The sequence below is a fragment of the Enterobacter sp. RHBSTW-00994 genome (assembly GCF_013782625.1).
GTDB lineage: Bacteria > Pseudomonadota > Gammaproteobacteria > Enterobacterales > Enterobacteriaceae > Enterobacter.
Map to the genome: position 1 here is coordinate 1,555,539 of NZ_CP056199.1, position 57,671 is coordinate 1,613,209.

Below are 57,671 nucleotides of genomic sequence, written 5' to 3' on the forward strand. Positions count from 1 at the left end.
ATGCCAGGCTCGTAAAGAGCTGCCAGCCAGATTTAGGTTGTGGCTGTTGTGAATAAGGTGTATCGACGATAGAAGACATGATAGATCCCGACTGCTTTTAGGAAGATCTCTATTTCAGCAGGCGAATTATCAACATCTCGTAAACAATTTATGACCATTATAAGAAACAGGGGTTTCGTTGAAGGGCTGTTTAGATAGAATCAACGGTTATGATTGCCAGGACACTTATTTGGAATATTTATGAACCTCAAGGGAAAACGCAGGAAGCTGCTTCTGCTGCTGGCCGTGGTTGTGTTGGCGGGTGGATTTTGGTTATGGCAGGTGTTAAATGCGCCTGTTCCACAATATCAAACACTGATTGTTCGCCCAGGTGAGCTGCAACAAAGTGTACTGGCGACGGGGAAACTGGATGCGTTGCGTAAAGTTGACGTAGGGGCACAGGTGAGCGGCCAGTTAAAAACGCTGTCGGTTGAGATTGGCGATAAGGTAAAAAAAGGCCAGTTACTGGGGGTGATTGATCCTGAACAGGCTGAAAACCAGATCCGTGAAGTGGAAGCAACACTAATGGAGCTGCGTGCCCAGCGCAGCCAGGCGGAAGCAGAGCGTAACCTCGCGAAGGTAACGCTGGCACGTCAGCAGGCGCTTGCCAAAACCCAGGCGATATCGAAGCAGGATCTGGATACCTCCGCGACGCAACTGGCGGTAAAACAGGCGCAGATGGGCACAATTGACGCCCAGATTAAGCGCAATCAGGCCACGCTCGATACGGCAAAAACGAACCTCGACTACACGCGCATCGTGGCGCCAATGGCCGGTGAAGTTACGCAAATCACCACGCTTCAGGGGCAAACGGTGATTGCGGCTCAACAAGCGCCAAATATCCTCACGCTGGCCGATATGGGAACGATGCTGGTAAAAGCGCAGGTGTCGGAAGCCGATGTTATCCATCTTAAACCGGGGCAAAATGCCTGGTTTACAGTGCTTGGCGACCCGCAAACCCGTTACGAAGGTGTGCTCAAAGATATCCTGCCGACACCGGAAAAAGTAAACGACGCTATCTTCTACTATGCCCGTTTCGAGGTTCCTAACCCGCAGGGCGTGTTGCGTCTGGACATGACGGCACAGGTTCATATCCAACTGACGGGAGTAAAAAATGTCCTGACCGTTCCGCTTTCCGCTTTGGGCGAAACGGCGGGAGAGAATCGCTACAAGGTGAAAGTGTTGCGCACTGGCGAAACGCGTGAGCGTGAGGTGACGATAGGGGCACGAAATGACACCGATGTCGTCATTGTCAAAGGGCTGGAAGAGGGCGACGAGGTGGTGATCAGCGAAAGTCTGCCTGGAGCTGCGAAATGACGGCATTGCTTGAGCTGAATGCGATTCGCCGCAGTTACCCGTCGGGAGATGGGCCGGTGGACGTACTTAAGGGCATTTCGCTGCAGGTGGAAGCCGGAGAAATGGTGGCGATCGTGGGCGCCTCGGGTTCCGGTAAATCCACGCTGATGAACATTCTTGGCTGCCTGGACAAACCCACCAGCGGGACGTATCGCGTTGCGGGAACGGATGTATCCACCCTCGATGGCGATGCGCTGGCAAAACTGCGCCGGGAACATTTCGGCTTTATCTTCCAGCGTTATCATCTGCTTTCCCACCTGAGCGCGGCGCAAAACGTTGAGGTTCCGGCGGTGTATGCCGGTATAGAGCGTAAAAAGCGGCTTGAGCGCGCGCAGGCGCTGTTAACGCGCCTTGGGCTGGCGGAGCGTGTGGATTATCAGCCGTCGCAGTTATCGGGGGGGCAGCAGCAGCGTGTCAGCATTGCCCGCGCACTGATGAACGGTGGACAGGTGATCCTGGCTGATGAGCCCACCGGGGCGCTTGATAGCCATTCGGGGGAAGAGGTTATGGCTATCCTTCATCAGTTACGCGATCAGGGGCACACGGTGATTATTGTTACACACGATCCGCTGGTGGCGGCGCAAGCCGAGCGGATCATCGAGATCCGTGATGGCGAACTGGTCAGCAATCCTCCACCCGGACGTGTGCAGACTGGGGTACACAAAGAGGCGTTGCCCGCCACATCGGGCTGGGGGCAGTTCGTCAGCGGTTTCCGGGAGGCGCTGACAATGGCCTGGCTGGCGATGGCAGCCAATAAAATGCGGACGTTGCTCACCATGCTCGGCATCATTATCGGCATTGCTTCTGTGGTGTCGATTGTGGTGGTGGGCGATGCAGCCAAGCAACTTGTGCTGGCAGACATTCGCGCGATTGGGACGAATACCATTGATGTCTATCCCGGTAAAGATTTTGGTGATGATGAGCCTCAGTATCAGCAGGCGCTGAAATACGATGACCTGACCGCGATACAGCGACAACCCTGGGTCAATTCGGCCACGCCGGCGGTGTCGCAAAACCTGCGCCTGCGCTACGGCAATATTGATGTGGCGGCAAGTGCGAACGGCGTAAGCGGTGATTACTTCAACGTCTACGGGATGACCTTCAGCGAGGGGACCACCTTCAATGCTGAACAACTCGCGGGCAGGGCACAGGTGGTAGTTCTTGATATCAACTCGCGCCGACAGCTGTTCCCCAATAAGGCCAGTGTGGTGGGGGAGGTCATTCTGGTGGGCAATATGCCCGCGACGGTGATTGGCGTCGCGGAAGAGAAGCAGTCGATGTTTGGCAGCAGTAAAATCCTGCGCGTATGGCTGCCATATAGCACTATTTCCGGGCGGATTATGGGCCAGTCGTGGCTCAACTCCATCACCGTGCGTGTAAAAGAAGGCTACGACAGTTCGCAGGCTGAACAACAGCTTGAACGGCTGTTAACGTTACGCCACGGGAAGAAAGATTTCTTCACCTGGAATATGGACGGCCTCTTGAAAACGGCCGAAAAGACCACACGTACTCTTCAGATGTTCCTGACGCTGGTTGCCGTGATTTCACTGGTTGTCGGTGGGATTGGCGTGATGAATATCATGCTGGTATCGGTGACAGAGCGTACGCGGGAGATTGGCATTCGTATGGCAGTCGGGGCCAGAGCAAGCGATGTACTGCAGCAGTTTTTGATTGAAGCGGTGCTGGTGTGTCTGGTTGGCGGGGCGATGGGGATTGCTCTCTCGATGATGATTGCGTTCGCCTTACAACTGTTTTTGCCCGGCTGGGAAATCGGTTTCTCTCCTGTGGCGATCCTGACGGCTTTTTTATGCTCAACCTTTACCGGCGTGTTATTTGGCTGGTTGCCTGCACGAAACGCAGCCCGTCTTGATCCGGTCGATGCGCTGGCGCGTGAATAAGCCATAAATAAAAATGCCAGCCGATCGGGCTGGCATTTTGAGTGCGGGATGTACACAATGAATCAGAGAGCTATGCAACAACTTCTGCTTCAATGGGCACGATAACACTGGCATGATTGCCTTTCGGTCCCTCGTGAACATCGAACCGGACTGTTTGCCCGGCTTTGAGCGTTCTGTAACCATCCATCTGAATGGTGGAATAGTGAGCGAAGATATCCTCGCCGCCGCCTTCAGGGCAGATGAAACCAAACCCTTTGGCGTTGTTGAACCACTTAACAGTACCCATTTCCATGCTTCGACATCCTTCGTAAATCTTATTAATTAAGATGGAATGAACCGGTGGTGGAGTGGGGGCTGTTCAAAACCTCGCCAACTCACGCTTGTACAATTTAGATAAACGAAACAAGCCGTCAAGCGTTTGGCGCTGGAGTTGGGACCATAATCAACCAAAAATTTGAAGCAGTTAACGCTATTGGCAGGGTTTGTGACAGACATCGCGGATGACAGTAATAGATGATTGTTATCTAACATCTGAGGTAGATTCATAGTGATTATGAAAAATGAGTAAGACGAACGACTGGCTGGATTTTGATCAACTGGCGGAAGACAAAGTGCGTGACGCGCTAAAACCGCCATCTATGTATAAAGTTATGTTAATGAACGATGATTACACGCCGATGGAATTTGTTATTGACGTGCTACAAAAGTTCTTTTCTTATGATGTAGAACGTGCAACGCAACTGATGCTTACCGTTCACTACCGTGGTAAAGCCATTTGCGGGATTTTTACCGCAGAAGTCGCGGAGACGAAAGTGGCGATGGTGAACGACTATGCAAGGGAGAACGAGCATCCGTTGCTGTGTACGCTGGAAAAGGCCTGATAAGGCATAAAATTGGGGGAGGTGCCTATGCTCAATCAAGAACTGGAACTCAGTTTAAACATGGCTTTCGCCAGAGCGCGTGAGCACCGACATGAGTTTATGACCGTCGAGCATTTACTGCTCGCACTGCTTAGCAACCCATCTGCCCGCGAAGCGCTGGAAGCCTGCTCCGTGGATCTGGTGGCGCTACGTCAGGAACTCGAAGCCTTCATCGAACAAACCACACCGGTGCTGCCTGCCAGTGAAGAAGAGCGCGACACTCAGCCGACGCTCAGCTTCCAGCGTGTTTTGCAGCGCGCGGTGTTCCATGTCCAGTCCTCTGGCCGCAGTGAAGTGACTGGCGCAAATGTGCTGGTGGCTATCTTCAGCGAACAGGAATCACAGGCAGCGTATCTGCTGCGCAAACATGAAGTCAGTCGCCTTGATGTGGTGAACTTCATTTCTCACGGAACGCGGAAAGACGAGCCTAACCAGGCATCGGATTCCAGCAACCAGGTTAACAATACCGAAGAGCAAGCAGGCGGGGAGGATCGTATGGAAAACTTCACCACCAACCTTAACCAGCTTGCTCGCGTTGGCGGTATCGACCCGCTGATTGGCCGCGACAAAGAGCTGGAGCGTGCCATCCAGGTGCTGTGCCGTCGCCGTAAAAACAACCCGCTGCTGGTAGGGGAATCTGGCGTGGGTAAAACCGCGATTGCGGAAGGCCTTGCCTGGCGTATTGTGCAGGGTGGCGTACCGGAAGTGATTGCCGATTGCACCATCTATTCTCTGGATATTGGTTCTCTGCTGGCAGGAACCAAATACCGTGGTGATTTTGAAAAACGCTTCAAGGCGCTGTTAAAGCAACTGGAGCAGGACACCAACAGCATTCTGTTTATCGATGAAATTCATACCATCATCGGTGCGGGTGCTGCCTCTGGTGGGCAGGTGGATGCTGCTAACCTGATCAAACCGCTGCTTTCCAGTGGCAAGATCCGCGTGATGGGTTCCACGACCTACCAGGAGTTCAGCAACATTTTCGAAAAAGACCGTGCTCTGGCGCGTCGCTTCCAGAAAATCGATGTCACTGAGCCGTCTGTTGAGGAAACAGTGCAGATCATCAACGGCCTGAAACCGAAGTACGAAGCGCACCACGATGTCCGCTACACGGCGAAAGCGGTGCGAGCGGCGGTGGAACTGGCGGTGAAATACATTAACGACCGTCATCTGCCGGATAAAGCAATTGACGTCATTGACGAAGCGGGTGCGCGTGCGCGCCTGATGCCTGCCAGTAAGCGTAAGAAAACGGTTAACGTGGCGGACATTGAATCCGTGGTAGCACGCATTGCACGTATCCCTGAGAAAAGTGTCTCTCAGAGTGACCGTGACACGCTGCGTACCCTCGGCAATCGTCTGAAAATGCTGGTCTTTGGTCAGGATAAAGCCATCGAGGCTTTAACCGAAGCGATCAAAATGGCCCGTGCCGGGCTGGGACATGACCACAAACCTGTCGGTTCCTTCCTGTTTGCCGGTCCTACTGGCGTCGGGAAAACCGAGGTGACGGTTCAGCTGTCCAAAGCGCTGGGTATTGAACTGCTACGCTTTGATATGTCCGAATATATGGAGCGCCACACCGTCAGCCGTTTGATTGGTGCGCCTCCGGGATATGTAGGGTTCGACCAGGGCGGCCTGCTCACCGACGCGGTAATCAAGCATCCGCACGCGGTTCTGCTGCTTGATGAAATCGAGAAGGCACACCCGGACGTATTCAACATTCTCTTGCAGGTGATGGATAACGGGACGCTGACCGATAACAACGGGCGCAAAGCGGACTTCCGCAACGTGGTGCTGGTTATGACCACCAACGCCGGTGTACGTGAAACCGAACGTAAATCCATCGGGCTTATCCACCAGGATAACAGCACTGATGCGATGGAAGAGATCAAGAAGATCTTTACGCCGGAGTTCCGTAACCGTCTCGACAACATTATCTGGTTCGATCACCTGTCTACCGACGTGATCCATCAGGTGGTGGATAAATTCATCGTCGAGTTGCAGGTTCAACTGGATCAGAAAGGCGTGTCGCTGGAAGTAAGCCAGGAGGCCCGCAACTGGCTGGCTGAGAAAGGCTATGACCGTGCGATGGGGGCGCGTCCGATGGCGCGTGTGATCCAGGATAACCTGAAGAAACCACTGGCAAACGAGTTGTTGTTTGGCTCGCTGGTGGATGGCGGACAGGTGACGGTTGCACTGGATCAGGCGAAGAATGAGCTGACGTATGATTTCCAGAGTGCACAGAAGCATAAGCCGGAAGCGGCGCACTGATTTCGAATATTAGTCTTAAAAAACCGGGCAATTGCCCGGTTTTTTTATGCCTGCTTTTCTCCCTCTCCCCATGGGAGAGGGCATCAGGCCGCACTGAAATTTTGCGAGGCGCTTTCCAGTTTATTGCGGTAATGATTGCTGGATAAATTTACAGTAATAAAATGGCGGCGCACCTGCAAAATCAGGTGTCAGGATTGGCGTCCTGATTACACGAGAGAAATGATGTTGATTCGTCGACTATCATAAGGTTCGTTCACACTTTTGAAAGCTAGCGATATAATCCGCAGACTCAATTATGGTGGGCTGAGCCGGGGCTTCTTTGAAGCGCCGATTTTCTCGTGTGAGTCGGTACGCCAAACCGGTTCAGTCTGCCGCCTGAGTTGGCGTTCGGGTGGAGATCTTACAATTCACACGGAGTCATAATTAAATGGAACATACGAGTATTCCTCAGATCTACAGCGAACTCTCGCTTACCCCCGACCTCCCAACGCTCGCCGAGCGCTGTAAACTGCTTACCGAAATCCTGCTTGATTGTCATTCACTCCCGCAAACTCAACCTGTTTGCCGCTGTCTTGGTGCGTACCTTGAAGAAGTCAAAACAGGGCTTGCGGAGTCGATGAGTGATTTTCAGGTCGTGGAGTTTGAAGAAGCCGAGGAAGCACCACGGAGAAAAGAGTGGCTGCTGGAAGATACTGAAACCAAATGCGATTACTGCCGGGCATTAAACCATGTGCTACTTATCTCGCATTTTGACCGCGATATGCTGCCGCATTTGACCGGGTTGCTTCATGATTTAACGCATTCAATGGCCGCGGATCTTATTGCTTCTCGCTGTGGAAATATGTCGATTCACCTCAATTGTTAACGTGCCACCCAGTACGCCGGGGGAATATTCTAGGCGTATCTCGTCGAACCCTTTTTTCGGCCCTTTATGTAACTTATTGATTTATTAAAAGGCGAAGGGACGTCCGGAAAAAAGGGTTTATTGGATATAAAGGAATTTTATCTTTATCAGACAACAGGATAGGTGTAGATTGCTCCAGTTCACTGCCGTACAGGCAGCTTAGAAAGTCATCATCACAGCATGAAACCCGTGATTTTTGTTCACTGCCGTACAGGCAGCTTAGAAAGCAAGCAACGCAACGCGCGTTGCGATAACCGGGTTCACTGCCGTACAGGCAGCTTAGAAATCTATCTCGTCTGTCGGCAATCCCTGCACCTCGTTCACTGCCGTACAGGCAGCTTAGAAAACCTGCAGGCATACCAGCAATCGGCTCCAGTCGTTCACTGCCGTACAGGCAGCTTAGAAAAACACAGGGAAGTTGGTAGTTCCTCTTGTGACGTTCACTGCCGTACAGGCAGCTTAGAAAATCGAGCGCAAAGAAGGTCGTGAAGTCCTTACGTTCACTGCCGTACAGGCAGCTTAGAAATGAGTCAGATGAAATGTTGGCTGCAACCTGTGGTTCACTGCCGTACAGGCAGCTTAGAAACGCAACAAGATCGGTGCTGAATGCGGTTCCTGGTTCACTGCCGTACAGGCAGCTTAGAAAGGTAATCTGAAAGGTGTCACTCTGGCGACACTGTTCACTGCCGTACAGGCAGCTTAGAAATCAACTATCGGCATAAACGAAAGGTCAGCGAAGTTCACTGCCGTACAGGCAGCTTAGAAACACCACCTGAAATGATGTGCATCTGCGCAAAAGTTCACTGCCGTACAGGCAGACTATATTTAGGTGAGCTAAAGCGAATCTGGAATTTTAAAATATACATATCAGATTAAATATAAGTTCGATGAATTAAATCTGTTTTTGAGTTGTCTAAAAGATTTATATTCAATTTTATTTATATCTATTTGATATTGGTCACATTTAATTTTTATCTCTATTCGTTAGCATAGCAAGCCCTATATGCTTACCACCGGAAGGCGTTACGATGTCCACGAATAGCATCATGCCATCAGACCTGAAGACGATTCTTCACTCCAAACGAGCCAATATTTATTACCTGGAAAAGTGCAGAGTTCAGGTCAATGGGGGGCGAGTAGAGTACATCACCCAGGAAGGTAAAGAATCGTTTTACTGGAATATCCCTATCGCGAATACCACCGCAGTCATGCTGGGAATGGGAACATCCGTCACGCAAATGGCCATGCGCGAGTTTGCGCGTGCCGGGGTAATGGTCGGATTCTGTGGTACGGACGGCACGCCTCTTTATTCTGCTAACGAAGTGGATATCGATGTTTCCTGGCTTTGCCCACAAAGCGAATATCGTCCGACAGAGTATCTGCAAAACTGGGTTTCATTCTGGTTTAACGAGGAAAAACGCCTGCAGGCGGCAAAACAGTTTCAGCTTGTTCGTTTGCAGCAGATTGAAAAACACTGGTCCGGATTGCGAATGCAACGTGAAACCGCATTCCAGCCTGATAACGACGCATTGCAAACGATCCTTGAGCGTGCAAGGAACGGCATGGAGCATGCCAGTGACCATACTTCCTTGATGCTCCAGGAAGCGCAACTGACTAAATCACTCTACAGGCTGGCAAGCCAGACGGTTGGTTATGGTGATTTTACCCGCGCTAAACGGGGTGGCGGCTCGGATATGGCAAACCGGTTTCTCGATCAGGGCAACTATCTGGCCTATGGGCTGGCCGCAGTTGCTGCGTGGGTGACTGGCATACCTCATGGTCTTGCCGTGATGCATGGCAAAACCCGGCGGGGAGGGCTGGTTTTTGATATTGCCGATCTGATGAAAGATGCTCTGGTTATGCCGCAGGCCTTCATCGCCGCAATGGAAGGCGAAGATCATCAGATGTTTCGTCAGCGCTGTATCAACGTCTTCCAGCAGGCAAATGCGCTGGATGTCATGATCACGACCTTGCAGGAAACATCGCAGGCGCTGGCTGGAGGCGCGCAGTGAATATCCTGATCATCTCCCGTTGCACTAAACATGCACGTAATGAAAGTTGCAGGATCATCGATCAGTTTGCTGAGCGTACCGGAGATGCCGCCTGGCAAACGGTCATCACCCTGGAAGGTGTCAACACTCTACGGAAATTGCTGCGCAAAACAGCACGACGTAACACTGCTGTGGCTTGTCACTGGCTCAAAAAAAATGGGCAAACTGAACTGCTGTGGGTGGTGGGTAATCTTCGTCGTTTTAATGCTCAGGGACGTGTTCCGACCCATCGTACGACACAACGTGTCGTGAAAAATGATGCTGAACATCGCTGGCACAATGCGGAAAGTATGGCTTTACTGGCCGCTATTGCCGGGTTATTTCATGATTTTGGCAAAGCCGGGATGTGCTTTCAGCAAACGCTGCGCGGGGAGAGCCAGTATGCCTGCCAGCCTTACCGGCATGAATGGATTTCCGTTCGCCTGTTTCAGGCATTTGTCGGGGAACAGACAGATGAACAGTGGCTGGCAAAGCTGGAGCATTTAAAAGCAACTGATGAAAAAGCCATGCTGAAGGCTCTGGATATAGACACACCGACCCGAAGTGGCAGCCCGTTCCGCACATTGCCCCCGCTGGCTAAGGTGGTGGCGTGGTTAATGCTGTCACACCATCGTTTACCGCAATCACACGCTACTGCACCTCAGCTTATTTACTGCGATGGGTGGATTGAGAGGCAACTGAATGCAGACTGGAATTCACTGAATCACACGTCGACTGATAGGCGTCAGTGGAAAGAGCGTGATTTTAAAAATGTCTGGAAATTTCCGGATGGCACGCCGCTGAAAAGTCAGATGTGGCGTGAGAAAGCCAGACAAATTGGCAAACGTATCAGGAATATGCCAGCACTGCTGCGTGATGGCGTTCTGGATAATCTGTTCACCCTCCACCTGGCCCGTCTGTCACTCATGCTGGCTGACCACTTTTACTCTTCCCAACCCCCACGTACGGAATGGCAGGATGACGCTATGCCTGTCTGGGCAAATAGCGACCGTCAGACAAAACAACGTAAACAAAAGCTCGATGAGCACAATATTGGTGTGGCACATCATGCGTTGCTGCTCGGACGTTCATTGCCTTTATTACGGCGATCATTGCCAGCGATTGCCCGTCATAAAACGTTTCGGGAGCGGGCGAAAGACACTCGCTTTCACTGGCAAAATAAGGCCTGGGATGTCGCGCTGGCATTGCGGGAAAAAAGTGTTGAGCAGGGTTTTTTCGGCATAAACATGGCGTCTACCGGGTGTGGTAAAACCTTTGCCAATGCACGCATCATGTATGCCCTGTCTGATGAGCAGGAAGGGTGTCGCTTTAGTGTTGCTCTGGGATTACGCACGTTGACGCTGCAAACCGGGCAGGCATTACAGTCTCGTCTTGGGCTTGATGATGACACGCTGGCTGTGGTCACAGGGTCCGCTGCCGTGAGGGAACTCTACAACGGGAACAATGACGTAGATAACAACAGCGCCAGCGATGAGGCGTTTTTTGCCAGCCACCATTATGTCCATTATGAAGGCGCTACGGGGAGCGGTATCGCGCAACAATGGTTGGCAACTGAGCCTGCGCTTAATCGCCTGGTCAGCGCTCCGGTACTGGTCACCACGGTCGATCATTTGATGCCAGCAACGGAAGGAGTCCGGGGCGGCAGACAGATCCCTGCCATGCTGCGTTTGTTGACCAGCGATCTGGTTCTGGATGAACCGGATGATTTTGATATTGACGATTTGCACGCGTTGTGTCGGCTGGTGAACTGGGCTGGCATGCTTGGCTCTCGCGTGCTTCTCTCGTCGGCGACGTTACCCCCGGCATTAACTGAAGCGTTATTTGAGGCATACCGGAAAGGACGTGAGGCCTGGCAAATGGCCTGCGGTGTATCCGGCAGGCCGGTTAAAATTTGTTGTGCCTGGTTTGATGAATACGGCTCACAGTCGGAAGAGGTTCTGGACGAAACCAGGTTTCAGCTTGCGCACCGGGATTTTGTGAATAAGCGAGCGAAGCGTTTGCCGGACCAGCCATGTCTTCGTCCCGGTAAACTGGTCGTGGTGGAGCCGGAGTCGACCAGCCGTGCTGATGTGATACCGGCGGTGGCGAAAACCCTTCAGGAGCAGATATTCGGGCTGCATCAGCAACACCACAATAGACATAAAACGGGCAAGACGGTTTCTTTTGGTCTTGTTAGGTTGGCCAATATTAATCCTTTGGTGGCAGTGGCACAGGCGTTGATGGCATCGCCTGCACCCGAAAATTATTGCATTCATTATTGCGTTTACCACAGTCAGCACCCTCTGGCGGTACGCGCGGCGATAGAAAAACGGCTGGACAGTGCTTTTACCCGGCACGATCCGGCGCAAATCTGGCAGCTTCCGGAGGTCAAACAGGCACTGATCTCATCGCATCAGCACCATATTTTCGTTGTTCTGGGAACCTCCGTTCTGGAAGTCGGCAGGGATTTTGATGCCGACTGGGGGATCATCGAACCCAGTTCAATGCGCTCACTCATCCAGTTTGCAGGACGCATTCAGCGTCATCGCCAGCAAGTTCCTGCTGAAGAAAATCTGGTGATTCTGAACCGGAATATCCGCGCCCTTCAGGGCGAGAAAGTGGCCTATACACAGCCGGGTTTTGAGACGGAGCAGCATTCACTTCATCACCACGATCTGCGTGAACTGTTTACCGAAGCGGCTTACCGCACGCTGAATGCTATTCCACGTATTGTTGAGAATGCCCCTGGTAATGCGCTTGCATCGCTGGAACATACTCGCCTGCGTGCGGCGTTGCTGGAGGGCGGCGACAAGTCAGATGCCATTGCAGCACAGTGGTGGCGGTTGCCACTGACGTGGAACGGAGAGTTACAACGACGCACGCCATTTCGTCAGTCCTCACCGCAGGCCTCTTTTTTCCTGAGTATGACGGAAGACGACGATAAGCCTGATTTCTGTCTTTTGCAGGATGACGGTGGTCTGAAACCTGCTGGCCAGTTCTGTCTTCAGACTCTGCACATGGCCGACGGCGTACAGTCGTGGCTGGATATCGATTACAGCGAGGTATTAGTGACGCTGGCAGAAGCAAAGCAAATGGAACTTGCCGCTGTGTCGAAGCGTTATGGCGAAATGACGCTGAGGGTCAACAAAAAGGAGGTAACCGAGCAATGGCTATATCACCCGGTTTTGGGTGTGTTCAGGGAATACTGATCAATAGACAGGAGCAAGTATGTCAGTTGAAGCACTAACCGCTTTTATTGCTGAGTATATCGCCGGGCGACGGCAAACAAAGCTGGAGGCATTTGATAAAGATGCGGCAAAACGTCGTGACGAAGATAGCGTCGTTCTTGCGGCAGAACGCCGTGAACTTGAGCTGCGATATGAACCAAAGGCCTGGCTGACGGATGCGGCAAAACGAGCGGGGCAAATTAGCCTTGTGACTCATGCAGCAAAATTCACACATGGAGACTCAAAAAGCAGCAGTATTTTTTGTCAGGCAGTCGCCAGGGAAGGGTATCTCAGTAGTGCAGTATTACCTTATCTGGAGCCAGATGCAGTGGGTAATGCCGCCGTACTTGATGTGGCAAAGCTACTACAGGCGCGTGCTGAAAATGGTGATTCCCTGCTGGCTTGTCTGAAACGGGGGGATCACCGTCCTCTGGCTGCTTTTACCGACGACATCGAGCAACTGAAGGCGTGGGTTTCCGGTTTTTCCCGGGCATTAACGCCAGGAGAACCAACGTCACACACGCTGGCAAAGCAGGGGTATTTCCCCGTCAAGGGAGAGTACCATTTGTTAAGCCCTCTATTTGCGACTTCCCTTGCCCATGCTTTGCACCAGAAGATGGTTGCGTTGCGCTTTGGCGATGACGTAAAAGCCATCTGGAAAGCGCGCCGCGAGAAGACCTGGCATCCCCGGCCATTGGTGTTATTTCCTGATGCTGCTGAAATGCATTTTGGTGGCACAAAGCCGCAGAATATCTCCTATCTCAACAGTGTTCGTGGCGGACGCGTCTGGTTGCTTTCCTGCCAGCCACCACAATGGAAAAGGTCTGATAAACCCCCGACGAATCTGCGCACCCTGTTTACCTTTGGCGGTCAGTTTGACCGTCGGGTCAGTGGCACAATCCAGTCGCTTGTGTCATTGCTGACAAGAACCGGTGATTACACCAACTTTCGTATTCGGGCGGCACGTGATGCATGCATTGATGCACTAATCGACCAGTTATTTACCATTGCTTCAGCATATCAAAGTGAAGCATGGCAATGCTGGACCCTCAAATGTGCAGATCTAAAACCCCATCAGAAGCTCTGGCTGGATCCGTGGCGAACGAAAACCGATGAGGCCTTCCGTCTGGAGCGAGAGAAAGATGACTGGCAGGCCGATGTGGCTGAGGATTTTGCCCTGTGGCTGAACGCGCGTCTGCGTAAGGCTTTGCCTGACGTGGGCGCCGTTGAAAAACATGAATGGGAAACCCGTGAGCGCTTGAGTACGAATCTGCGCGAGATGGAGAAAATTATCAGGGAGGGGCTGAAATGAGTTCGCTTATCCTTCTTCGTCGCCTGAAAGTGGAAAACGCGAATGCGATTGCAGGCATGACCTATGGTTTTCCTGCCATCACCCACTTTTTGGGGTTTGCACACGCACTCTCACGTCACTTAACGAAAAGCCAGGGACTACGGATTGATGGCTGTGCTGTTGTCAGCCATGAGCAGCAGGTTCATGCACATACGTCTGGTCGTGATTATCAGTTTTCCCTTACCCGAAATCCTCTGACGCGAGAGGCAAAAACGGCCTCTTTTAATGAAGAGGGGCGCATGCATATGACGGTTTCACTATTACTGGAATGCCACGGTGAAATTCCGAATGGTGAGTACGGGCTGCGGGATCTTGCGGATTATCTGGCCCAGATTTGCCCGACGCTCCGGCTGGCGGGTGGGATTATCGTCTCTGTTCCCGATATTTCAGTGATGGCAATGCCCACGACAGATCGTGATATGTCCCGCCTGAAGTGGCAACTCATGCCCGGTTTTGCTTTGCGCGACCGCAGTCGCTGGTTGACAGAGCATCATCAGAGACTGCTTGAGAGTAATCCTGACGCCACACTGCTTGATGCATGGCTTGATTTTGCTGCACTGAAAATCCAGGCCGAGATACCTGAGCAGGGCGATATTCAGGAAGGCGATCCTGCGACATGGCGACACGTTCCCAAACCTCAGCCGGGGTATCTGGTTCCGCTGATGACAGGTTATCAACGAATATCGGAATGCTATGCGCCGGGTGTTGTGGCCAACGCGCGTGATGCGTGTACGCCGTTTGCTTTTACCGAGGCGGTATATGGTGTGGGTGAATGGTGCGGACTGCATCGAATTGCCTCGCTGAACGATATTTTCTGGCGCTATCACACCACTGAAAGCGGCTATTACTGCCAGGGGGCGGACGCACCTCTGGTATCAGAACATCAAAATCAAAAGGACTGACACATGGCAAAGGCTCCAACGGCCGTTAAAACGGCTTCTGTACTGGCATTTGAACGTAAACTGGCCACTTCCGACGCGGTGATGTACTCAGGAAACTGGGAGGGAAAAGTGTGGCAGCCGGTTCGTCTTCAGGAAAAAGCCGTACGGGGAACAATCTCCAACCGACTGAAAAATGCGCTGGTTAACGATCCCGCAAAACTGGATGCGGAAATCCAGAAAGCAAACCTGCAGCGTGTGGATGTCGCCGCATTACCCGCAGATGCTGATACGTTGCAGGTGAAATTTACCCTGCGCGTGTTGGGCAACCTTTCCACACCGTCTGTGTGCAATGACCGGGCTTATCAGGATGAACTGCAGCAGGTTATTGAGGGTTATATCAGTGAACACGGTTTTTCAGAACTGGCACGTCGCTATGCAACCAATCTGGCAAACGGGCGTTTTTTATGGCGTAACCGTGTCGGCGCAGAATGCATCACTGTCAGGGTTGCGGGAAGCAAGACGTGGGTGTTTGATGCGCACAGTTACGGATTACGTGATTTTGCCAGCAGCGATACGGATCTCAATGAACTGGCTAGGGAAATTGAAAAAGGGCTCAGTGGGGACGGGTTTGTTCTGTTGAGTGTGGAGGCTCAGGTGCTTTTAGGGGCAGGGCAGGAGATTTTCCCTTCTCAGGAGCTGGTGCTGGACAGCAACAGTAGTAAGAGTCGTCTGCTGTACCAGGTGGATAATGTTGCAGGAATGCACTCTCAGAAAATAGGTAATGCACTCCGTACCATTGATACCTGGCATCCCAAGGTTGATGAACTGGGCGCAATAGCCGTTGAGCCATATGGATCTGTTACCAGCCGCGGTGTGGCTTGTCGTCAGCCGAAAGAGAAAATGGATTTTTATACCCTCCTTGATAACTGGGTTACAAAAGGGCAGAAACCGGACGCTGAGCAACAACATTACGTTATGGCAGTTCTGATTCGCGGTGGTGTGTTTGGTGAGAAAGGTGACTAAGGAGCGGTAATGGATCACTATCTGGAGATTCGTCTGCTCCCCGATCCGGAGTTCAGTGAAGAGGTGCTGATGGCGGCGTTGTTTGCCAAACTGCACCGCGCACTGGTTCAGAGAGGAAAGGGCGATATAGGCGTGAGTTTCCCCTTACATGACTTAAAACCTGGCGCGATCTTGCGTTTACATGGTTATCTGCACGCATTACATGAGCTTGAGTCAATGGTGTGGCGAAAAGGGCTAAGCGATTACTGCCAGTGTACTGAGATTTTGTCAGTGCCATCCATGACGGTCTGGCGTTGTGTCAGCCGTGTGCAGGTAAAAAGTAGCCCGCAGCGGCTACTGCGTCGCTCGGTGAGGAAAGGGTGGTTAACTGAAGAAGAGGCGAAAGAACGCGCGTTGACAACGGAAGCCGGGTATACCGATTTGCCCTGGATTAATATGCGAAGCCTTTCTACAGGACAATCATTCAGGTTATTTATTCGCCATGGTGATTGCCTGGCTGAACCTGTTTCAGGTGTGTTTTCGTCTTATGGGTTAAGTGCAGGCGCGACTATTCCGTGGTTTTGAGAAACAACAACTTCACATGTTTTCAGGGAAAAGAGCGTGTGAAGAACTTATAAGTAAAAGACCACCTTCTTAGAAGGTGGCTTTTGAGAATGCCCCCTGTAAGGGGGGCTATTGTCACTTTCCGTTTACTACTCTAGCAATTCCATCTGCTGTTCATGCGTTTGTTCCGTTTTCTCCTGATGCCTCACGTATCGTCTGATAATTTCTTCATTCACTCCTACCGTATCCACAAAATAGCCACGGGACCAAAAATGGTTTCCCCATAGCTTTTTTCTGATATGTGGAAAACGGTTGTACAGCCTGATCGCGCTACGGCCTTTGAGATGACCCATCAGGGTTGATATTGAGAGCTTCGGCGGAACGATTACTACAAGATGTACATGATCTGGCTGAACATTTAGCTCCAGAACCTCACAATCTTTGATTCCACAGAGAATATAGATTGTTCTGTAAAGTTCCTTGCCCAACTTATCTTTGAGGATCCTGAAGCGGTACTTAGGCGTCCAGACTATGTGGTATTTACAACGCCAATATACATGTGATGAACTCCTGTAAAGCCCCATGTCGGTTTGTCTCCTTTTACTTGTGGTGAGTAAGCAGAGATATTCCGGCATGGGCATTCTTCAGGCTATAGCCTTACAGGAGCAATCACCACCTCCCCAGGAGGTGGTTTAAGGGTGACAATAAAAAAGGCCGGGAATTATCCCGGCCTTTTATTATTCATCAGCCATTACAGGCGAAAAAATTAGCGACTACGGAAGACAATGCGGCCTTTGCTCAGGTCGTACGGGGTCAGCTCAACAGTCACTTTGTCGCCCGTTAAAATGCGGATGTAGTTTTTGCGCATTTTGCCGGAGATGTGCGCAGTTACCACGTGACCGTTTTCCAGTTCTACGCGAAACATGGTATTAGGCAACGTATCAAGTACGGTACCCTGCATTTCAATATTGTCTTCTTTGGCCATCTAATCCTCTGGGGTATCACTACCAAGTTTTGAACCGGCAAGATAATGCCGAAATTCATCAATTAAGTAAAGAATTGCGCGTTTAAAACGCAGCAAAACAGTTTCGGCGCATTGCCCAGTCGTCACGGTATAACCGCACGAGAAGCGCATTCGTAAAGGGGAGACGACAGGATAAACGTCAGAACGTTATCTAATGCGAAGAATTCCCAAACGGCGGCGGGGCAACAGGCAGAAGCTACTCTGCGGCGTAATTATAACACCCTCATAAAAAATATGCGGAAAACATTTATGCATTGGGCAGAAAGAGTGTTCGGGGTATCCAGAAGTTGCGTGGCAATGTTTCCAGGCGGTAGACATCAAGGTGTTCAATATACTGACGTCGGGCAATCTCGACAGCACCCAGCGAAGCGGTATGCTCATTCAGGACCTGACAATCAAGCAACTGGCCCCCGTGATGGGCAAATTCGCGGCAAAAGACCAGCAACGCGGTTTTGGAGGCGTTAATGGCGCGGGAGAACATCGATTCGCCACAGAAGAGCGTCCCTTGTGCTACACCATACATCCCGCCAACTAACTCACCCTCCTTCCACACTTCGATTGAGTGGGCATGGCCCAGTTCATGCAAGCGATGATAGGCGTCGATAATGTCGTGGGTGATCCAGGTTCCCTCATGACGATCGCTGGCGCAACCTTCAATCACTTGGCCGAAAGCGTGATTAAGAGTCACACGATAAGGGGATTTTGCGTGAAAACGCGTCATGCTCCGGCTGAGATGAAACTGGGCGGGCCACAATACGGCCCGGGGATCGGGAGACCACCACAAGATAGGGTCTCCAGGAGAAAACCAGGGGAAAATCCCGCGCTGGTAGGCCATTAATAGCCGCGCGGGACTGAGATCGCCGCCAAGCGCCAGCAGTCCGTTGGGTTCACGTAGCGCCCCTTCGGGGGAAGGGAACGCAATATTATGACGAGAAAGCTGGACCAGGCGCATGACAGCAGAACTCCAATACGCGAGTTAGGATCGGTTCAAATATAGTCTACAGACGCTGTTTAAACTGGTAGTAGCGACCCTGTTTCGCTAACAGTTCTGCGTGACTACCTTGCTCAATAATGTGTCCGTTGTCCATCACAATTATTTGATCGAAACTTGCCAGCCCGCGCAGGCGATGTGTCACCATGATCACCGTTTTTCCTTTCATGGCATTAGCCAGTAAATCAAGGATTTGGCTTTCGGTTGTCGCATCCAGACCTTCAGTTGGCTCATCCAGCAACATCAGTGGTGCGTCATGCAACAGTGCACGGGCAACCGCCAGGCGACGCAGCTCTCCACCGGAGAGCTGGCGTCCCCCTTCACCCAGCCAGCTATTCAGCCCGTCGTCTTCGAGCAGTTTATGCAGACCCACACGCTCCAGCATCGTGCGCAACTCCTCGTCAGAAGCCTGAGGGGCTGCCAGCAGCAGGTTGTCACGCAGGGTTGCGCTGAACAGATGTACACGTTGAGGAACGACACTGACTGTTTTTCGTAATGCCTGTTCGCTGAATTCAGTCAGTGGAACGTCATTAAACAGAATTTGCCCGTTCCGGGGATCCCAGGCACGCGTTAATAACTGCAGAAGTGTCGATTTACCACAACCTGTACGCCCCAGAAGCGCAATACGTTTTCCTGCCTGAACGGATAAGGTAATCCCCTCCAGCGCGTTTTGGGCTTGCCCGGCATAATTGAAGGTGACGTCGTTGAGGTGCAGAGTGACTCGTTCAGGTACGCAGGCATGTTGTGCATCAAAACGCACCTCCGGCTCTTGTTCTGCAATTTGCGTTACGCGCAGAGCTGAGGCAATAACCTGGCCGAGATGCTGGAATGCTCCGGTTACGGGTGCGAGTGCTTCGAATGCTGCGAGGGCGCAGAAAACAAAGAGCGCAATTAGCGCACCAGGCTGAGTATTGCCACCCACGCCACCAGATGCCATCCATAGCATGACAATGACAGCGAAACCGCCAATTAACATCATCAGTGCCTGTGAAAACGCCGAGAGTTCGGACTGTTTACGCTGTGCCTCGTGCCAGTTAAGTTCCGTACTCTCCATCCGCGCGCGGTAGCGCTGGCTTGCACCAAAAATGGTTAGCTCCGCCTGCCCCTGTAGCCATGATGTCAATTGCTGACGGTATTCACCGCGCAGGCGAGTCAGATTTTCCCCGGTAGGTTTACCGGCGCGATAAAACAGCGGGGGCAGAAGGAGCAGTGTCAGTAACATGATGCCACCCAACGCCAGAGCGATAGGGACATCCAGTACGCAAAGACCAAGCGTCACGACGACGATCACCACAAATGCGCCCACCAGTGGTGAGATTACCCGCAAATAAAGATGATCAAGCGTATCGACATCTGCGACAACGCGGTTAAGTAATTCTCCCTGACGAAAACGTGCCAGCCCAGCAGGGGAGAGTGGCAGCAGTTTGCTGAAGGTATAGATGCGTAGATGTTGCAGTACACGGAAGGTCGCATCATGGCTCACCAGACGTTCAAAATAACGTCCGGCAGTACGGGTGATCGCTGCACCACGGACACCCGCAGCTGGAAGCATATAGTTAAAGCTGTACAACCCGGCGACGCCAACAACGGCAGATGCTGACAGAAACCAACCGGAAAGTGTCAGTAAACCGATGCTGGCAAGCAGGGTTACAATTGCCAGAATAATACCAAGTGTCAGCATCCATTTGTGGCGCTTATACAGTGCAAGATATGGGAGTAAGGCGCGCATCAGATATCCTCCTGACGGTTAGCCAGCAGGGTGGCAAAGGGTCCCTGTGCGGCAGAGAGTGTGGCGTAATCGCCTTGCTCTACAATATGGCCATTCTCCATCACCCAAATCTGATCCCAGTCGGTAATGCCTTCCAGTTGATGGGTAACCATTAGCGTGGTTTGCTGAAGAGAAGCGGCATTGAGGGCCTGCATGACGCGCTGTTCGCTGTGCGCATCAAGGCTTGCTGCGGGTTCATCCAGAAGCAGCAACTGGCAAGGGTTAAGCAGAGCACGCGCAACGGCAATACGCTGAGCCTGGCCGACGGATAAACCGGCCGCCTGATCGCCAACGACGGTATCAACACCTTGCGGGAGTAACGGTAGAAACTCGCTGACCCAGGCGCGGTCGAGAACCGATTGCAGTTCATCTTCGCGTGCATCCGGACGGGCAAGCAGCACGTTTTCACGCAATGTCGGGGCAGGCAACTGCGGGTTTTGCCCCACCCAGCTTAGCTGCTTATGCCAGGCTTCCGGGTCAAGATCGCGCAACTCTGTCTTATTGATACGAAGGGATCCTGTGTAGGCCATAAAGCCAGATAACGCGTTCAGAAGCGAGCTTTTACCCGAACCACTGATACCTACCAATACCACGCGCTGACCTGCAGAGAGAGTAAAATTCAGCGGACCCGCCAGCACGTTGCCTTCAGGCGACAGAATAGAGAAATCGGTCGCTTCAACGCTCACGGGCTCTTTGGCGTTTAGCGTTACTTCACCGCGTTCAGGATGAGCCAATGGTGTCTCAAGGAAGATTTTCAGACTATCTGCCGCGCCCACAGCCTGCGCTTTGGCATGATAGAACGTCCCGAGATCGCGAAGTGGCTGGAAAAACTCTGGAGCCAGAATCAGTGCCAGGAAACCGGCTGAAAGGGTAACGGCCGTACCGTAGTGCCCGAAATCCAGTGCGCCGAGATAGGAGAAACCAAAGTAAACAGCGACGAGTGCAATGGACAACGAGGTGAAGAACTCGAGGACACCAGAGGAGAGGAAGGCCAGACGCAAGACTTCCATGGTGCGCTGGCGAAAATCCTGCGATGCGAGGCGAATGTTTTCTGTCTCGGCTTCACCGCGACCAAAAATACGCAATGTTTCCATGCCGCGCAGTCGATCCAGAAAATGACCGCTTAATCGTCCCAGGGCCAGGAAATTACGACGGTTGGCATCCGCCGCTCCCATCCCTACCATCGCCATGAACAGTGGGATCAGTGGGGCGGTGCACAGTAAAATAAGTGCGGCCACCCAGTTAGACGGGAAAATAATGGCAACAATCAGAAGCGGGACGCAGACGGCCAGCGCCATCTGCGGGAGATAGCGTGCATAGTAATCATGCATATCGTCGATCTGTTCGAGGATCAACGTAGCCCAGCTTCCGGCGGGTTTTCCCTGAATCCAGGCAGGCCCGGCGTCATGAAGCCTGTCCAGCACCTGACGGCGTATCTCATAGCGAATATGTTGTCCGGCGTGAAAACCGACACGTTCGCGTAGCCAGACGACCCAGGCGCGCAGGACAAAAATCAGCACCAGCACGATAAAGGGAAGCAGGAGCGCTTCGCGCGGGATGTTCTCCATGATCATATGATTGAGAATGCGGGCCAGCAGCCATGCCTGGGCAACAATCAACAGACCGCTGATAAGTCCCAAAAGACGGGAAATATTCAGCCAGCGGCGGGAAAGAACGCTTTGCTGTTTCAGCCAGCGAGTTAACTCTTGTTGACGGGTTTTTTCCATTGCGTGCTTTGCAGGTGAGTTATAAGAAATTGGGCATCGCAATGTTACACGTCAGAAAAAATAAAGGCGACCTGTGGCCGCCTTTATTTACGTTTGTTACTGACTTGTAAAGATTATTTACCTTGCTCAGCCAGCCCATCAAGATAACGCTCGGCATCTAATGCTGCCATGCAGCCAGTGCCCGCAGAGGTGATTGCCTGACGGTAAATGTGGTCCATAACATCACCCGCAGCAAAGACACCTGGGATGCTGGTCTGCGTGGCATTGCCATGAATACCTGACTGCACTTTGATGTAGCCGTTTTCCAGCGCCAGTTGACCTTCAAAGATGGCGGTGTTCGGACTGTGTCCGATTGCAACGAAGAGGCCTGCAACATCCAGTGAGTCCACGTTATCGGTATTCTGGGTATCACGAAGACGCAGCCCGGAAACGCCCATCTGATCGCCTGTTACTTCTTCCAGCGTGCGGTTTGTGTGCAGAACGATATTGCCACTCGCCACTTTGTCCATCAGACGTTTGATCAGAATTTTTTCCGCGCGGAACGTCTCACGGCGGTGGATCAGGTGTACTTCGGAGGCAATATTTGCCAGATACAGCGCTTCTTCAACGGCCGTGTTGCCACCGCCGATGACGGCAACTTTCTGGTTGCGATAGAAGAATCCGTCACAGGTTGCGCAGGCGGAGACGCCACGGCCTTTGAACGCCTCTTCTGACGGCAGGCCCAGGTAGCGCGCAGATGCGCCCGTCGCGATGATCAGTGCATCGCAGGTGTACTCACCGCTGTCGCCTGTCAAACGGAATGGACGGTTTTGCAGATCGACCTTATTGATATGGTCGAACAGAATTTCAGTATCGAATTTGGTCGCGTGTTCGTGCATACGCTCCATCAGCAGCGGCCCGGTCAGGTCATTCGGATCGCCTGGCCAGTTTTCTACTTCGGTGGTGGTGGTCAACTGACCGCCTTTTTCCATGCCGGTAATTAACACCGGTTGCAGGTTAGCGCGTGCAGCATAGACCGCTGCGGTGTATCCCGCAGGTCCAGAACCAAGGATTAGCAGCTTACTGTGTTTAGCCGTGCCCATGAGATCCCCATTGTTGTTGGCAGACATTTGGCTGGATTGTAGGGAATTTGTTGCCGTAAAAAAAGAGCACAGCGATTTTGATATCGATATGTGCAATAGACATTGACGATGGATCGAGCGCTATAACATAACGCTTTCTACTGAAAACCGGTTGTTTATAAGGCAATAAAATGAGGTTTATTCCCCGGCGGTAATGAATATCCGGCATGTTGTACTAAAAATCGATGTTTTGCTTTGACAATCCCCTGCGCTTTTGCGAAAACATTGAAGGAAGAAAAAAAGCCGCGTTAACAGTGTGCCGCATAGGCATGCACGTAAATGCCATTTTTACCGGGTCAACGAAATCTACGCATGGTGTGGACAGATGCCATACGTGATGTTGGTGGCTGCCTTTTCGGCAACGGTCTTCTTACCGTAGAACCCGCACTCGCATCGCGTATATTACATAACCAGGCGATGTGATGAGCAACGGGTACAGGCTCTGAACAGTGATGTGCACAGGGTCCAGGCAGGAGTAGGGAAGGAATACAGAGAGACAATAATAATGGTAGATAGCAAGAAGCGCCCTGGCAAAGATCTCGACCGTATCGATCGTAACATTCTTAATGAATTGCAAAAGGATGGGCGTATTTCCAACGTCGAGCTTTCAAAACGTGTGGGACTTTCCCCGACGCCGTGCCTTGAGCGTGTGCGCCGACTGGAAAGACAGGGTTTTATTCAGGGCTATACGGCTCTGTTAAACCCGCATTATCTGGATGCCTCACTTCTGGTATTTGTTGAGATTACTCTGAATCGTGGTGCACCGGATGTGTTTGAGCAATTTAACACCGCCGTGCAAAAACTTGAAGAAATTCAAGAGTGTCATCTGGTTTCAGGCGATTTCGACTATCTGTTGAAAACCCGTGTGCCGGATATGTCCGCCTATCGTAAGCTGCTGGGTGAAACCCTGCTGCGTCTGCCTGGCGTGAATGACACCCGCACCTATGTGGTGATGGAAGAAGTAAAACAGAGCAATCGTCTGGTAATTAAGACGCGCTAACACGGAACAGGTGCAAAATCAGCATAGTTTGATTACACTCCTGTTAATCCATACAGCAACAGTGCCGGGGTTACCCGGCGCTGTTGTCCGTTTTAGCAAACAGGCAGGACATGCCTGATACCTGGAGAGCCTTTCTTGAGCCAGGAATATACTGAAGACAAAGAAGTCACATTATCGAAGCTAAGCAGTGGACGCCGCCTTCTTGAGGCGTTGCTGATAGTTATTGCCCTTTTTGCCGTCTGGCTGATGGCAGCCTTACTCAGTTTCAATCCTTCGGATCCCAGTTGGTCACAAACTGCCTGGCATGAGCCTATCCATAATTTAGGTGGCATTCCAGGTGCGTGGCTTGCCGACACTCTGTTTTTCATCTTCGGTGTCATGGCCTATACCATTCCCGTCATTATCATTGGCGGATGTTGGTTTGCCTGGCGTCACCGTCAAAACGATGAATACATCGATTACTTTGCTGTTTCGCTACGCCTGATTGGCGCATTGGCAATCATTCTGACCTCTTGCGGGTTGGCGGCAATCAATGCGGATGACATCTGGTATTTCGCTTCGGGCGGGGTTATCGGCAGTTTGCTGAGTACCGCGCTTCAACCGATGCTGCACAGCAGTGGCGGAACAATAACGCTGTTGTGTATTTGGGCTGCGGGACTGACGTTGTTTACAGGCTGGTCATGGGTCAGTATCGCCGAGAAACTCGGCAGCCTCATCCTTAATATTCTGACTTTTGCCAGCAACCGTACGCGTCGTGATGATACGTGGGTCGATGAAGACGAGTATGAAGATGATGAGGACGATTCACCTGTAACACCTCGTGGTGAGTCCCGTCGGGCCCGGATTCTGCGCGGTGCGCTGGCACGGCGTAAGCGCGTTGCTGAAAAATTTGCCAATCCGCTTGGTCGCAAAACCGATGCGGCGCTCTTCTCTGGCAAGCGTATGGATGATGACGAGCAGATTGCGTATAGCACTGGGGGCGTGGCTGTCGATCCCGATGATGTGCTCTTCTCAGGTAATCGCGCCACACCGGACGACTATGACGAGTATGATCCGCTGCTAAATGGCCATTCGGTTACGGAACCGGTTGCTGTTGCGGCTGCCGCGATGACAGCAACACAAGCCTATGCAGCGCCTGTTGATGCCGTTATGCCTTCTGCGCCTGCCCCTACACCTACACCTGTGCCGGCCATGGAGCAGCCTGTGGTTGAGTGGCACTCTGCGCCAGCCGTTCACTCACCTGAACCTGTCATTGCCTCTGAACCGCATAGCTACGCGCCTGCTCAGCAGCAAGAACACTGGCAGCAACCTTATCAACCTGAACCGGTCTATGAATCCCAGCCTTTTGCGGAATACGAACCTCCGGTTTCTCCTGCTTACCAGGAATACACACCAGAGCCAGTTGAGCCTGAACAACCTGTTGTGGAACCTCTTGCTGATGCTGAAGAGGTGAAGCCCGCGCGTCCACCGATGTACTATTTTGAAGAAGTGGAAGAGAAGCGAGCCCGGGAGCGCGAACAGCTTGCTGCCTGGTATCAGCCTGTGCCGGAACCGGTTCAGGAACCGACTATTCGTCATTCTGCGCCGCCTTCTGTTTCAGCGCCGGTTGTAGATCCAACGGCATTCGTCTCCCCTGTAGCGGAGAGTGTCAAACATTCAGTTGCGCCCGCAGTTTCCGCCGCCGCTGTAGCTGCACCTGTCTTTAGCCTTGCAACAGGCGGCGCGCCACGTCCACAGGTGAAGGAAGGAATTGGCCCACAATTGCCGCGACCCAATCGGGTTCGCGTGCCAACACGCCGAGAGCTCGCTTCATTTGGTATCAAACTGCCTTCTCAGCGTATGGCGGAGGAAAAAGCGCGCGAATCTGAGTACGACGACGCGGATGAAGTGCAGCAGGATGAGCTCGCTCGCCAGTTTGCCGCCACACAGCAGCATCGTTATGGTGAAGACTATCAACACGATACGCAGATTGGCCATGCGCATGACGACGAAGATGATGCGGCGGAAGCTGAGCTGGCACGACAGTTCGCTGCCACTCAGCAGCAACGTTACTCTGGTGAACAGCCAACGGGGGCGAATCCGTTCTCGCTATCGGATTTTGAATTCTCTCCGATGAAAGATTTGGTGGATGATGGCCCGAGTGAACCGTTATTCACGCCGGGCGTGATGCCAGAAGCTGAACCGGTTCGTCAGCCTCCAGCTCCAGCACCGCAGGCACAGCTGCAACAGAGGGCTCCGCAGGCTTATGTGCAACCGCAGCAACCGCAATTCCAGCAACCTACGGCGCAGCCGCAGGAGAGCCTGATCCATCCGTTGTTGATGCGTAACGGCGATAGCCGTCCAATGCAAAAACCGAGCACGCCGTTGCCGTCACTGGATCTGTTAACGCCACCGCCGTCTGAAGTCGAGCCGGTCGACACCTTTGCTCTTGAGCAGATGGCCCGCCTGGTGGAAGCTCGTCTGGCTGATTTCCGTATCAAAGCGGATGTGGTGAATTACTCTCCTGGCCCGGTGATCACCCGCTTCGAGTTGAACCTGGCGCCTGGCGTAAAAGCGGCGCGTATTTCTAACCTGTCCCGTGACCTGGCGCGTTCACTCTCGACCGTTGCCGTACGTGTAGTGGAAGTCATTCCAGGTAAGCCGTATGTCGGACTTGAGTTGCCGAACAAGAAGCGTCAAACCGTCTATCTGCGTGAAGTGCTGGATAACGCGAAGTTCCGCGAAAATCCGTCGCCGCTGACGGTTGTATTAGGGAAAGACATTGCGGGTGACCCGGTCGTGGCCGATTTGGCTAAGATGCCGCACCTGCTGGTGGCTGGTACTACCGGTTCGGGTAAATCGGTTGGTGTGAACGCCATGATCCTCAGCATGCTCTATAAAGCACAACCGGAAGATGTACGCTTCATCATGATCGACCCGAAAATGCTGGAGCTGTCGGTTTATGAGGGCATTCCGCATCTGCTGACTGAAGTTGTGACTGACATGAAGGACGCTGCCAATGCTCTGCGCTGGAGCGTTAATGAGATGGAGCGTCGCTACAAACTGATGTCGGCGCTGGGGGTGCGTAACCTTGCCGGTTATAACGAGAAAATTGCAGAGGCGGCGCGTATGGGCCGTCCAATTCCGGACCCATACTGGAAGCCCGGAGACAGCATGGATGCGCAGCATCCTGTGCTGGAAAAACTGCCGTATATCGTTGTGCTGGTAGATGAATTTGCCGACCTGATGATGACTGTTGGCAAGAAAGTGGAAGAGTTGATTGCGCGCCTTGCGCAGAAAGCGCGTGCGGCCGGTATTCACCTTGTTCTGGCAACACAGCGTCCTTCTGTAGATGTCATTACCGGTCTTATCAAGGCGAACATTCCCACGCGTATTGCGTTTACCGTGTCGAGCAAGATCGACTCACGCACTATCCTCGACCAGGGCGGCGCAGAGTCGTTGCTGGGGATGGGGGATATGCTTTATTCCGGGCCGAACTCGACGTCTCCTGTCCGTGTTCACGGTGCATTTGTACGCGATCAGGAAGTACATGCGGTTGTTCAGGACTGGAAAGCACGTGGTCGCCCACAGTACGTGGATGGTATTACCTCCGAGAGTGAAAACGAAGGTGGTGGCGGTGGTTTTGACGGTGCAGAAGAGCTGGATCCGTTATTCGACCAGGCTGTTAACTTTGTTACTGAGAAACGTAAAGCCTCCATCTCCGGTGTACAGCGTCAGTTCCGTATCGGTTATAACCGCGCGGCGCGTATCATCGAACAGATGGAAGCCCAGGGTATCGTGAGTGAGCAGGGGCATAACGGTAACCGTGAGGTGTTGGCTCCGCCGCCGTTTGATTGACCTTTCAGCGAATGCAAAGATGGGTAAATCAGCAAAAATTAAGCATTTTCTTCTGTCGCCTGCCTGCTGGCAGGTTCAGAATAGATGACAGAAACCCCATACCGGGATGATGTTTTTAAGGAATAACAATGAAAAAATTCGCCATCACCTGTGCATTATTGACCAGTTTTGTTGCCAGTAGCGTTTGGGCTGATGCCGCCAGCGACCTTAAAAGCCGACTGGATAAAGTGAGCAGCTTCCATGCCAGCTTTACGCAGAAGGTCACTGACGGCAGCGGTAATGCAGTGCAGGAAGGTCAGGGTGATTTATGGGTTAAGCGCCCGAATCTTTTCAACTGGCATATGACACAACCGGATGAAAGTATTTTGGTTTCTGATGGTAAAACGTTGTGGTTCTTTAACCCGTTTGTCGAACAGGCGACGGCCACATGGCTGAAAGATGCCACCAGTAACACTCCGTTTATGCTGATTGCCCGTAACCAGTCCAGTGACTGGCAGCAGTACAACATCAAACAAAATGGTGACGATTTTGTGCTGACGCCGAAAGGCAACAACGGCAACCTCAAACAGTTCACTATTAATGTGAGCAGCAGCGGGACTATCAATCAGTTCAGTGCAGTGGAGCAGGACGATCAGCGCAGTAGCTATCAACTGAAGTCCCAGCAAAACGGCGCAATCGACGCATCGAAATTCACGTTTACCCCGCCGCAGGGCGTAACGGTGGATGATCAACGTAAGTAAGAGGCGTGAGTGAGCAATCTGTCGCTCGATTTTTCGGATAATGCGTTTCAACCTCTGGCCGCGCGTATGCGGCCAGAAAATTTAGCGCAGTATATCGGCCAGCAACATTTGCTGGCTGCAGGTAAACCGTTGCCGCGTGCAATAGAAGCAGGTCATCTGCATTCGATGATCTTGTGGGGACCGCCGGGTACAGGCAAGACCACGCTGGCAGAAGTTATTGCCCGCTACGCTGATGCTGACGTAGAACGCCTCTCTGCAGTCACTTCCGGAGTGAAAGAGATCCGAGAAGCTATTGAACGTGCACGTCAAAATCGTCATGCCGGGCGTCGTACTATCCTCTTCGTCGATGAAGTCCACCGTTTCAATAAAAGCCAGCAGGATGCTTTCCTGCCTCATATAGAAGACGGTACGATTTTTTTTATTGGCGCGACGACTGAAAATCCCTCTTTTGAGCTCAATTCTGCACTCCTTTCCCGTGCTCGCGTTTACTTGCTGAAGTCACTTACGACAGACGATATTGAACAGGTTCTGACGCAGGCTATGGATGATAAAGCGCGCGGCTATGGCGGTCAGGATATCCTTCTGCCTGATGAAACGCGGCGGGCAATTGCGGAACTGGTGAACGGTGATGCTCGTCGTGCGTTGAATACGCTGGAAATGATGGCTGATATGGCCGAACTGGATGGTTCCGGTAAACGTATTCTGAAACCCGAGTTACTTACCGAAATTGCCGGAGAACGTAGCGCGCGTTTCGACAATAAAGGCGACAGGTTTTACGATCTCATCTCGGCTTTGCATAAATCCGTTCGTGGTAGCGCGCCGGATGCTGCGCTTTACTGGTATGCGCGAATTATCAGCGCAGGCGGCGATCCTCTTTATGTCGCGCGTCGTTGTCTGGCTATTGCGTCTGAAGATGTCGGTAATGCCGATCCGCGCGCGATGCAGGTGGCGATTTCCGCCTGGGATTGTTTTACCCGCGTAGGGCCTGCCGAAGGTGAGCGAGCTATTGCGCAGGCGATTGTTTATCTGGCGTGTGCGCCAAAAAGTAATGCTGTGTACACCGCATTTAAGGCTGCGATGGCGGATGCCCGTGAGCGTCCTGACTACGATGTTCCGGTGCATTTGCGTAATGCGCCGACGAAGCTGATGAAAGAGATGGGATACGGACAAGAATATCGTTATGCCCACGATGAGCCTAATGCTTATGCTGCCGGAGAGGAGTACTTTCCGCAGGAGATGGCACAAACGCGCTATTATCACCCCACAAACAGAGGTCTTGAAGGCAAGATTGGCGAAAAGCTCGCCTGGCTGGCCGGACAGGATCAAAATAGCCCTATAAAACGCTACCGTTAGTGCGATCGTTGCGGTAATGTTGGCAATGTATCCCTGTGACCGCAGGCTGTGGTCACTTTTTCCTATTTTAATTCGATAAGCACAGGATAAGCATGCTCGATCCCAATCTGCTGCGTAACGAGCCAGACGCAGTCGCTGAAAAACTGGCACGCCGGGGCTTTAAGCTGGATGTAGATAAGCTGCGCGCTCTTGAAGAGCGTCGTAAAGTTCTGCAGGTACAAACCGAAAATCTGCAGGCAGAGCGTAACTCTCGATCGAAATCCATCGGCCAGGCAAAAGCGCGCGGGGAAGACATTGAGCCATTGCGTCTGGAAGTGAATAAACTGGGTGAAGAACTGGATCAGGCAAAAGCTGAACTGGATCTTCTTCAGACTGAAATTCGTGATATCGCGCTGGCGATCCCGAATATTCCTGATGACAGCGTTCCTGTCGGTAAAGACGAAAATGACAACGTCGAAGTCAAACGCTGGGGCACGCCTCGCGAGTTCGACTTTGAAGTTCGTGACCACGTTACATTAGGCGAAATGCACGCGGGCCTTGATTTTGCAGCGGCTGTGAAGCTGACTGGTTCTCGTTTTGTCGTGATGAAAGGCCAGATTGCACATCTGCACCGTGCGCTGGCACAGTTCATGCTGGATCTGCACACCGAACAGCACGGCTATAGTGAAACCTACGTACCGTATCTGGTGAACCACGACACGCTGTACGGTACAGGGCAGTTGCCGAAATTTGCAGGCGATCTGTTCCATACTCGTCCTCTCGATGAAGAAGCCGACAGCAGTAACTACGCGCTGATCCCAACGGCGGAAGTTCCGCTGACAAACCTTGTTCGTGATGAGATCATTGACGAAGACGATCTGCCAATTAAACTGACAGCACACTCGCCATGCTTCCGTTCTGAGGCCGGTTCCTATGGTCGCGATACTCGTGGCCTGATCCGTATGCACCAGTTTGATAAAGTAGAGATGGTGCAGATTGTGCGTCCAGAAGAGTCTATGGATGCGCTGGAAGCGATGACAGGCCATGCTGAGAAAGTTCTGGAGCTACTGGGTCTGCCATACCGTCGCGTAGCGCTGTGTACCGGTGACATGGGCTTCGGCGCGTGCAAAACCTTCGATCTTGAAGTATGGGTCCCGGCGCAGAATACCTACCGTGAAATCTCTTCTTGCTCGAACGTGGGTGATTTCCAGGCGCGCCGTATGCAGGCTCGTTGCCGGACTAAATCAGACAAGAAAACCCGTCTGGTTCATACCCTGAATGGTTCGGGTCTGGCTGTAGGTCGTACACTGGTTGCGGTGCTGGAAAACTATCAGCAGGCAGACGGTCGTATTGAGATCCCCGAAGTACTGCGTCCGTACATGAAAGGCCAACAGTACATTGGTTAATTTGCCTTAAAACAAAAAAGCGCCTTAAGGCGCTTTTTTTATGCCCCCGCTTTGACCCGAAGCAATAACGCCTCCCTCTAAAGTAGTAATACTCCTCCGAATGAAAGTCAGAATAAAAAACTGATAACGAAGAAATTCGTTATATATAAAACTATATAGCGGTTTGCGCCGCATCTTTTATTTGTGAGCAACCAAAGTGAGTATCTATGAAAATACAAGCGCCAGATGCTTTGCTGACTGCCGAAGTAAGTCGCCGTGGGTTGATGAAAACCACGGCCATTGGCGGTCTGGCTGTTGCCAGCAGTGCGTTCACGCTACCTTTCTCTCGCCTGGCATCGGCGGCAGATGCATTGTCCCCAGCCAGTGCTCCTGAGAAAGTTGTGTGGAGTGCCTGCACAGTAAACTGTGGGAGCCGTTGCCCGCTGCGTATGCACATCGTGGACGGCGAAATCCAATATGTCGAAACCGACAATACAGGTGACGACGACTATGAAGGGTTACATCAGGTTCGTGCCTGCTTGCGTGGTCGCTCTATGCGTCGCCGAGTCTATAACCCCGATCGCCTGAAGTATCCAATGAAACGTGTGGGTAAGCGCGGTGAAGGCAAATTCGAGCAAATTAGCTGGGATGAAGCTTATGACACCATCGCGACTAATATACAGCGTTTGATTAAAGAGTACGGCAATGAATCCATCTATCTGAACTATGGCACAGGCACACTGGGCGGTACGATGACCCGTTCGTGGCCGCCAGGAAACACACTGGTCGCTCGCCTGATGAACTGCTGTGGTGGCTATCTCAACCATTATGGCGATTACTCCTCAGCACAGATCGCTGCTGGTTTGAACTATACCTATGGTGGCTGGGCCGATGGCAACAGTCCGTCAGATATTGAAAATAGCAAGCTGGTGGTGCTGTTCGGTAACAACCCTGGTGAAACCCGCATGAGCGGTGGCGGGGTAACCTACTATGTTGAACAGGCTCGTGCGAAATCTAACGCGCGGATGATCATCATTGACCCACGATATACCGATACTGGTGCGGGCCGTGAAGATGAATGGATCCCTATCCGACCGGGTACAGATGCTGCGCTCGTCAGTGCTCTGGCATGGGTAATGATCACTGAAAACCTCGTGGATCAGCCATTCCTTGATAAATATTGTGTCGGTTACGATGAGAAAACATTGCCTGCCAGTGCCCCCGCGAATGGTCACTACAAGGCGTACATTCTCGGCCAGGGCAGTGATGGTATTGCGAAGACCCCACAATGGGCGTCTACCATCACCGGTATTCCGGTAGCGCGCATTGTGCAACTGGCTCGTGAGATCGGTTCGGCTAAACCCGCGTTTATTAGTCAGGGGTGGGGGCCGCAGCGCCACGCAAATGGTGAAATTGCCACGCGCGCGATATCGATGCTTTCCATTTTGACCGGTAATGTCGGGATTCACGGTGGAAACACAGGCGCGCGCGAAGGTTCTTATGAAGTCCCCTTCGAACGCATGCCGACTCTCGAAAATCCGGTACAGACAAGCATTTCCATGTTTATGTGGACTGATGCCATTGAACGCGGCCCGGAAATGACCGCGCTGCGCGATGGGGTGCGTGGGAAAGATAAGCTGGATGTGCCCATTAAGATGATCTGGAACTATGCCGGCAACTGCCTTATTAACCAGCACTCTGAGATCAACCGCACCCACGATATCCTGCAGGATGATAAGAAATGCGAGATGATTGTGGTGATCGACTGCCACATGACCTCGTCGGCAAAATATGCCGATATTCTTCTGCCGGATTGTACGGCATCGGAGCAGATGGATTTCGCGCTGGATGCCTCCTGCGGCAACATGTCTTACGTTATCTTCACCGATCAGGCCATCAAACCTCGCTTTGAGTGTAAAACCATCTATGAAATGACGTCTGAACTGGCAAAACGTCTTGGCGTAGAGCAGCAGTTTACCGAAGGACGAACTCAGGAAGGCTGGATGCGTTATCTGCACGAACTTTCACGTAAGGCTGTCCCGGATTTGCCTGATTTTGAAACGTTCCGTGAGCAGGGCATGTTTAAACAACGTGATCCAGAAGGTCATCATGTCGCCTATAAAGCGTTCCGTGAGGATCCTCACGCGAACCCACTGACGACACCGTCAGGTAAAATTGAAATTTATTCCGAAGAGTTGGCGAAAATTGCTGCAACCTGGGAGCTACCCGAGGGCGACGTTATCGATCCATTGCCCGTTTATACGCCTGGATTTGAGAACTATAACGATCCACTGACGGAAAAATTCCCGCTGCAGCTAACCGGTTTTCACTACAAAGCACGTGTTCACTCCACTTATGGCAACGTTGATGTCCTGAAGGCGTCATGTCGTCAGGAAATGTGGATCAACCCTATGGATGCAAAAGCGCGCGGAATCGGAAATGGCGATCGTGTGCGCATCTTTAATGGTCGTGGTGAAGTGCACATTGAAGCGAAAGTCACACCGCGCATGATGCCTGGCGTTGTCGCGCTGGGAGAAGGGGCCTGGTATAACCCGGATGCTAATCGCATCGATCAGGCTGGCAGCATTAATGTGCTGACTACGCAGCGCCCGTCGCCACTGGCGAAAGGCAATCCGTCCCACACAAACCTTGTTCAGGTTGAAAAGGTGTAAGGAGTAACCGATGACAACCCAGTATGGATTTTTTATTGATTCCAGTCGTTGCACCGGTTGCAAAACCTGCGAGCTGGCCTGCAAAGATTACAAAGACCTGACTCCGGATGTCAGCTTCCGCCGTATTTACGAATACGCTGGCGGAGACTGGCAGGAGGACAATGGTGTCTGGCATCAAAACGTGTTTGCTTACTATCTGTCGATCGCCTGTAACCACTGTGAAGATCCGGCATGCACAAAAGTGTGTCCGAGTGGTGCAATGCATAAGCGTGATGACGGTTTTGTCGTGGTGGACGAAGATGTCTGCATTGGCTGTCGTTACTGTCATATGGCTTGCCCGTATGGTGCGCCACAGTACAACGCGGCCAAAGGTCACATGACGAAGTGCGACGGCTGCTATACGCGTGTCGCAGACGGCAAAAAGCCAATCTGCGTGGAATCTTGCCCGCTGCGAGCGCTGGACTTTGGCCCAATCGAGGCGCTGCGCCAGAAACATGGTCAGCTCGCGGCTGTCGCGCCATTGCCATCCGCGCACTTCACTAAGCCGAGTATTGTGATTAAACCTAATGCCAACAGCCGTCCGACAGGTGATACCACCGGCTATCTGGCGAACCCGAAGGAGGTGTGAGATGGGTAGTGGATGGCATGAATGGCCGCTGATGATCTTCACGGTCTTTGGGCAATGTGTTGCCGGTGGGTTTATCGTACTCGCTTTGGCACTGCTAAAAGGCAATCTGAATGCTGAGCAACAGCAGCGCCTGGTACTGAGCATGTTTGGCTTGTGGGTGCTAATGGGGATTGGATTTCTTGCCTCCACTCTGCACCTCGGTTCACCACTGCGCGCATTTAATTCCCTGAATCGCGTTGGCGCATCATCGCTGAGTAATGAAATTGCCAGCGGAGCGATTTTCTTTGCTATTGGCGGTTTAGGCTGGTTACTGGCCGTTCTGAAAAAACTCCCGTCGGGATTGCGCAATATTTGGCTGATCCTGACGATGGTTCTGGGCGTAGTCTTCGTTTGGATGATGGTTCGGGTGTATAACACTATTGATACCGTACCGACCTGGTATAGCGTGTGGACGCCATTGAGTTTCTTCCTGACCATGTTCATCGGTGGGCCTCTGTTGGGCTTCCTGCTCCTGCGCGTCGCGCAGGTTGAGGGATGGGCGATGCGTTTATTACCTGCGGTTTCGATGCTGGCGCTGGTGATCAGTGCGATTGTCGTTATGATGCAAGGCGCTGAACTGGCAAGTATCCATAGTTCAATCCAGCAAGCATCTGCGCTAGTGCCTGATTACGGTTCATTGATGGCGTGGCGTATCGCACTGCTGGTGGCTGCACTGGTGTGCTGGATTATCCCTCAGATCAAAGGTTATCAACCGGCACTGCCGCTATTATCACTGGCATTTGTGCTCGTGCTGGCGGGGGAATTGATCGGTCGCGGGGTTTTCTACGGTCTTCATATGACCGTCGGGATGGTGATCGCCAGTTAGCGTTATTTTTTTGGTATAAAAAGCCGGGACTTAGTACCCGGCTTTTCTTTTTTCAATCATGAAATTTTTCAACTGTCGTTTGGTTTTAATTATTAATATAAATAAATAAAAACAAATAGATAACTCATGCTGATAGCAGACATGGCATCAGTAGGATTAGTTTTTCAAATCGACAGGGCGCATATTGTGCGTGTGGCCTGAACCAGTGGATTGACTTTGTTTTTGCCAGTGGCATGATGCGCACGAAATCTGAACTTCCTCACGGTTTTTAATTCATGTCCACCTATACCCGCCCAGTGCTGTTGTTGCTCTGTGGCCTGCTTTTGCTGACGTTGGCGATTGCGGTGTTAAACACCCTCGTCCCGCTTTGGCTCGCCCATGATAATTTGCCTACCTGGCAAGTTGGAATGATTGGTTCATCCTATTTTACCGGCAATCTGCTGGGAACCGTTCTTGCGGGTAAGCTTATCAAGCGTGTCGGTTTTAACCGTTGTTACTATCTGGCATCGCTGATTTTCGCTGCGGGTTGTGTCGGGCTGGGGCTAATGATGGGCTTCTGGAGCTGGCTCTCCTGGCGATTTATCGCGGGTGTGGGTTGCGCCATGATTTGGGTTGTGGTGGAAAGTGCACTGATGTGTAGCGGAACTTCACGTAACCGGGGACGTTTGCTTGCGGCTTACATGATGGTTTATTACGTTGGCACGGTACTCGGGCAACTGATGGTCAGTAAACTGCCGACAGACTTGATGAGCGTTCTGCCCTGGGTCACAGGCATGGTACTGGCCGCTATTCTGCCATTACTTTTTACACGTATTGTCAATCAGCAAAGCGAGCATCAGGAGGCCACGCATGTCTGGCCTATGCTGAAACTGCGCCAGGCACGCCTCGGGGTTAATGGCTGCGTGATCTCGGGTATTGTTCTTGGCTCGCTTTATGGTCTGATGCCGCTCTATTTAAACCACCAGGGCGTTAGCGATTCAGGAATTGGTTTCTGGATGGCCGTGATGGTCAGCGCCGGTATTGTGGGGCAATGGCCCATTGGACGTCTGGCCGATCGATTTGGGCGTTTGCTGATTTTACGCGTGCAGGTCTTTGTGGTGATCATGGGATGCATGGCGATGCTGAGCAATGCGGCGATGGCACCAGCACTGTTTATTCTGGGGGCAGCAGGTTTTACCTTGTATCCGGTTGCAATGGCGTGGGCTTGCGAAAAAGTCGAGCACCACCAACTGGTTGCCATGAATCAGGCATTACTGTTGAGCTATACCATAGGAAGTCTGCTTGGCCCAACGTTAACAGCGATGTTGATGCAGAACTATTCCGACAATTTGCTGTTTATTATGATTGCCAGCGTGTCGTTTATTTATCTTCTGATGCTGCTGCGCAAAGTGGGGGAGCATCCCACTCCTGTGGCGCACGCCTGAAACAAAAAAGCCCGGTTTTCACCGGGCTTTTTTTAATACATAACCTTGTGGCCGTACTGCTCAAGGATGCCTTTCACGCGTTCCATTGTCTCTTTCTTCGGCGGTTTCACGCCATCGAGCTTGTACTCTTCGCCCATCGCCACCCATTTATGTTTACCCAGTTCGTGATAGGGCAACAGTTCGATTTTTTCTACGTTGCCCATATCGCGGGTAAACTCACCAAGACGATGAGCCGATTCGTCATCATCTGACCAGCCAGGAACGACAACATAGCGGATCCAGGTTTTAATGCCTTTACCAGAGATGTACTTCGCGAACTCAAGCGTACGATGGTTAGAAACACCCACCAGGTTTTGGTGGATCTCATCGTTCATCTGTTTGAGATCGAGCATCACCAGGTCCGTCACTTCAAGCAGTTCATCAATGACGGGATCATAACGGCGAACAAAACCATTGGTGTCGAGGCAAGTATGAATGCCTTCTTTGTGACAAGCGCGGAACCAGTCACGCACAAATTCGGCCTGTAGAATGGCTTCGCCGCCGGATGCGGTAACGCCACCACCGGAAGCATTCATAAAGTGGCGATAGGTCACCACCTCTTTCATTAACTCTTCAACGGTAACTTCTTTGCCGCCGTGCGTGTCCCATGTATCGCGGTTATGGCAGTACAGGCAGCGCATCAGGCAGCCCTGGAAGAAAGTGATAAAACGGATCCCTGGGCCATCGACAGTGCCACAGGATTCAAAGGAGTGAATGCGACCAATAGTTGACATTGCGGTGATATCTCCAGATTCGGCCCGTCCGGGGCCTGTGCATGCACAGCTCAAAACCGGCTGTGTTTAAGTCTATTTTGGCTGATATCCATGAGTATAGATAGCGGACAAAAGAGACTGAGGTGGAGAGGGTGTTAAAAAGGCCCCACTGAAGTGGAGCCTTTATTCTACGCTTTTTAACGCGTGATTTCAGTCAATTCCAGTTAGATGGATTGAGTGAAAGTACGGGTGATAACGTCCTGCTGCTGTTCTTTCGTCAGGGAGTTAAAACGTACTGCGTAGCCAGATACGCGGATGGTCAGCTGCGGATATTTTTCCGGGTTTTCCATCGCGTCGAGCAACATTTCACGGTTCATAACGTTCACGTTCAGGTGCTGACCACCTTCGATGGACGCTTCGTGATGGAAGTAACCATCCATCAGACCCGCCAGGTTGGTTTTACGCACTTCGTCGTCTTTACCCAGGGCGTTTGGAACGATAGAGAAGGTATAAGAAATACCATCTTTCGCGTAAGCAAACGGCAGTTTAGCAACAGAGGTCAAAGAGGCTACAGCACCTTTCTGGTCACGACCGTGCATTGGGTTAGCACCTGGGCCAAATGGCGCACCAGCACGACGACCGTCTGGGGTGTTACCCGTTTTCTTACCATACACAACGTTAGAGGTGATGGTCAGAACAGACTGAGTCGGGATAGCGTTACGGTAGGTGTTCAGTTTCTGAATTTTCTTCATGAAACGTTCTACCAGGTCAACCGCCATGTCATCAACACGTGAATCGTTGTTACCAAATTGCGGGTATTCACCTTCGATTTCGAAATCAACAGCCAGGCCGTCTTCGTCACGAATTGGTTTAACTTTCGCATATTTGATTGCGGACAGGGAGTCAGCAGCAACGGACAGACCAGCGATACCACACGCCATAGTACGAACAACGTCACGGTCGTGCAGTGCCATCAGAGAGGCTTCGTAGCTGTATTTGTCGTGCATGTAGTGAATCACGTTCAGCGCGGTAACATACTGTTTAGCCAGCCAGTCCATGAAGTGATCCATGCGGTCCATCACTTCGTCGAAGTTCAGAACATCGCCTTTGATCGGTTCAGATTTAGGACCAACCTGCATTTTCAGTTTTTCATCAACGCCGCCGTTGATTGCGTACAACATGGTTTTCGCCAGGTTTGCACGTGCACCGAAGAACTGCATTTGTTTACCAACGACCATTGGGCTTACGCAGCAAGCGATAGCGTAGTCATCGTTGTTGAAGTCCGGACGCATCAGGTCATCATTCTCATACTGCAGAGAAGAGGTGTCGATGGACACTTTAGCGGCAAATTTCTTGAAGTTCAGAGGCAGTTTTTCAGACCACAGAACAGTGATGTTTGGCTCCGGAGAAGGACCCATGGTGTACAGGGTATTCAGGAAGCGGAAGCTGTTTTTGGTAACCAGAGTACGGCCATCAACGCCCATACCACCGATAGATTCAGTTGCCCAGATTGGGTCACCGGAGAACAGTTCATCATATTCAGGGGTACGCAGGAAGCGAACCATACGCAGTTTCATGACCAGGTGGTCAATCATTTCCTGAGCGTCTTGTTCGGTGATTTTGCCTGCTTTGATGTCGCGTTCGATGTATGCATCCAGGAAGGTGGATACACGACCGAAGGACATTGCTGCACCATTCTGAGATTTAACCGCAGCCAGGTAGCCGAAGTAAGTCCACTGGATAGCTTCCTGAGCGTTGGTGGCAGGACCAGAGATATCGCAGCCATATTTAGCAGCCATTTCTTTGATCTGACCCAGCGCACGGTGCTGTTCTGCGATTTCTTCACGCAGACGGATAGTGGCTTCCAGATTTACACCGTTTTCCAGATCAGACTGCAGGGAAACGAACTGTGCATATTTGTCTTTCAGGAGGAAGTCGATACCGTACAGCGCAACACGACGGTAGTCACCAATGATACGGCCACGGCCATACGCATCTGGCAGACCAGTCAGAACGCCAGATTTACGGCAGTTCAGGATGTCTTTGGTGTAAACATCAAATACGCCCTGGTTATGGGTCTTACGGTATTCGGTGAAGATTTTTTTCAGCATCGGGTCCAGTTCGCGATTGTACGCTTTGCAGGAACCTTCAACCATTTTGATACCACCAAACGGGATAATTGCACGTTTCAGTGGCGCTTCAGTCTGCAGACCAACAATTTTCTCAAGCGCTTTGTTGATGTAGCCAGCGTCGTGAGAAGTGATGGTGGATGCAACAGAGGTGTCAAAATCAACTGGCGCGTGAGTGCGGTTTTCCAGTTTAACGCCTTCCATTACGTTGTCCCACAGCTTGGTTGTTGCGTCGGTCGCACCAGCCAGGAAGGATTCGTCGCCTTCATACGGGGTATAGTTTTTCTGAATGAAGTCACGTACGTTTACTTCATTCTGCCAGTCACCTTTCGTAAAACCTTCCCAGGCTGTGGCTAACTTTTCATTAAGCTCGGACATGTAACACCTACCTTCTTAAGTGGATTTTTTATTTACTGCCTGAGAAAACCATCAATGATGGTCGTCGCCACGCAGGTAAATGACCCAGTATGTCAACCCAACTAACAAACCCCCACCAATAATGTTCCCGATAGTGACCGGGATCAGGTTATCAGTAATGAAGTTCATAACAGTCAGGTGAGAGAAACTTTCCGGGGTTGAACCAACTGCAGTCCAGAACTCCGGGCTCGCAAAATGACGGATTACAATACCCATAGGGATCATAAACATGTTTGCGATACTGTGCTCAAAGCCGCTGGCAACAAACATCGCAACCGGTAGAACCATAATCATGGCTTTATCCATCAGGCTACGACCAGAATAGCTCATCCAGACAGCCAGGCAGACCATAAGGTTCGCAAGAATGCCAAGAGCAACGGCTTCGATAAATGTATGGTGCATTTTGTGGTCGGCAGTTTGCAGGACATTAAGGCCCCAGCCACCGTTAGCGGTCATATACTCGCCTGATAACCACATCAACAGAACAAAGAGTAGTGCGCCAATCAGGTTCCCAACGTAAACGTTAAGCCAGTTACGCGCCAGTTGTCCCCAGGTAATTCTTCCGCTGGCTTTCGCGACGACAATCAGAACCGTCGAGGTGAAAAGGTCAGCGCCACAAATCACACACAGGATCAAACCCAGTGAGAAGCAGATACCTCCGATGAATTTGGCAATCCCAAAAGGCATTCCGGCTGTACCGGTGGTGGCAGTAATGTAGAAGACAAAAGCAATGGAGATGAACACACCAGCAGTAATCGCCAGATAGAACGTCTTCATCGGGTGTTTTGTTGCTTTATAGACACCCGCTTCTTCGGCAACTTTGGCCATCGCAGCTGGGAGTAATAGATCAAAAGGGTTGTCAGCTTTCACACTAACTCTCTCTTTATTAAGTCGGCGACGAGATACTAACAAAGCATTATAGAAGAGAAATTGATATAGATCATATCTCGCCTGGCTTATAGGCCCTCAAAGCGCATGGTTTTGCAACAATGTGGGTGTAAGTTTTTGATTATCCGTATAAAAATAAATTTTAAAAGTTATGAAAAGAGTTGAATTTTTTCTCCCGCCCCCCTGTTAAACAGTTAATTAAAATGGAGTATTACCCATAAAAAGTAACAGTAATACGCAGGCAATAATTATTATATTTACCTGTATTTAACTTTATTATTACAAACAAGTGTCATTGCTGAAGGAAATAAAAAACGGGGCAATGAAATTGCCCCGTAATATAGCCCAGACGATTGAATCCGCCTACAGTTGCTAATGTTATATGCGCTTATTTTGACCAGTAAGCGGCTTTTGCTTTCTGTAATTTCTCATACGCATTCAGCAGAGACTGGTGTGCAGGGAACGCTTTAAGATTGCTATCGACTGCCTGCAGGCCATAGAAGGGCTCTTCGCCGCTCAGTGCCGCGCTGGCCGCTTCGACGGCGTCTGCGCCATACATGCGCACAAACGCATTCAGGTATTGCAACGGTTGACGATCTTCTTCCTGCGCCAGCAACAGTAGCGTTTGCAAACAACGGTAGTAGTTGGTGCGTTCTGCAGAGAACACGGACTGGTTGAATTCCATTGTCCATTCAGTCCATGCCAGTGCCTGATCCAGATCCCCACCCGCCAGGGCAAGCATCGCTTTCAGTTCACCAATACGCAGAGTATACCAGCCATTATCTTTGCCGGTTGCCAGGCCCAGCAGCTCGCGTACGCGGGTGAAGTCATCATGGCCTTCATCGTCCAGTTGGGCGATCAGGTTAAGATAATCTTCTTTTTCCCACTCGCTGCCAGGCAAGGCCAGCAGCGTTTCACGGAGATGCGCACCCATGCTGTTGTTCGCCAGCCACAGATCTTCTGCTGGATAGATATCAGACATACCCGGCACAATAATACGGCAGGCATAGACGCTAAGGTGCTCGTAGTCGGCAATATACACTTCCTGGTCTTCAGCCTTGAAGATAGCCATCAGCGTGGCAAACTCTTCTTCTGTCGTGCCAGAGAAGCTCCAGTCAACAAACGGATAATCTGCATCTTGCTTAAACATATCCCAGGAGATCAAACCGCTGGAATCGATGAAGTGCGTCTCCAGGTTGGTATGCTCTGCCACTTCTTCATCATCGAAGGTTGGTGGCGTGAACACATCGAGATCCTTCAGGCTACGGCCTTGTAGCAGTTCGGTCACTGTACGCTCAAGTGCCACGCCGAAGTCTGGGTGTGCACCAAAGGAGGCGAAGCAGGTTCCGTTCGCCGGATTGAACAGCACTACGCAGATGACTGGATACTTGCCACCGAGAGAACCGTCATACGCAAAGATTGGGAAACCTTCAGCTTCCAGTTTAGCGATGGATTCCACCACGCCCGGATAACGCGCCAGCACATCCGCCGGAATTTCAGGCAGACTGATGGATTCCGCAATAATGCGGTTTTTGATGTGGCGTTCGAAGACTTCAGACAGACCCTGCACGCGCGCTTCATTACGGGTGTTACCCGCAGACATGCCGTTCGAAACATACAGGTTGCCGACGATGTTCATCGGAATATAAACAGTTTGCTCATCAGACTGACGAGTAAACGGCAGGGCGCAGATCCCACGCTCCTCGTTACCCGATTGCAGGTCGATCAGCATGCTGGCGGTAAGTTCGTTATCGGCATCGTAAAACGCACGAAGGCGAGCATCCAGAATGCCTTCCGGCAGTTCGTCATCTTCGGTTAGTGGAAACCATTTTTCATTCGGGTAATGAACGAATGGACCGTTAGCAACGGTGTCACCCAGCCAGAAATCGGCGAAGAAATAGTTCGTCGACAGACGCTCAAAATACTCACCCAGAGCAGAAGCCAATGCGGCTTTTTTGGTCGCGCCTTTCCCATTGGTAAAGCACAACGCACAGTCTTTGTCACGAATATGGACGGACCAGACGTGAGGAACAGGATTCAGCCAGGAGGCCTCTTCGATATTAAAGCCGAGGTCGGTCAGTTTCTGCTGGAAGCGAGCGATGGAATCTTCCAGGGCGGCGTCTTTGCCGGGGATAAACGTTTGAGTCATAGCGTTCACTTTTATCGTACGTAAAGCGCGCAATGATACGGGTTTTGCGTGGCAGGTGCTATCTTCGCGAGGCGTGCGGCGTAAATAAAAGCCTGGGCTATTCTTAGATACAGTAACTGACTGTAAAGGCATATAAAAATGAAAGCATTCGATCTTCACAGAATGGCTTTTGATAAAGCCCCTCCCGATTTCTTATGGGAAGTTGCATTGCGTTGTCTCTATACCTTCGTTTTGGTCTTCCTGTTTCTGAAAATCACCGGGCGTCGCGGTGTTCGGCAGATGTCGTTATTTGAAGTGTTGATTATTCTGACACTGGGATCGGCGGCAGGGGACGTGGCATTTTATGACAACGTACCAATGATCCCTGTACTGGTGGTTTTTGTGTCTCTTGCACTGATGTACCGCCTGGTGATGTGGCTGATGTCAAAAAGCGAGAAACTGGAGGATTTGCTGGAAGGAAAGCCGGTCATCATCGTAGAAGAGGGGCAACTGGCCTGGCAGAAACTCCGTGAAGCGCATATGACGGAATTTGAGTTTTTTATGGAGCTACGTCTGAGCAATATTGAACAGCTTGGCCAGGTCAGGCTGGCCATTCTGGAAACAAATGGCCAAATCAGCGTCTATTACTATGAGGATGATGCGGTCAAACCAGGATTGTGTATTTTGCCGGAACGCTGCATTGAGCGCTTCAGGGTCATCCCGGAAGGTGGGGAATATGCGTGTGTGCGCTGTAGCGTTGTTATCACCTTGCAGGCAGGCGATCGCCAATTATGTCCCCGCTGTGCAAATCCAGAATGGTCGAAGGTTAGCTGGGCTAAACGCATTAGCTGACAGCCATTTTGTCGGTTTTGTGACAGCCCTCTGGCAGATTATATTGTGTGACGACGAACACATTTCTCAGGTCATAAGTTTTAGACATTGCGGCGCGTGTCACTGAATGATAAAACCGATATCCACAGTTATAACTTATGGCTTTTAGCGTGGTGAGGGGAAATGGCTCAAGTCTTTAATTTCAGTTCAGGTCCGGCAATGTTACCGGCAGATGTGCTTAAACAGGCTCAACAGGAACTTTGTGACTGGAACGGTCTGGGTACATCGGTGATGGAAATCAGCCACCGTGGTAAAGAATTTATTCAGGTGGCTGAAGAGGCAGAAAAGGATTTTCGCGATCTGCTGAATATTCCCTCGAACTATAAAGTATTGTTCTGCCACGGTGGTGGACGCGGTCAGTTTGCGGGTATCCCACTTAATCTATTGGGTAACAAAACCACTGCTGACTATGTTGATGCAGGCTACTGGGCTGCCAGCGCGGTAAAAGAAGCGCACAAATACTGCACTCCGAACGTTATTGATGCCAAAGTGACCGTTGAGGGTCTGCGTGCCGTTAAGCCGATGAGCGAGTGGCAGCTTTCCAGCGACGCTGCGTACCTGCACTACTGCCCGAACGAAACAATTGATGGTATTGCTATTCACGAAGAGCCCAATTTTGACAAGAACGTGGTTGTGACCGCGGATCTTTCTTCTACTATTCTTTCCACACCGCTGGATGTTAGCCGCTATGGCGTAATCTATGCGGGTGCGCAGAAAAATATCGGCCCTGCCGGCCTGACCCTCGTTATCGTGCGTGAAGACCTGCTGGGTAAAGCCCATCAGTCTTGTCCGTCAATTCTCGATTATACCGTGCTGAACGATAACGATTCCATGTTCAACACCCCACCGACATTTGCCTGGTATCTCTCCGGCCTGGTCTTTAAATGGCTGAAGCAAAATGGTGGTGTGGCGCAAATGGACAAGGTCAACCAACAAAAAGCGGATTTGTTGTACGGCGTGATTGATAAGAGCGATTTCTACCGTAACGACGTAGCGAAGACCAACCGATCTCGTATGAACGTGCCTTTCCAGTTAGCGGATGGCAATCTGGATAAAGTCTTCCTCGAAGAGTCGTTTGCTGCTGGCCTGCATGCGTTGAAAGGCCACCGGGTGGTAGGGGGTATGCGTGCCTCTATTTATAATGCGATGCCGCTGGAAGGCGTTAAGGCGCTGACCGATTTCATGATTGACTTCGAACGTCGTCACGGCTAATTGCGTTTTTTTCACCCCCGCAGTTCTGCTGCGGGGTTTTTATTATGTTGATTTGAGAGTTAAGTTTCATGGAATCCCTGACGTTAAACCCTATCGCGCGGGTCGATGGCACGATTAATCTGCCTGGTTCAAAAAGTGTCTCGAACCGCGCTCTGCTGCTGGCTGCTCTGGCAAATGGTACGACTGTCCTCACCAACCTGCTGGACAGCGATGATGTTCGCCATATGCTCAATGCGCTGAAGGCGTTGGGAGTTCATTACACGCTGTCTGACGATCGTACTCGTTGTGAAGTGACGGGGAACGGTGGTGCGCTGCGCTCTGCAGGCGCACTTGAGCTTTTCCTGGGAAATGCCGGGACAGCAATGCGTCCGCTGGCGGCCGCCCTGTGCCTGGGAAGTAATGACATCGTGCTGACTGGCGAGCCTCGCATGAAAGAGCGACCGATCGGCCATCTGGTTGATGCTCTGCGTCAGGGGGGGGCCCAGATTGATTATCTGGAACAAGAAAACTATCCGCCACTACGTCTTCGCGGTGGTTTTACCGGCGGTTTCGTTGATGTTGATGGCAGTGTCTCAAGCCAGTTTTTGACCGCATTGCTGATGACGGCTCCCCTGGCTGAGCAGGACACGGTGATCACCATTAAAGGTGAACTGGTCTCTAAACCGTATATTGATATCACGTTGCACCTGATGAAAACATTTGGTGTTGTGGTGGATAACCAGGCGTACCAGCGTTTCGTCGTGCGAGGTGCGCAGCAATACCAGTCACCAGGTCATTATCTGGTTGAAGGGGATGCATCCTCTGCGTCATATTTTCTTGCTGCCGGGGCGATTAAAGGCGGTACGGTGAAAGTCACGGGTATTGGTCGTAACAGCGTTCAGGGCGATATTCGCTTTGCTGATGTGCTGGAGAAAATGGGCGCTGTTGTCACCTGGGGCGATGACTTCATCTCCTGCACGCATGGCAAACTTGATGCCATCGATATGGATATGAATCATATTCCCGATGCGGCCATGACGATTGCGACGGCGGCCCTGTTTGCCAAAGGAACCACAACTCTGCGTAATATCTACAACTGGCGCGTGAAAGAGACTGACCGCCTGTTTGCAATGGCGACGGAGTTGCGTAAGGTTGGTGCTGAAGTGGAAGAGGGCGAGGATTTCATTCGCATAACACCACCGGCAAAACTGCAGTTTGCCGAGATTGGTACGTATAACGATCACCGGATGGCGATGTGTTTTTCGCTGGTTGCGCTGTCTGACACGCCAGTAACTATTCTTGATCCGAAGTGTACGGCTAAAACGTTCCCTGATTATTTTGAACAGTTAGCACGCATCAGTACACTTGCCTAAGCTTTGCCAGCCGCACCTTTGGGTGCGGCGATCCCTTACGTTTCCTGACGATCATCCTCGCCCATTTCTTCTACACTCAGCTTCAATAATTCCGTAATTTGCACGCAAAGATAACAGTTGCAGGCGTTGGCGCGTATAATGCGCGGCGTTCATGTTAACGGTACGCCTTGATTAAGGAGAAAAAGATGACGGCAGTTGCCCCGGTAATCACCATTGATGGGCCAAGTGGCGCAGGGAAAGGTACTCTGTGTAAAGCGATGGCGGAAGCATTGCAATGGCATCTTTTAGATTCGGGAGCAATTTATCGCGTGTTGGCTCTGGCCGCGCTGCATCACCACGTTGATGTGGCCTCTGAAGAGGCGCTGGTTCCTCTGGCTGCGCATCTTGATGTTCGCTTTATCTCCACTGACGGTAATCTGGAAGTGATTCTTGAAGGTGAAGACGTGAGCGGTGAGATCCGCACTCAGGAAGTAGCGAATGCGGCATCGCAGGTTGCTGCTTTCCCGCGTGTTCGTGAAGCCCTTTTACGCCGTCAACGCGGTTTCCGCGAAGCGCCGGGTTTGATTGCTGACGGCCGCGATATGGGGACGGTCGTTTTCCCGGATGCACCTGTTAAAATTTTCCTTGATGCCTCCTCGGAAGAACGTGCTCATCGTCGCATGCTTCAGTTGCAGGAAAAGGGCTTTAGTGTTAACTTTGATCGCCTTTTATCCGAGATAAAAGAGCGCGATGATCGCGATCGAAATCGTGCTGTTGCACCACTTGTTCCTGCAGAAGATGCTTTAGTGCTGGATTCGACCAGTTTAACTATTGAGCAAGTGATTGAAAAAGCGTTACAATACGCGCGCCAAAAACTGGCACTCGCGTAACCGCGACAGATTTGTAGTACCCCGTTGCAATGGATTGACGGCGGGTATGTGAAACAACCCCATCCGGCATGGAGCCAGGTGGACGTTATATTAACCTGAAGATTAAACATGACTGAATCTTTTGCTCAACTCTTTGAAGAATCCTTAAAAACAATCGAAACCCGTCCGGGTTCCATCGTTCGTGGTGTTGTTGTTGCTATTGATAAAGATATCGTACTGGTTGACGCCGGTCTGAAATCTGAATCTGCTATCCCAGCAGAGCAGTTCAAAAACGCACAGGGCGAGCTGGAAATCCAGGTCGGTGACGAAGTTGACGTTGCGCTGGATGCAGTAGAAGACGGCTTCGGTGAAACTCTGCTGTCCCGTGAAAAAGCTAAACGTCACGAAGCTTGGATCACGCTGGAAAAAGCTTACGAAGAAGCTGAAACTGTAGTCGGTGTTATCAACGGCAAAGTTAAAGGTGGCTTCACTGTTGAGCTGAACGGTATTCGCGCGTTCCTGCCAGGTTCTTTGGTAGACGTTCGTCCGGTTCGCGACACTCTGCACCTGGAAGGCAAAGAGCTTGAATTCAAAGTAATCAAGCTTGACCAGAAACGTAACAACGTTGTTGTTTCTCGTCGTGCCGTTATCGAATCCGAGAACAGTGCAGAACGCGATCAACTGCTGGAAAACCTGCAGGAAGGCATGGAAGTCAAAGGTATCGTTAAGAACCTCACTGACTACGGCGCATTCGTTGATCTGGGCGGCGTTGATGGCCTGCTGCACATCACCGACATGGCGTGGAAACGCGTTAAGCACCCAAGCGAAATCGTGAACGTGGGCGACGAAATCACTGTTAAAGTGCTGAAGTTCGACCGCGAGCGTACCCGTGTGTCCCTGGGCCTGAAACAGCTGGGCGAAGATCCATGGGTTGCTATCGCTAAACGTTACCCAGAAGGTACTAAACTGACTGGTCGCGTTACCAACCTGACCGACTACGGCTGTTTCGTTGAAATCGAAGAAGGCGTTGAAGGCCTGGTTCACGTTTCCGAAATGGACTGGACCAACAAAAACATCCACCCATCCAAAGTTGTTAACGTTGGTGATGTTGTGGAAGTTATGGTTCTGGATATCGACGAAGAACGTCGTCGTATCTCCCTGGGCCTGAAACAGTGCAAAAACAACCCATGGCAGCAGTTCGCGGAAACCCACAACAAGGGCGACCGTGTTGAAGGTAAAATCAAGTCTATCACTGACTTCGGTATCTTCATCGGCCTGGACGGCGGCATCGACGGCCTGGTTCACCTGTCTGACATCTCCTGGAACGTTGCAGGCGAAGAAGCAGTACGTGAATACAAAAAAGGCGACGAAATCGCAGCAGTTGTTCTGCAGGTTGACGCAGAACGTGAGCGTATCTCTCTGGGCGTTAAACAGCTCGCAGAAGATCCGTTCAACAACTGGGTTGCACTGAACAAGAAAGGCGCAATCGTAAACGGTAAAGTGACTGCAGTTGACGCTAAAGGCGCAACCGTAGAACTGGCTGACGGCGTTGAAGGTTACCTGCGCGCTTCCGAAGCTTCACGTGACCGCGTTGAAGATGCAACTCTGGTTCTGAGTGTTGGTGACGACGTTGAAGCTAAATTCACCGGCGTTGACCGCAAGAACCGTGCAATCAGCCTGTCTGTTCGTGCTAAAGACGAAGCTGATGAGAAAGATGCAATCGCAACTGTTAACAAGCAGGAAGATGCAAACTTCTCTAACAACGCAATGGCTGAAGCTTTCAAAGCAGCTAAAGGCGAGTAATATCAAGTTCTCGGCATCATTTTGAGTGGTAACGTAATTACACCTCAAAGTATAACGAGCAGACTTGACAGATTGCAGGATTCGTCCTGTAATCAATAACAAAGGGCGGCTACGGTCGCCCTTGTTTAATAAGCTGTTTAGCTAATTGGTTTGAAGGAACCGGAGGAATCATGACCAAGTCAGAATTGATTGAGAGACTTGCCAGTCAGCAACCGCATATCCCTGCAAAGGCAGTGGAGGATGCTGTAAAAGAGATGCTGGAGCATATGGCCACCACTCTTGCCCAGGGCGAGCGCATTGAAATCCGCGGTTTCGGTAGCTTCTCCCTGCACTATCGTGCTCCACGAACCGGGCGTAACCCGAAGACAGGCGATAAAGTTGAGCTGGAAGGTAAGTACGTTCCGCACTTTAAGCCAGGTAAAGAACTGCGCGATCGCGCCAATATTTATGGAAACTGAGTTTACCCTTCTGGGATAAACTGAGTTAAAAAGAAAGCACCTGCGGGTGCTTTTTTTGTTGTCACCCTTAAACCACCTCCTGGGGAGATGGTGATTGCTCCTGTAAGGCTATAGCCTGAAGAATGCCCATGCCGGAATATCTCTGCTTACTCACCACAAGTAAAAGGAGACAAACCGACATGGGGCTTTACAGGAGTTCATCACATGTATATTGGCGTTGTAAATACCACATAGTCTGGACGCCTAAGTACCGCTTCAGGATCCTCAAAGATAAGTTGGGCAAGGAACTTTACAGAACAATCTATATTCTCTGTGGAATCAAAGATTGTGAGGTTCTGGAGCTAAATGTTCAGCCAGATCATGTACATCTTGTAGTAATCGTTCCGCCGAAGCTCTCAATATCAACCCTGATGGGTCATCTCAAAGGCCGTAGCGCGATCAGGCTGTACAACCGTTTTCCACATATCAGAAAGAAGCTATGGGGAAACCATTTTTGGTCCCGTGGCTATTTTGTGGATACGGTAGGAGTGAATGAAGAAATTATCAGACGATACGTGAGGCATCAGGAGAAAACGGAACAAACGCATGAACAGTAGATGGAATTGCTAGAGTAGTAAACGGAAAGTGACAATAGCCCCCCTTACAGGGGGCATTCTCAAAAGCCACCTTCTAAGAAGGTGGTCTTTTACTTTTCCGCACCTTATCCTGAATAAGGCTCGCAGCGTTGGATTGACATTTCTGCAAAACGATAAAAATTCTGTAGTACCTGCCGTATGCTTCATCTTTCCTGCCTGACACCATTTTGTTCCCGCTACATACTTTCCCTTAAACAGGGAGGTGTATATGGGGATCCCCGCTATTAGCGTGTATGCCATTCTGGCAATACTGCCGTTGCTTTGGCTGCCAGTACTGCCTGGGATTCACGCTGTCTGGATAATGATGGCCGCAGGTGTATGGTTAGCTATTCAAAAGCGCTCCTGGCTGCGAGTGTTTGGTCTTTGGTCATTATTTTTTGCCTGGGGAATATTGGCGGCGCAAGAGAGCGTGTGGCCGATGCAGAACCTAACGAGCGGCTTGCAACAGGCTGAACTTGTTATTACGGGAACAGATGGTGCAACAATGCATCAGGGACAAATTGTGCGACTAAATGGCCATCCCTGGTTGGCAAAGACGGGGGTGACGCTTTATGGCAATTATCTGCCGCAGGCAGTCTGCACCGGGCAACGTTGGGCTATGGATCTCAGGCTTCGAGCTGTGCATGGCGAGTTGAATGACGGTGGTTTCGATGCACAACAAAGTGCGTTGTCACGACATCAAACGCTAAGTGGCCGATTTACCCATGCTGAGGTTATCGATGCGAGCTGCAGTTTACGCGAACGTTACCTTATTTCACTGCAAAAAAAACTTGCAGAATATCAGTGGGGGAGTGTCATTCTCGGGCTGGGAATGGGAGAGCGTTTGGCCGTTTCGCGCGAGACAAAGAATCTGATGCGGGAAACGGGAACACTACACCTGATGGCAATTTCTGGATTACATATCGCGCTTGGGGCCTCCGTCGTTTGGCTACTGGTTCGGGGACTGCAGTTTTGTTTACCTTGTCACTGGATTAACTGGCGTATACCTTTGCTCGCTGGCGTTCTTTTTGCCACTTTTTACGCCTGGTTAACGGGAATGCAGCCACCGGCATTTCGAACAGCGATTTCTCTTCTCGTGCTGGCTGCTCTGCGAATGAGCGGTCGACAATGGTCTTCCTGGCAGATTTGGGCCTGTTGCGTGGCGACGATCCTGGTTATCGATCCGATGGCGGTGCTCTCGCAGAGTCTTGCATTGTCTGCTTTCGCGGTGGCGGCACTGATATTTTGGTATCAGTGGTTGCCATTACCACACTGGCCTCGCGTCCGTCGGATAAGGCCACTGATCAATCTGGGGTATCTGCAACTGGGTATGTTGTTCCTGTTATTACCGTTGCAGGTGCTCATGTTTCATGGGGTTAGCTTGTCTTCACTGGTGGCTAACCTTTTTGCTGTTCCCCTGGTCACCTTTATCTCTGTGCCATTGATCCTGCTGGGTATGGTGCTGCATTTATGCACATTATCTTCGGCAGAGTCAGTTGCCTGGTTCGCAGCAGATAAATCTCTGTCCTTCCTTTTTGGTCTGCTAACACGATTGCCTGATGGTTGGCAGGTTGTTGATGAACGGTGGCAATACCTGACGTTGTTCCCTTGGTTGTGGGTTATTGGCTGGCGTCTCCGCGCCTGGAAAGCTGTGCCAGCAATATGTCTGACGATGTCAGTATTGTTGACGTTTCCGTTCTGGAAAGCGGTCAAGAACGAAAGCTGGACGGTGCATATGCTCGATGTCGGACAAGGACTGGCAATGGTTGTTGAGCGTCAGGGGAAGGCCATTTTATACGATACCGGGCTTGCATGGCCGGGCGGCGATAGTGCGCAGCAACTGATCATCCCTTGGTTGCGCTGGCATCATCTGACGCCTGAGGGGGTCGTGCTGAGTCATGAACATCTTGATCATGCTGGTGGGCTACAGTCACTGCATGCTGCCTGGCCTGATATGTGGATACGAAGCCCGTTACGCTGGGCTGGTCATCTTCCCTGTTTTCGTGGAGAGAAGTGGCGATGGCACGGGTTAACGTTCTCAGTTCATTGGCCACCGGAAACATCCGTGGCAACCGGTAATAATCGTTCCTGCGTGGTTAAAATTGATGATGGAGAACACAGCGTATTGTTAACTGGTGATATAGAAGCACAGGCTGAACTGGCGATGTTAAGTCGCCACTGGCGCGATCTTGCGTCTACACTCATTCAGGTCCCGCATCATGGCAGCAATACCTCTTCATCGCTTCCCCTGGTACAGCGTACGGATGGGAACATTGCGCTGGCATCAGCTGCGCGTTACAACGCGTGGCGATTTCCGTCAATAAAAGTGTCCAGGCGCTACAGAAAAGAGGGCTATATTTGGCATGATACACCTCAATCTGGACAAATCTCCGTGACCTTTTCGCAACATAGCTGGCAAATCCGCCGCTTACGAGAACATTATTTACCACGTTGGTATCATCAGTGGTTTGGCGCGCCCGTAGATAACGGGTAGAATATGCGGCTATTTCAACAAATGCTGGTTTTTTGAATGCATAACGACAAAGATCTCTCCACGTGGCAGACCTTCCGCCGACTCTGGCCGATGATTGCACCCTTTAAAACAGGCTTGATCGTGGCGGGCGTAGCGTTAATTCTCAACGCAGCCAGCGATACTTTTATGCTATCGCTCCTCAAACCGTTACTGGACGACGGTTTTGGTAAAACGGATCGCTCAGTGTTGCTTTGGATGCCTCTGGTGGTTATCGGCCTGATGATCTTACGCGGCATCACCAGCTATGTTTCCAGCTACTGCATTTCGTGGGTATCAGGGAAAGTCGTGATGAGCATGCGTCGTCGCCTGTTCAGCCACATGATGGGCATGCCAGTCTCTTTCTTTGACAAACAGTCCACCGGGACCTTGCTTTCGCGTATTACTTACGATTCAGAGCAGGTGGCCTCCTCCTCCTCCAGCGCCTTGATAACCGTTGTGCGCGAAGGTGCATCAATTATCGGTCTGTTTGTGATGATGTTCTATTACAGTTGGCAGCTGTCTATCATCCTGATCGTTCTTGCACCTATTGTTTCCGTGGCAATTCGTGTCGTCTCTAAGCGTTTTCGCAACATCAGCAAGAACATGCAGAACACGATGGGCCAGGTAACAACCAGTGCAGAACAGATGTTGAAGGGGCACAAAGAAGTGTTAATTTTCGGCGGTCAAAATGTCGAAACTAAACGCTTTGATAAGGTCAGCAACAAGATGCGTCTGCAGGGGATGAAAATGGTCTCTGCCTCGTCAATCTCTGATCCTATCATTCAGTTGATTGCTTCTTTGGCGCTGGCGTTTGTACTTTACGCTGCGAGCTTCCCGAGTGTGATGGAGACACTGACCGCCGGTACGATCACCGTTGTCTTCTCATCAATGATTGCATTGATGCGTCCGCTCAAATCACTGACTAACGTGAACGCTCAATTCCAGCGTGGTATGGCGGCATGTCAGACGCTGTTCAGCATTCTGGATTCCGAGCAGGAAAAAGACGAAGGTACACGGGTTATTGAGCGTGCAAATGGCGATGTAGAATTCCGCAATGTGACGTTCACTTATCCAGGTCGCGAAACGCCGGCACTACGTAATATCAATCTGAATATCCCTGCGGGCAAAACGGTTGCGCTGGTTGGGCGGTCAGGTTCGGGTAAATCTACCATTGCCAGCTTGATCACGCGTTTTTACGATATCAACGAAGGCGAAATCCTGTTAGATGGCCATGACTTACGGGAATATACCCTGCAGTCACTGCGTAATCAGGTGGCATTGGTATCCCAAAACGTTCATCTGTTTAACGATACGGTGGCGAACAACATCGCGTATGCACGTACTGAAGAGTACAGTCGCGAGCAGATTGAGAATGCTGCGCGCATGGCCTATGCGATGGACTTTATCAATAAAATGGATAACGGCCTTGATACGGTCATTGGCGAAAACGGAGTGCTTCTTTCCGGTGGACAACGTCAGCGTATTGCTATCGCCCGTGCTTTGCTGCGTGATAGCCCGATTCTGATTCTGGATGAAGCGACGTCAGCGCTGGATACTGAGTCCGAGCGTGCGATTCAGTCAGCGCTGGATGAGCTGCAAAAGAACCGTACCTCTTTGGTGATTGCGCATCGTCTTTCCACGATTGAACAGGCTGATGAAATCGTCGTTGTGGAAGACGGCCTGATTGTCGAGCGCGGAAGCCATGCCGATCTGCTGGCACATCGTGGCGTTTACGCCCAGCTTCATAAAATGCAGTTTGGCCAATGATTGCCCGCATCTGGTCTGGCGAGTCTCCATTGTGGTGGTTGCTTCTGCCGCTCTCCTGGCTTTATGGCCTGGTGAGTGGTGCGATTCGCTTGTCATATCGCCTGGGGCTGAGACGCACCTGGCGTTCGCCAGTACCGGTTGTGGTTGTCGGTAATCTGACCGCCGGGGGAAATGGCAAAACCCCGGTCGTGATTTGGTTAGTGGAACAACTGAAAAAGCAGGGCATCCGTGTTGGGGTCGTGTCACGTGGATATGGTGGCAAAGCAGAGCAATATCCGTTATTGCTGACACCTCATACTTCGACGGCTGAAGCAGGGGATGAACCTGTACTGATCTATCAGCGTACGGGGGCGCCAGTTGCAGTCTCGCCTAAGCGCCGCGACGCCGTTCAGGCGCTGCTTGCCGCACACTCCCTACAGCTTATTATCACCGATGACGGCTTGCAGCATTACGCATTAGCGCGTGATAAAGAAATTGTCGTGGTTGATGGTGTCCGGCGTTTTGGCAACGGCTGGTGGCTTCCTGCAGGCCCCATGCGTGAGCGAGAGTCTCGTCTTCATTCGGTTGATGCTGTGATTGTGAATGGCGGCAAAGCGCAGGGGGATGAAATTTCGATGCAACTCCGTCCAGGGCTGGCGGTCAATCTGTTAAGTGGGGAGCGGAAAGATGTCGCTATGCTGCCTGCGTTGGTGGCTATGGCGGGAATTGGACATCCACCTCGTTTTTTTGCCACGCTTGAACAATGCGGTGCACAGGTTGAAAAACAGGTCCCACTTGCCGATCACCAGGCTTTGGTTCCTGAGGAGATTGCAGCCCTGACAATACCGGGGCAAACGTTAATCATGACGGAAAAAGACGCAGTGAAATGCCGCGCCTTTGCGAAAGAAAACTGGTGGTATCTGCCGGTTGACGCTGAACTCAGCGGCGAGCAACCGGAACAATTGCTCAGAGAACTGGTTGCGCTGGCGAAGTCATAATCGCGAATACGGTTCTGGTAGCGCTTTGACTGACAGGAAAACGCATGTCTTTACCGCAACTCTCACTCTCAGCCGCACGTAACTTACATCTTACCGCACAGGGGCTGTTAAAAAAGCCCCGACGTCGCGCCCAGCCTGCCGATATTCTCTCTACCATACAGCGCATGTCGCTGCTGCAAATTGACACCATTAATATCGTTGCTCGCAGTCCCTACCTGGTACTGTTTAGCCGTCTGGGGGAATACCCACAGCAGTGGCTGGATAATGCGCTGAGCCAGGGGGAAATCATGGAATACTGGGCACATGAAGCCTGCTTTTTACCCCGTGATGATTTTGCTTTGATCCGCCACCGTATGCTCTCTCCTGAGAAAATGGGATGGAAATATCGCCAGGAATGGATGCAGGAGCATGCTGCTGAAATTGAGCAACTTATTGCGCATATTCAGGACAATGGACCAGTTCGTTCAGCTGATTTCGAACATCCCCAAAAAGGGACAAGCGGATGGTGGGAGTGGAAACCCCATAAACGTCATCTCGAAGGGCTTTTTACCTCCGGCCAGGTCATGGTGGTTGAACGTCGTAATTTTCAGCGGGTTTATGATCTGACGCACCGTGTCATGCCACACTGGGATGACAGCCGTGACCTGCTCACTCAGGCAGACGCTGAAGCCATCATGCTGGAGAAAAGTGCCCGTAGCCTGGGAATATTCCGTCCCCAGTGGCTTGCGGACTATTATCGGTTGCGACAGCCTGCACTGAAACCGTTGCTGGTAAACCTGCAACTGCAGCAACGCATTATCCCCGTAGAGGTCGAAACGTTAGGCGAAATGTGGCTCCACGCAGACCTACTCCCACTGTTATCACCCGCTCAGGAAGGCAAACTTACGGCTTCACGCAGTGCGGTTTTATCCCCGTTTGACCCTGTCGTCTGGGATCGCAAACGCGCAGAACAACTGTTTAATTTCAGCTACCGGCTGGAGTGTTACACTCCCGCAGCCAAGCGCCAGTACGGCTACTTTGTGTTGCCGTTATTACATAAAGGGCAACTGGCTGGACGCATGGATGCCAAGATGCACCGTAAAACGGGAATTCTTGAGATCATCGCGCTGTATCTGGAAGACGGTGTTAACGTCACGGTATCACTGGAAAGAGGGTTAGCATCGGCAATTACAGAGTTCGCCGCGTGGCAAGGCGCGCGTGAGGTCACGCTGGCACGTCTGCCTGACGGGTTATTTACCTCTTGTCGAAGTGGCTGGGAAATAGGCACGGCCTGAAAAAGGAATGTGTTAAGCTTTAGCGAATACCTATACGGAGGAACTATGGATCACCGTTTACTTGAAATTATTGCCTGCCCGGTGTGCAACGGCAAACTTTACTACAGCCAGGATAAACAAGAGCTGATTTGCAAGCTGGATAGCCTGGCGTTCCCTCTGCGTGAGGGTATCCCGGTTCTGCTGGAAAACGAAGCCCGCTCACTGGTGGCAGAAGAGAGCAGACCATGAGTTTTGTTGTGATTATTCCTGCGCGTTATGCTTCAACGCGTTTGCCAGGAAAGCCGCTGGTTGATATCAACGGCAAACCAATGATTGTTCATGTTCTGGAGCGCGCCCGTGAATCCGGTGCTGACCGCGTGATTGTCGCAACCGATCACCCGGATGTTGCGCGTGCCGTTGAAGCTGCTGGCGGTGAAGTGTGCATGACCCGTGCCGATCACCAATCTGGTACTGAACGGCTGGCGGAGGTCGTGGAAAAATGTGGTTTCAGTGACGATACGGTCATTGTTAACGTCCAGGGCGATGAGCCGATGATCCCGGCGGTTATTATCCGTCAGGTCGCTGAAAATCTGGCCCAGCGCCAGGTGGGAATGGCAACGCTTGCTGTGCCTATCCAGCATGCCGAAGAGGCGTTCAATCCTAATGCGGTGAAGGTTGTTATGGACGCTGAAGGCTACGCGCTCTATTTCTCCCGA

General features: G+C 51.4%; 45 protein-coding genes, 1 pseudogene and 1 CRISPR repeat array (2 of these 47 cut by a window edge). Of the genes and pseudogenes, 33 read left to right on the top strand and 13 right to left on the bottom strand.

The window, feature by feature from the left end; translation table 11 throughout:
* Positions 1 to 79 carry the 5' end (the start) of a VirK/YbjX family protein gene (locus HV346_RS07325; RefSeq protein ID WP_181622870.1) on the bottom strand. Its footprint begins 878 nt before the window's first position, so only the first 79 of its 957 coding nucleotides appear in the window; the start codon lies at positions 77 to 79; its stop codon lies beyond the left edge, outside the window.
* A 161-nt stretch (positions 80 to 240) separates the two neighbouring features.
* Between HV346_RS07325 and macA the strand changes: the two genes are divergently transcribed.
* Entirely contained in the window at positions 241 to 1,356 is a 1,116-nt protein-coding gene (macA, locus tag HV346_RS07330) for a macrolide transporter subunit MacA (RefSeq protein ID WP_181622871.1), read from the top strand.
* Positions 1,353 to 3,293 (top strand): macrolide ABC transporter ATP-binding protein/permease MacB, encoded by a 1,941-nt coding sequence (gene macB, locus HV346_RS07335; protein WP_181622872.1) that lies wholly within the window; start codon positions 1,353 to 1,355, stop codon positions 3,291 to 3,293. Before macA ends, macB begins: the two co-directional genes overlap by 4 nt.
* 70 nt (positions 3,294 to 3,363) lie before the next feature.
* On the opposite strand, the gene cspD is transcribed toward macB, so the two are convergent.
* On the bottom strand, positions 3,364 to 3,585 hold the full coding sequence (gene cspD / locus HV346_RS07340) for a cold shock-like protein CspD (protein ID WP_181622873.1): 222 nt from the start codon (positions 3,583 to 3,585) through the stop codon (positions 3,364 to 3,366).
* Between the two features lie 268 nt (positions 3,586 to 3,853).
* On the opposite strand from cspD, the gene clpS reads away from it, so the two are divergent.
* From clpS to cas6f, 9 genes are all read left to right on the top strand, one after another.
* On the top strand, positions 3,854 to 4,174 hold the full coding sequence (gene clpS, locus HV346_RS07345; RefSeq protein ID WP_181622874.1) for an ATP-dependent Clp protease adapter ClpS: 321 nt from the start codon (positions 3,854 to 3,856) through the stop codon (positions 4,172 to 4,174).
* A 27-nt stretch (positions 4,175 to 4,201) separates the two neighbouring features.
* The gene (gene clpA / locus HV346_RS07350; protein ID WP_181622875.1) at positions 4,202 to 6,481 is read left to right on the top strand and encodes an ATP-dependent Clp protease ATP-binding subunit ClpA; all 2,280 of its coding nucleotides are present in this window, start codon (positions 4,202 to 4,204) and stop codon (positions 6,479 to 6,481) included.
* Between the two features lie 427 nt (positions 6,482 to 6,908).
* Positions 6,909 to 7,346: a hypothetical protein gene (locus HV346_RS07355; protein ID WP_181622876.1), complete on the top strand. Its 438-nt coding sequence runs from the start codon at positions 6,909 to 6,911 to the stop codon at positions 7,344 to 7,346.
* A 177-nt stretch (positions 7,347 to 7,523) separates the two neighbouring features.
* Positions 7,524 to 8,211: direct repeats of the CRISPR family, unit length 28 nt; unit sequence GTTCACTGCCGTACAGGCAGCTTAGAAA.
* A gap of 202 nt (positions 8,212 to 8,413) precedes the next feature.
* Positions 8,414 to 9,397, top strand: a complete 984-nt coding sequence (gene cas1f / locus HV346_RS07360; RefSeq protein ID WP_181622877.1) for a type I-F CRISPR-associated endonuclease Cas1f — start codon at positions 8,414 to 8,416, stop codon at positions 9,395 to 9,397.
* Positions 9,394 to 12,624 carry a type I-F CRISPR-associated helicase Cas3f gene (gene cas3f, locus HV346_RS07365; RefSeq protein ID WP_181622878.1) on the top strand — a complete coding sequence of 1,077 codons (3,231 nt, stop codon included), beginning with the start codon at positions 9,394 to 9,396 and terminating at the stop codon, positions 12,622 to 12,624. Before cas1f ends, cas3f begins: the two co-directional genes overlap by 4 nt.
* A gap of 19 nt (positions 12,625 to 12,643) precedes the next feature.
* A complete protein-coding gene (csy1, locus tag HV346_RS07370; protein WP_181622879.1) occupies positions 12,644 to 13,954 on the top strand; it encodes a type I-F CRISPR-associated protein Csy1 in 1,311 nt (436 codons plus the stop codon).
* Positions 13,951 to 14,895, top strand: a complete 945-nt coding sequence (csy2, locus tag HV346_RS07375) for a type I-F CRISPR-associated protein Csy2 (RefSeq protein WP_181622880.1) — start codon at positions 13,951 to 13,953, stop codon at positions 14,893 to 14,895. The genes csy1 and csy2 overlap by 4 nt, the downstream gene beginning before the upstream one ends.
* Before the next feature lie 3 nt (positions 14,896 to 14,898).
* A complete protein-coding gene (csy3, locus tag HV346_RS07380) occupies positions 14,899 to 15,897 on the top strand; it encodes a type I-F CRISPR-associated protein Csy3 (protein WP_181622881.1) in 999 nt (332 codons plus the stop codon).
* 9 nt (positions 15,898 to 15,906) lie between these two features.
* Complete coding sequence (gene cas6f / locus HV346_RS07385) at positions 15,907 to 16,461, top strand: type I-F CRISPR-associated endoribonuclease Cas6/Csy4 (protein ID WP_181622882.1); 555 nt, start codon at positions 15,907 to 15,909, stop codon at positions 16,459 to 16,461.
* A gap of 128 nt (positions 16,462 to 16,589) precedes the next feature.
* Here cas6f and tnpA (HV346_RS07390) read toward each other — a convergent pair whose 3' ends face one another.
* The 7 genes and pseudogenes from tnpA (HV346_RS07390) to trxB form a co-directional block, all read right to left on the bottom strand.
* On the bottom strand, positions 16,590 to 17,024 hold the full coding sequence (gene tnpA, locus HV346_RS07390; protein ID WP_181623715.1) for an IS200/IS605 family transposase: 435 nt from the start codon (positions 17,022 to 17,024) through the stop codon (positions 16,590 to 16,592).
* 182 nt (positions 17,025 to 17,206) lie between these two features.
* On the bottom strand, positions 17,207 to 17,425 hold the full coding sequence (gene infA / locus HV346_RS07395; RefSeq protein ID WP_002211347.1) for a translation initiation factor IF-1: 219 nt from the start codon (positions 17,423 to 17,425) through the stop codon (positions 17,207 to 17,209).
* Positions 17,353 to 17,526: pseudogene (locus tag HV346_RS23395) on the bottom strand (hypothetical protein); the annotation flags it as partial. The pseudogene HV346_RS23395 and the gene infA, both read right to left, overlap by 73 nt.
* 185 nt (positions 17,527 to 17,711) lie before the next feature.
* A complete protein-coding gene (gene aat, locus HV346_RS07400; RefSeq protein WP_181622883.1) occupies positions 17,712 to 18,416 on the bottom strand; it encodes a leucyl/phenylalanyl-tRNA--protein transferase in 705 nt (234 codons plus the stop codon).
* 46 nt (positions 18,417 to 18,462) lie between these two features.
* Positions 18,463 to 20,184, bottom strand: coding sequence for a cysteine/glutathione ABC transporter ATP-binding protein/permease CydC (cydC, locus tag HV346_RS07405; protein ID WP_181622884.1), 1,722 nt, complete (start codon positions 20,182 to 20,184; stop codon positions 18,463 to 18,465).
* Positions 20,184 to 21,950 (bottom strand): cysteine/glutathione ABC transporter permease/ATP-binding protein CydD, encoded by a 1,767-nt coding sequence (gene cydD / locus HV346_RS07410; RefSeq protein WP_181622885.1) that lies wholly within the window; start codon positions 21,948 to 21,950, stop codon positions 20,184 to 20,186. The genes cydC and cydD overlap by 1 nt, the downstream gene beginning before the upstream one ends.
* Positions 21,951 to 22,063: 113 nt before the next feature.
* Positions 22,064 to 23,032 (bottom strand): thioredoxin-disulfide reductase, encoded by a 969-nt coding sequence (gene trxB / locus HV346_RS07415; RefSeq protein ID WP_181622886.1) that lies wholly within the window; start codon positions 23,030 to 23,032, stop codon positions 22,064 to 22,066.
* 544 nt (positions 23,033 to 23,576) lie between these two features.
* Between trxB and lrp the strand changes: the two genes are divergently transcribed.
* From lrp to HV346_RS07460, 9 genes are all read left to right on the top strand, one after another.
* Positions 23,577 to 24,071 (top strand): leucine-responsive transcriptional regulator Lrp, encoded by a 495-nt coding sequence (gene lrp / locus HV346_RS07420; protein WP_000228473.1) that lies wholly within the window; start codon positions 23,577 to 23,579, stop codon positions 24,069 to 24,071.
* Positions 24,072 to 24,206: 135 nt separating this feature from the next.
* Positions 24,207 to 27,908: a DNA translocase FtsK 4TM domain-containing protein gene (locus tag HV346_RS07425; protein WP_181622887.1), complete on the top strand. Its 3,702-nt coding sequence runs from the start codon at positions 24,207 to 24,209 to the stop codon at positions 27,906 to 27,908.
* A gap of 128 nt (positions 27,909 to 28,036) precedes the next feature.
* On the top strand, positions 28,037 to 28,648 hold the full coding sequence (gene lolA, locus HV346_RS07430) for an outer membrane lipoprotein chaperone LolA (protein WP_181622888.1): 612 nt from the start codon (positions 28,037 to 28,039) through the stop codon (positions 28,646 to 28,648).
* 9 nt (positions 28,649 to 28,657) lie between these two features.
* Positions 28,658 to 30,001: a replication-associated recombination protein RarA gene (gene rarA, locus HV346_RS07435; protein ID WP_181622889.1), complete on the top strand. Its 1,344-nt coding sequence runs from the start codon at positions 28,658 to 28,660 to the stop codon at positions 29,999 to 30,001.
* A gap of 92 nt (positions 30,002 to 30,093) precedes the next feature.
* Positions 30,094 to 31,386 (top strand): serine--tRNA ligase, encoded by a 1,293-nt coding sequence (gene serS / locus HV346_RS07440; protein ID WP_181622890.1) that lies wholly within the window; start codon positions 30,094 to 30,096, stop codon positions 31,384 to 31,386.
* Between the two features lie 206 nt (positions 31,387 to 31,592).
* A complete protein-coding gene (gene dmsA / locus HV346_RS07445) occupies positions 31,593 to 34,037 on the top strand; it encodes a dimethylsulfoxide reductase subunit A (protein ID WP_181622891.1) in 2,445 nt (814 codons plus the stop codon).
* A 10-nt stretch (positions 34,038 to 34,047) separates the two neighbouring features.
* Positions 34,048 to 34,665, top strand: a complete 618-nt coding sequence (locus tag HV346_RS07450) for a DMSO/selenate family reductase complex B subunit (protein WP_181622892.1) — start codon at positions 34,048 to 34,050, stop codon at positions 34,663 to 34,665.
* A gap of 1 nt (position 34,666) precedes the next feature.
* Entirely contained in the window at positions 34,667 to 35,530 is an 864-nt protein-coding gene (locus tag HV346_RS07455) for a dimethyl sulfoxide reductase anchor subunit family protein (RefSeq protein WP_181622893.1), read from the top strand.
* 275 nt (positions 35,531 to 35,805) lie between these two features.
* Positions 35,806 to 36,954 carry an MFS transporter gene (locus tag HV346_RS07460; protein WP_181622894.1) on the top strand — a complete coding sequence of 383 codons (1,149 nt, stop codon included), beginning with the start codon at positions 35,806 to 35,808 and terminating at the stop codon, positions 36,952 to 36,954.
* Between the two features lie 32 nt (positions 36,955 to 36,986).
* Here HV346_RS07460 and pflA read toward each other — a convergent pair whose 3' ends face one another.
* The 4 genes from pflA to ycaO all read right to left on the bottom strand — a co-directional run bounded on the left by pflA (position 36,987) and on the right by ycaO (position 43,289).
* Positions 36,987 to 37,727, bottom strand: coding sequence for a pyruvate formate lyase 1-activating protein (gene pflA / locus HV346_RS07465; RefSeq protein WP_181622895.1), 741 nt, complete (start codon positions 37,725 to 37,727; stop codon positions 36,987 to 36,989).
* Between the two features lie 203 nt (positions 37,728 to 37,930).
* Positions 37,931 to 40,213: a formate C-acetyltransferase gene (gene pflB / locus HV346_RS07470; RefSeq protein ID WP_181622896.1), complete on the bottom strand. Its 2,283-nt coding sequence runs from the start codon at positions 40,211 to 40,213 to the stop codon at positions 37,931 to 37,933.
* 51 nt (positions 40,214 to 40,264) lie between these two features.
* Entirely contained in the window at positions 40,265 to 41,122 is an 858-nt protein-coding gene (focA, locus tag HV346_RS07475) for a formate transporter FocA (RefSeq protein WP_181622897.1), read from the bottom strand.
* Between the two features lie 406 nt (positions 41,123 to 41,528).
* On the bottom strand, positions 41,529 to 43,289 hold the full coding sequence (gene ycaO, locus HV346_RS07480; RefSeq protein ID WP_181622898.1) for a 30S ribosomal protein S12 methylthiotransferase accessory factor YcaO: 1,761 nt from the start codon (positions 43,287 to 43,289) through the stop codon (positions 41,529 to 41,531).
* Positions 43,290 to 43,427: 138 nt separating this feature from the next.
* On the opposite strand from ycaO, the gene HV346_RS07485 reads away from it, so the two are divergent.
* The 13 genes from HV346_RS07485 to kdsB all read left to right on the top strand — a co-directional run.
* Positions 43,428 to 44,120: a DUF421 domain-containing protein gene (locus HV346_RS07485; RefSeq protein WP_181622899.1), complete on the top strand. Its 693-nt coding sequence runs from the start codon at positions 43,428 to 43,430 to the stop codon at positions 44,118 to 44,120.
* 162 nt (positions 44,121 to 44,282) lie between these two features.
* Entirely contained in the window at positions 44,283 to 45,371 is a 1,089-nt protein-coding gene (serC, locus tag HV346_RS07490; protein ID WP_181622900.1) for a 3-phosphoserine/phosphohydroxythreonine transaminase, read from the top strand.
* Positions 45,372 to 45,439: 68 nt separating this feature from the next.
* Positions 45,440 to 46,723: a 3-phosphoshikimate 1-carboxyvinyltransferase gene (aroA, locus tag HV346_RS07495; protein WP_181622901.1), complete on the top strand. Its 1,284-nt coding sequence runs from the start codon at positions 45,440 to 45,442 to the stop codon at positions 46,721 to 46,723.
* Between the two features lie 185 nt (positions 46,724 to 46,908).
* Positions 46,909 to 47,592 carry a (d)CMP kinase gene (gene cmk, locus HV346_RS07500; RefSeq protein WP_181622902.1) on the top strand — a complete coding sequence of 228 codons (684 nt, stop codon included), beginning with the start codon at positions 46,909 to 46,911 and terminating at the stop codon, positions 47,590 to 47,592.
* Positions 47,593 to 47,700: 108 nt separating this feature from the next.
* A complete protein-coding gene (gene rpsA, locus HV346_RS07505) occupies positions 47,701 to 49,374 on the top strand; it encodes a 30S ribosomal protein S1 (protein WP_004860074.1) in 1,674 nt (557 codons plus the stop codon).
* 170 nt (positions 49,375 to 49,544) lie between these two features.
* The gene (ihfB, locus tag HV346_RS07510) at positions 49,545 to 49,832 is read left to right on the top strand and encodes an integration host factor subunit beta (protein WP_003858233.1); all 288 of its coding nucleotides are present in this window, start codon (positions 49,545 to 49,547) and stop codon (positions 49,830 to 49,832) included.
* Between the two features lie 179 nt (positions 49,833 to 50,011).
* Positions 50,012 to 50,428 (top strand): IS200/IS605 family transposase, encoded by a 417-nt coding sequence (gene tnpA / locus HV346_RS07515; RefSeq protein ID WP_181623716.1) that lies wholly within the window; start codon positions 50,012 to 50,014, stop codon positions 50,426 to 50,428.
* 247 nt (positions 50,429 to 50,675) lie between these two features.
* A complete protein-coding gene (locus tag HV346_RS07520) occupies positions 50,676 to 52,940 on the top strand; it encodes a ComEC family protein (RefSeq protein WP_181622903.1) in 2,265 nt (754 codons plus the stop codon).
* Positions 52,941 to 52,976: 36 nt separating this feature from the next.
* Positions 52,977 to 54,725, top strand: a complete 1,749-nt coding sequence (gene msbA, locus HV346_RS07525; RefSeq protein ID WP_181622904.1) for a lipid A ABC transporter ATP-binding protein/permease MsbA — start codon at positions 52,977 to 52,979, stop codon at positions 54,723 to 54,725.
* Complete coding sequence (gene lpxK, locus HV346_RS07530; RefSeq protein WP_181622905.1) at positions 54,722 to 55,702, top strand: tetraacyldisaccharide 4'-kinase; 981 nt, start codon at positions 54,722 to 54,724, stop codon at positions 55,700 to 55,702. The genes msbA and lpxK overlap by 4 nt, the downstream gene beginning before the upstream one ends.
* Positions 55,703 to 55,746: 44 nt before the next feature.
* Positions 55,747 to 56,976: a winged helix-turn-helix domain-containing protein gene (locus HV346_RS07535; protein WP_181622906.1), complete on the top strand. Its 1,230-nt coding sequence runs from the start codon at positions 55,747 to 55,749 to the stop codon at positions 56,974 to 56,976.
* A 45-nt stretch (positions 56,977 to 57,021) separates the two neighbouring features.
* On the top strand, positions 57,022 to 57,204 hold the full coding sequence (gene ycaR, locus HV346_RS07540) for a protein YcaR (protein ID WP_181622907.1): 183 nt from the start codon (positions 57,022 to 57,024) through the stop codon (positions 57,202 to 57,204).
* Positions 57,201 to 57,671, top strand: partial view of a 3-deoxy-manno-octulosonate cytidylyltransferase gene (kdsB, locus tag HV346_RS07545; protein ID WP_181622908.1) — the 5' portion only. 276 nt of this gene lie beyond the right edge of the window; 471 of the gene's 747 nt are visible here — the first part of the coding sequence; the start codon lies at positions 57,201 to 57,203; its stop codon lies off the right edge, out of view. Before ycaR ends, kdsB begins: the two co-directional genes overlap by 4 nt.

Coding starts and splice junctions, on each gene's coding strand:
- dmsA (WP_181622891.1), top strand. CDS start 31,593: ATGAAAATACAAGCGCCAGATGCTTTGCTGACTGCCGAAGTAAGTCGC.
- ycaR (WP_181622907.1), top strand. CDS start 57,022: ATGGATCACCGTTTACTTGAAATTATTGCCTGCCCGGTGTGCAACGGC.
- clpA (WP_181622875.1), top strand. CDS start 4,202: ATGCTCAATCAAGAACTGGAACTCAGTTTAAACATGGCTTTCGCCAGA.
- aroA (WP_181622901.1), top strand. CDS start 45,440: ATGGAATCCCTGACGTTAAACCCTATCGCGCGGGTCGATGGCACGATT.
- serS (WP_181622890.1), top strand. CDS start 30,094: ATGCTCGATCCCAATCTGCTGCGTAACGAGCCAGACGCAGTCGCTGAA.
- rpsA (WP_004860074.1), top strand. CDS start 47,701: ATGACTGAATCTTTTGCTCAACTCTTTGAAGAATCCTTAAAAACAATC.
- csy3 (WP_181622881.1), top strand. CDS start 14,899: ATGGCAAAGGCTCCAACGGCCGTTAAAACGGCTTCTGTACTGGCATTT.
- infA (WP_002211347.1), bottom strand. CDS start 17,425: ATGGCCAAAGAAGACAATATTGAAATGCAGGGTACCGTACTTGATACG.
- clpS (WP_181622874.1), top strand. CDS start 3,854: ATGAGTAAGACGAACGACTGGCTGGATTTTGATCAACTGGCGGAAGAC.
- ihfB (WP_003858233.1), top strand. CDS start 49,545: ATGACCAAGTCAGAATTGATTGAGAGACTTGCCAGTCAGCAACCGCAT.
- HV346_RS07355 (WP_181622876.1), top strand. CDS start 6,909: ATGGAACATACGAGTATTCCTCAGATCTACAGCGAACTCTCGCTTACC.
- cas1f (WP_181622877.1), top strand. CDS start 8,414: ATGTCCACGAATAGCATCATGCCATCAGACCTGAAGACGATTCTTCAC.
- HV346_RS07520 (WP_181622903.1), top strand. CDS start 50,676: ATGGGGATCCCCGCTATTAGCGTGTATGCCATTCTGGCAATACTGCCG.
- pflB (WP_181622896.1), bottom strand. CDS start 40,213: ATGTCCGAGCTTAATGAAAAGTTAGCCACAGCCTGGGAAGGTTTTACG.
- aat (WP_181622883.1), bottom strand. CDS start 18,416: ATGCGCCTGGTCCAGCTTTCTCGTCATAATATTGCGTTCCCTTCCCCC.
- lolA (WP_181622888.1), top strand. CDS start 28,037: ATGAAAAAATTCGCCATCACCTGTGCATTATTGACCAGTTTTGTTGCC.
- HV346_RS07535 (WP_181622906.1), top strand. CDS start 55,747: ATGTCTTTACCGCAACTCTCACTCTCAGCCGCACGTAACTTACATCTT.
- cmk (WP_181622902.1), top strand. CDS start 46,909: ATGACGGCAGTTGCCCCGGTAATCACCATTGATGGGCCAAGTGGCGCA.
- HV346_RS07485 (WP_181622899.1), top strand. CDS start 43,428: ATGAAAGCATTCGATCTTCACAGAATGGCTTTTGATAAAGCCCCTCCC.
- ycaO (WP_181622898.1), bottom strand. CDS start 43,289: ATGACTCAAACGTTTATCCCCGGCAAAGACGCCGCCCTGGAAGATTCC.
- msbA (WP_181622904.1), top strand. CDS start 52,977: ATGCATAACGACAAAGATCTCTCCACGTGGCAGACCTTCCGCCGACTC.
- tnpA (WP_181623715.1), bottom strand. CDS start 17,024: ATGGGGCTTTACAGGAGTTCATCACATGTATATTGGCGTTGTAAATAC.
- HV346_RS07450 (WP_181622892.1), top strand. CDS start 34,048: ATGACAACCCAGTATGGATTTTTTATTGATTCCAGTCGTTGCACCGGT.
- csy2 (WP_181622880.1), top strand. CDS start 13,951: ATGAGTTCGCTTATCCTTCTTCGTCGCCTGAAAGTGGAAAACGCGAAT.
- serC (WP_181622900.1), top strand. CDS start 44,283: ATGGCTCAAGTCTTTAATTTCAGTTCAGGTCCGGCAATGTTACCGGCA.
- lpxK (WP_181622905.1), top strand. CDS start 54,722: ATGATTGCCCGCATCTGGTCTGGCGAGTCTCCATTGTGGTGGTTGCTT.
- csy1 (WP_181622879.1), top strand. CDS start 12,644: ATGTCAGTTGAAGCACTAACCGCTTTTATTGCTGAGTATATCGCCGGG.
- cspD (WP_181622873.1), bottom strand. CDS start 3,585: ATGGAAATGGGTACTGTTAAGTGGTTCAACAACGCCAAAGGGTTTGGT.
- macB (WP_181622872.1), top strand. CDS start 1,353: ATGACGGCATTGCTTGAGCTGAATGCGATTCGCCGCAGTTACCCGTCG.
- lrp (WP_000228473.1), top strand. CDS start 23,577: ATGGTAGATAGCAAGAAGCGCCCTGGCAAAGATCTCGACCGTATCGAT.
- cydC (WP_181622884.1), bottom strand. CDS start 20,184: ATGCGCGCCTTACTCCCATATCTTGCACTGTATAAGCGCCACAAATGG.
- tnpA (WP_181623716.1), top strand. CDS start 50,012: ATGGGGCTTTACAGGAGTTCATCACATGTATATTGGCGTTGTAAATAC.
- cydD (WP_181622885.1), bottom strand. CDS start 21,950: ATGGAAAAAACCCGTCAACAAGAGTTAACTCGCTGGCTGAAACAGCAA.
- macA (WP_181622871.1), top strand. CDS start 241: ATGAACCTCAAGGGAAAACGCAGGAAGCTGCTTCTGCTGCTGGCCGTG.
- trxB (WP_181622886.1), bottom strand. CDS start 23,032: ATGGGCACGGCTAAACACAGTAAGCTGCTAATCCTTGGTTCTGGACCT.
- cas6f (WP_181622882.1), top strand. CDS start 15,907: ATGGATCACTATCTGGAGATTCGTCTGCTCCCCGATCCGGAGTTCAGT.
- HV346_RS07460 (WP_181622894.1), top strand. CDS start 35,806: ATGTCCACCTATACCCGCCCAGTGCTGTTGTTGCTCTGTGGCCTGCTT.
- HV346_RS07455 (WP_181622893.1), top strand. CDS start 34,667: ATGGGTAGTGGATGGCATGAATGGCCGCTGATGATCTTCACGGTCTTT.
- pflA (WP_181622895.1), bottom strand. CDS start 37,727: ATGTCAACTATTGGTCGCATTCACTCCTTTGAATCCTGTGGCACTGTC.